Source organism: Pseudomonas sp. FEN (assembly GCF_904067045.1).
Lineage (GTDB): Bacteria > Pseudomonadota > Gammaproteobacteria > Pseudomonadales > Pseudomonadaceae > Aquipseudomonas.
Genome location: NZ_CAJFDC010000015.1, coordinates 57,672 through 115,342 on the forward strand (window position 1 = coordinate 57,672; position 57,671 = coordinate 115,342).

A 57,671-nucleotide genomic window follows, 5' to 3' on the forward strand; every position below is an offset into this window, starting at 1 on the left:
CCATCGGTGAAGATCAACCGGACCTGTGCGTTGTCGACAATCCAGTTAGCCTCGACGGGATGCAGCTTGCAGTTGATCGGCACCGCCACCGCGCCGACCCACCAGATGGCGTAGAGCAACTCCAGGTACTCGCAGCAGTTTTTCATGAACAACGCGACACGGTCGCCAGGGGCAATGCCGTGCCCGTCGATCAGATACCCGGCCCGGTGTCGGACCAGGGCGACAAAGGCGCCATAGTTGGCGACTTGCTGCCGCCCCTCGAACAAGGCTGGATGATTCGGGTAGCGAACACCGGCTTCGTCCAGCCAGTTGGCGATATTCATGCTCAGCTCCTGTATGCCTGAAGGACCGGGGCAGAGTTGGCGAGCGCTTGGCATGACTATTTCATCCAGCAGTAATACAGCCTTTGGCTCATATTTGCCTTCAGCCCAGCGCGGAGCGTCTCAACATGAGAAAGGCGAATATAGTGAGGTTGCCTCATCCAGACTATTTAAAAAATAAATTGCATCCACTAATATATAAATAGACAGTTTTGCCGCCCTTGAGCAAACGTAATGTTGATGGATCTTTATCGAGATGGATTTCATGCTCAATAGCAATTTGCTCAGAAAGCTGGACATGCAGGACCTGATGGTATTCGTCGCGATCTATGAGCAGAACAGCGTCACCGAGGTCTCCGAAACCCTTTGCGTCAGCCAGTCTACCGTGAGCTATTGCCTGAAAAAGCTGCGCACCAGTTTCGAAGATGAGCTGTTCATCCACACCCGTAATGCCATGTGGCCAACCAGCAAGGCCACCAGCATGTACAGCCATGTGGTCAACATAATAAAAAATATCAACCTGTGTCATTCCAAAGTAAAAGCCTTTGCCCCACCCGAAAAAGAGATCACTTTCAATATCTGCGCACCTGAATACTTCGAATTATTGATCCTTCCCAGCCTGTTGAAAAACATTATAAAAAGCAATCTTCCGATCATAATCAATACTCACAAGTTTCACAAAGATGTGCCCATCAAAGAACTGGCAGACGGTCGTATTGACCTGGTTATTTGTGCCGGCCCGAACTTTCATCGCGACGCCAAGCCCTTCAAATCCAAGATACTGCTGGGCGATGACCTGGTGTGCGTGGTCGACAAGCACTTCACGCCAGCAGAGAACACATTCAATCTGGACACTTTTGTCGCACGCCGGCACATTTTCCCGACGCCTTGGACGTCAGACACCAATATGGTGGATGGCTGGCTCGGCAAACAGGGTTATACCCGGCAGATTGTCGCTCGCGCCAATAGCTATGTGGCGGCACTTGCAATGGTCGGCGGGACCGATCTGGTTCTCATCTTGCCTCGGCGCATCCAGAGGCTGATCTGTGACGAAACCAAGTTCGCCTTTTGCAACCCGCCGCCGGGCTTGCCCAGTTTCACAATAGACATGTTGTGGGACAGGAAAACCGAGCAAAACAGTGCCAACACTTGGTTGCGCGAGCAGATTGCCCAGGTTTGTGCCTAGGAGGCCACCACCGAGGCCCCCTACCCCCGGAGAATCCGTTCGATACGTTCGCGCGCCGCTCCCGTAAGCCGCTTCACCCCCAGCAACCGTGCCACCTCCAAGGCCGGGTCCGCCGCGTCGATGATCCCTGCGGCAATGCGCAGCTCTTCAGCACAGATTTCCTCTATCGAGCGCGCATCATTGGCCGACACGGGGATCCGGTAGGTCGACCAGCCCGATATATCGTCCTCGGCATGCCAGACGAAGGCCCCGTCGTCCCCCGACTGTTGCACGTGGTGGTGCTGGTCGGCGAGTTCGAGTACCCGGTCGCGGATCAGGCGACCGGCGCGCTGGAAGCCATGAGCCCGGGCAACCCGCTGGACCAGCAGTGCGTCGAGCATTGGCGCCTCCTGGCACAGGACCTCTGCGATGATGTCGCACAGTACGGGGGTGTATGTCGGCAGATGGAACTGCTCGGCGTCAGTCAGCTATCCCTGGTTGGAATGGCGAGATTTAAAGCAATATTCAACAGTCCCAAGGGTTCAGGACATCAACACCACAACCGACAAAGTCCTTGACGTTACGAGTCGCCAATATTGCAGCACGCGAGCAAGCCATAGCCGCGATCATTGCATCAAACTGACTGATAGGAGCACCTGCAAGGCGGCGTAATGCCGATATCTCGGCAAAGGCATCCGCCGCATCACTGTCGAAGCCAAGCAATCGACCGGCGAAATCGATATTAAAGATGTCCAACGCTACATCCCACAGCCGATCACGACGCTGCCCTTCTGGCATCAGGCGCAAGCCATAAAGGATTTCACCGCGAGTAATCGTGGTGGTAAACAATGAGGCTCGTGGCTGCTTCTGTAACCATCCCACAACCGCATCTGTTGGAGCCGGTCGCATTATTTCGGACAGGACATTGGTATCGAGAATGATCATGCATCGAAATCCGGCGGTTCACGCATCGCCTCACGTGGTGCGATGTCCAAATCCACCCCGCCTAAAGGCTCGATCCGAGCACGAATAGCGTCGATTAACGAACCGGAGCGCCCGGACGAAACTGACAATGCAGCGCGCAAGATATCGCGAGCCTCCTCTTCCATGGAGTGACCATGCAGAGCAGCTTGCACACGCAAGCGCGCCTTGAGCTGTTCATCGACATTACGAATCGTCATGCTTGCCATGGCGTACCTCAATCACTCATCAATGATTGCATTTTAAGCATTGATTGCAGCAGGGGCAACCTCGGGCATGCTTATTAAACTCATGGCACAGGCGTCAGGACGGGGCCTCCTGAGAAATGAGCCTTCAAATTTTCAATGACCAACTGCAGCGTGGCGGTGACCGCCTCCGGTGAACGCCCCGCTATATGCGGCGTCAGGATCAGGTTATTCAGATTGGCGAACGCCGCTGGCACATCAGGCTCTCCTTCCACGACATCCAGTGCCGCCCCGGCAACTTCACGGTTTGTCAGTGCCGAGATAAGCGCGACAGTGTCCACAACGCTGCCCCGGGCAATATTGACCAGATAACCGTTGGGGCCGAGGGCATTCAGTACCGCGGCATCCACCAGGTGAAATGTACTGGCGCCGCCGGGTGTGGCCACGATCAGGAAATCAGCCCAGCTTGCCAAGGCGACCGGCGTATCAAAGTAGGAGAATGGCGATCCCTCGCGTGGGCGACGGCTGTGATAACCCACCGACATCTCGAAACCGCCAATGCCTCGCCGGGCAATCTGCTGTCCGATATTGCCCAGTCCCAGAATTCCCAGTTTCTTTTTCGAAAGCATGGGGCGCGGCTGCCTGGATTGAGACCACTGACCTCGGCGAACAGCGGCATCGGCTTGCGGAATACCCCTGACAATAGCCATCAACAGTGCGATCGCATGGTCAGCGACCGATGCGTCGTTGGTGCCGGGGCCATGAGTCACGATGATGTTGCGCGCGCGAGCGGCAAGCAGATCGATCTTTTCGTAGCCCGCGCCCTGGGCGCAGACGATCCTGAGTTGAGGCAGCGCGGCCATATCAACGACCGAAAGTCCCGTAGAGCCGTTTGTCAGCACCGCCTGAACCTGAGGCCCAATGGCCTTGATCGTGCCGGCCTTTGCTTCAGCGGACACCGCCATGTGCGCCTTGAAACCGGCGGCTTCCAGGTGAGCCAGACTCTCGGGAGCCAATTCGATCAGAACCAGGAGATCTCGAACCATAGCCAGGTACTCTTGATTTAGCCTGCGCGTGTTGGGAGCGTTCCGCCCCCATAGACTACATGATTAGTTGCAAGCGCCCCGCCCTTTGCTCGAGCAGATGAACATTGCGATGCCAGCCATGACCGTCGACAAAATCAGCCTGAGTGGTTTCGTTGATCAAAATCAAAACCTGAAATCACATTGACATCACCCTGGACAACATGGGGGCGCGCAGAAGCTACGCTCAATTCAGCGCCGACAAGCCAGGCAGGTCCCCCCACCTACGGCAATGGAGCGCTGTTACCCACAATAACAATCTGCGGTTTACCTTGAGGTAGTCCTTGATGAATCTCTCTCGCCTGTTCAACCGGACCCACTCCTCTTCGTCGGGTACCCTCAGCGTGCTCAGTACCGCCAGTGAACTACAGGCCAAGCTGCAGGCGGTTCGCCTGGAGCCGGTATTCATCTCCGGCTTCGTGTCCCCGCACCTGGACCTCGACCAGATCGCCCGCACCGTCCGCCAGCGCTTCCCGAACTGCGTCATCAGCCTGTGTACCACCTCCGGCGAACTGTGCAGCACCGACAGCCAGCTCTACTGCCCTACCGGCGAACGCTGGGACCGGATCGTGCTGCAACTGTTCGATCGCAGCGTGATCGCCAGCGCCGAAATCGCCATGGTGTCCCTGGAGTGCGCCGATATCCGCGGCGATGGCAAACGCATCAGCATGCGCGAGCGCATCGGTCGCCTGGTGCAAAACCTCAAGGCGGCGCAGGTACGTACCCACATCGACCAGCGCGACACCCTGGCCTACATCCTCTTCGACGGCCTGTCGGCGTCCGAATCGTTCTTCATGGAAGCGCTTTACGAATCCGGTCGCTTCCCCTGCCTGTTCGTCGGCGGTTCGGCGGGTGGCAAGGGCGACTTCAAAAAGACCCTGATCCACGACGGCAACCGTAGTTACGAGAACCACGCCCAGATCGTCTTTCTCAAGTGCCCGCCCGGCGTCCGTTTCGGCGTGTTCAAAAGCCAGAATTTCCAACCCTCGACGCAGACCTTCAACGTCCTGACCGCGTCGCTGGAGGATCGCACCATTCACCAGGTGATCGACGCCCAAGGCAATATCAAGACCATGGTCCAGGCCCTGGCCGATGCCTTCAAGTGCGCGCCGCAGGCACTGGAGCAACACCTGAGCGACTACTCCTTCGCCATCCGCGTGGGCCAGGAGCTGTTCGTCCGTTCCATCGCCCGTATCGACCCGACGCAAGGCCTGGTGCACCTGTTCTGCGACGTGGCGCCGGGCGAAGAACTGATCATGGTCAAACGCACCTCGATCCGCGACGCCACCCGCGCCGACTACCAGCGCTTCCTGCAGGGCAAGGGCGGCCAGCCGATTGCCGGCATCCTCAACGACTGCATCCTGCGCCGGCTCAACAACAGCACGGAACTGGGGTCCATGACCGGCCTCTTCGGCGACGTGCCGCTGATCGGCTTTTCCACTTTCGGCGAGATTCTCGGGCTCAACCTCAACCAGACCCTGACCGCGATCTTCTTCTTCCGCGTCGCCCACGGCGCCACCTTTGAAGATGACTACGTCGACCGCTTCCCGATCCACTACGGCGAATTCAAGGCCTTTTTCCTACGCCGTCAGATCAAGAAACTGGTGGGCCTCAACCATGTGCTGGTCAAGCAGATCGAAGCCTTCAAGAACAACAACTTCGTCAGCAGCCTGGACGTGAGTGGCCTGGATGAAAACCTGCAACCGGTCTTCCACGGTTTGACCGACCTCGGTGCCGTGCTCGACCAGGCCAACCGTAACAAGGAACAGATCGCCAGCGAACTGCAGCACTATTCCCAGGAACTGCACCTGTCGATGGACGACCTGGCCAGCACCATCGACCAGCAACACGATGTCGCCGCCGAAGCGCGCTCGACCTTCGATGGCCTGTCCACCCAGGCCGACGAGGTGGTCGGCGGTGCCCGCGAGCTGGCGCAATCGAGTTTGCGTATCCAATCGATCGTACAAGTGATCCAGCAGATCGCCGGCCAGACCAACCTGCTCGCCCTCAACGCCGCCATCGAAGCCGCCCGGGCCGGCGAAATGGGCCGCGGCTTTGCCGTGGTGGCCGATGAAGTGCGCAAACTGGCGGAGATCACCCGCAAGAACGCCGGCGAGATCGGCGTGGATATCGATCGGCTGTCGTCCGAGATCCAGAAAGTGGCGGTGCAGATCGAAGATCAGTCCACAGCCGTAGGCACATTGAGGGGCTTGTTCAACGCCCTGGAAGACTCCAGCCAGACAACCGAAGGGACGTCGAAGCGGACCAAGACGATTGCCGACACGCTGACCGGGCTGACGCGGCGCGGTTGAAGGAAAAGGGACGGAAAAGACACAGATTTATTTAACCCTGCAGACAGCTATCCAGTATCGGTAGTGAACACTGGGGAAAATAAATCTGTGTGCCTTTATACGATCAGACTCCCTGTTGGTCGAAGAACGACTCCATGCCCTATCGGTGCCATGAGCGGATACCTCTACCAAAACCAGTACGGAAGAAACTTTGGTGTCGGCTCGTTCGCCAATTCAAGGTGATAGGTGATGGGATTGAAGAAAAACGCATCCAAACAGAGAAAAGCAACAACCCCGAACAACAGCGTGATCAGTTCGCGAGACGAATGCTCAGCGTAATTTTTATTCATGACATGACGGACCACAAGAAGAACGACAAAACTGATGAGAACCCCAGGATAGTTTGGCTGCAGCGGATGAAGCGAATAAGAGTTATAGACAAAAACAAACAAAGTCAATCCCAATCCCACAACCGGGAGCGCCAGACAAAACTGTAAAAACCACCTCTTCGCCCCAGAAAACAAATCACCTTTCTCGATAAAAATATAGGCCGCCAACAAAGAAACGACAGGGGTAATAGATAATATATAGCGCATCTTTTTCGAGTATGGAATAGTAAAAAAAACAATGATAGCAAAAAGACAAACAGCGAGATACAACAGCATATTAGTGTCGGCCTTCCGAGGCAAACAAAAGAACTGCTTGTGTTTTTTTACGATCACGATCAAGGCAAAAAAAGCAGTCACGCCATAGGCAATCAGCCCGCCAGTAAAATAAAAATAATAGCGTGGCGCGTGATCATTAACCACTCGCCCCAAGCCCTGCATTACCAAGACTTCCTGCATAAAAGCTGAGCCGCCCTGCAGATAAGCTGCCCACGCCAATACCACCACACCCGCAATGAAAATCAAACCCGCGAGCAACGAAAATAAAAGTAACGCCCGCCACTGCTTATTCAATAAATAATAACACACGACGACGATTGCAGGCCCCAACAGCCCAATCGGGCCACGAAACACAAAGCCAAGCGCCAACCCGACAAACACAAAAACCAATCGCGACTTGTCTTCTTTCAATTCTGCAGAATACACAGAATAAAAACAGATCACCGTAAAGAGCGCGGGATAAATATCAAGAGCCCAAAAATTAACACTGTCTAGAAACGCCCATGTAAACAGCGAAAAAAAGACACCGTACAACCCCCATCTCTTTTCATGCAACGCCCCGAGCTTGTAAACAAAAACCAACATCAAGGCTGCAGCGATGCAGTAGGGCAAACCCATGGAGAGAATAGAAAGTCGACCAAAAGGCAAAGAAAACAAGTAAACCAGAAAAGTATGCGCAATCGTATAATCAGGATAAGGCTGTAAGTCCTCAGCAATGGGGAACAGTGTTACACCATGCTGCAACATATACTCTGCAAAATCCACAAACCGAGTGGTGTAGTTCGTGATCGAGGCCTTGTATTGCAACCCCATGAATATAACGAGCGTTACCAGGAAAATGCTTAGGCCGGGTTTCTTTACAGCTTGCTTGATCAGGGTATCCATGTAATCGATACTTTCAAAAAACCGTCAATAATACAGCACCCGAGCACGGAAAACCATAGCGCGGCACCGACCCAGTGCTGTCCACACAAACCATTTCACTACAATACTGAGCTGATGAGAGTCATAGCCTCCTTCTATCTATGAAGCAGCGAGCCTGCCATCCATATGATATCTCACTCATATCGACCAGGCGCGCGCTCATCGGTGAAAAAATGTAAAAGGCTATGAAAGTATGTGAACAGATGACAAACATATTTTTCCCGCCGATAGTGGTCAAGCATCAGTAACGGATAATCGGGAAATAGTCTCACCCCAGCCTCCCAGCCCAGCTTCTTGTTCACCTTGTGCTATCCCGCTCTGACCCTCTTGCCTCTGATCAAATAAAACTTGTCTAAAATCAAGGAAAAAATTTTTTAGACCTGTTTCCATACTAAGGCATGACAGTTGTTGCCCTCTTTAGCTATCCATGGGGTTGCGCCTGATATCCCTCAGAAATCTTTCCGAAAATCGAACGAATATTGCCGATGGGATTTCAGAAAAGTCTCGCGCGCAAGATAACGCCGGCCCATTCTTAAATTAATAGCGGGTGATGGGGAAGTTTTGCGAATTATCAAGTATTTGCAATCGTCGCAAAAATATTGTTTGCCCTACCCTCAGGTAAAGAGGACTATCGAGTGCATAAATCCGAAGCAGGAAGCATTGGAGCATAATCGTTACCCGCCAATTTTTAGCGGAGTCGATGGCTCAGCAAATTCATGAGCACCTATGGAGTTTCAATATTCCTAATGTCATATATTCTTCGCCCATTCAAACATCCGATATCAGTGCTGACACTTGTGCTGATTTTACTGTGCGGCGGTTTTTTTGGATTGCAGGCGAAAGACTATGGCGGGATCGAGCAGCAGCGAATAGACGCAGTATTTCCCGGCAACGATAAGCTTTCCGAGCCGACAGGCGAGTTCAAGGTTCGCACCATCAGCCACGGGGACAAGCTGCTCGGTTATGTGTTCCAGAGCCAGGATGTGGTGGACATCCCGGCCTATTCGGGCAAGCCGATCAACATGCAGGTGATCCTCGACCCTGCCGGCGTGATCCAGGACGCCTACGTGCTGGAGCACCATGAGCCGATCCTGTTGGTTGGCATTCCCGTGGAAAGACTCCATGCCTTCGACGCCAAATACAAGGGCATCAAGGCCGATCGCCGGGTGGTCGTCGGTCGCTCCAGTGATCCGGAGGCCGTCACGGTCGATGGGGTCGCCGGGGCCACGGTAACAGTGATGGTGGTCAATGAGATCATCATGCGCGCGGCACACAAGGTGGCCGTGTCGCTCAAGCTGATTGAAGACAAAAGCGGCGCGGCAAAGAAACCCGCCACCGTGCGCGAGGACTTCTATCAGCCCGCCACCTGGGAACAACTCACCGGTAACGGCGCCATCCGCCAGTTGAATCTGACCCGAGGTCAGGTTGATGCCGCCTTCAAGGGCACCGAGGCCGAAGGCGTGGGCAACGCCAGCCCCGATCAAGTCAATGACACATTTATCGAACTCTATACCGCCGACCTGAATCCTCCGGCCATTGGGCGCAACTTGCTGGGCGACAATCAGTACCGTTTCCTCATGCAGGATCTCAAGCCCGGCGAGCAAGCCATTGCCGTGCTGGGTCGCGGTCTGTATTCCTATAAAGGCTCGGGTTATGTGCGCGGCGGGATCTTCGACCGGGTGCAGTTGCGCCAATTCGGCAACGTCATCAGTTTCCGCGACATGGACCATCAGCGGCTCTCCGACGTGTTTGCCAAGGGCATGCCGGAGTTCAATGAAATGTCGATTTTCATTGTGCGCGAACCCGCCAGGTTCGACCCGGGGGCGCCCTGGTCCCTGGAGTTGCTGGTGCGACGCCAGACCGGCCCGGTCAGCGGCATGTTCAGCAGCTTCGAACTGTCCTACCAACTGCCCGAGCAATACCTCCTGCGTCCGCCGCCAAGCGCCGCGGAACTGGCGGCCATTGAAGTCGCCAACAGACCGACGTGGGTCAATATCTGGTACCAGAAGGCCTTTCAGATCGGCATCCTGTGCACGGCACTGGCGGTGTTGATGGTGATTCTGTTCCTGCAGGACACCTTTACCCGATACCCGCGCTTTCTCCACTGGCTGCGCCGCGCCTATTTGATCTTCACCGTGGTGTTTATCGGCTGGTACGCCCTGGGACAGATTTCGGTAGTCAATGTACTGACCTTCGTCCATGCCCTGTTTGATCATTTCCGCTGGGAACTGTTTCTCACCGACCCGATCATTTTTATCCTCTGGACCTTTACCGCCGCGAGCATTCTGCTTTGGGGCCGTGGCGTGTTCTGCGGCTGGTTGTGTCCGTTCGGCGCCTTGCAGGAACTGATCAACGAAGCGGCGCGCAAACTCAAGATCCCGCAATACGAATTGCCCTTTGCCCTGCATGAACGCCTATGGGCGGTGAAGTACATCATTCTGCTGGTGTTGTTCGGCATCTCCCTGGAGTCGATGAGCAGCGCCGAGCAATTTGCCGAAATCGAACCGTTCAAGACCGCGATCACCCTGAAGTTCGATCGCCAATGGTGGTTCGTGGTCTACGCGGTGGCGTTGCTGGTGATCAACATCTTCACCCGCAAGGTCTACTGCCGCTACGTCTGCCCATTGGGCGCGGCGCTGGCGATTCCGACCAAATTGCGCCTGTTCGACTGGCTCAAACGCCGCAAGGAGTGCGGCAATCCCTGCCAACTGTGCGCCAAAGAGTGCGAGATCCAGGCGATCCAGCCGGACGGCCGGATCAACGCCAACGAGTGCCACTACTGCCTCGATTGCCAGATGACCTATCACAACGAAAACAAATGTCCGCCACTGATCCTCAAGAACAAGCGCAAGACACGGGACAAGCCCGCGCCCGTGCCGGACAGCGCCGAGTTGATTCCGGTGGTGCAAGTGTTCAAGCCCTGACCGTCCTTGCTGCTGGCAAAGGCCCAGGAATCGATTGACCAACTTTATTCAAATCTGCCCCGATGGAGCAAAACCCATGAGCGATGACAAGTCGAAGAACGATGCTGACGCAGTGAAGGGTACCGGCCTCAACCGCCGCGGTTTCCTCGGGGTCTCAGCCCTGACCGGTGCCGTGCTGGCCGGTGGCACGGCCCTTGGCAGCGCGGTATTCACCCGGGAGTCCTGGGCTGCGGCGGCCAAGGACGCGCAATCGAAGATCCATGTGGCACCCGGCGAACTGGACCAGTACTACGGGTTCTGGAGCGGCGGCCACCAGGGTGAAGTGCGGATCATGGGCATACCGTCGATGCGCGAACTGTTGCGTATTCCGGTGTTCAACGTCGACTCCGCCACCGGCTGGGGCCTGACCAACGAAAGCAAACGGGTACTGGGCGACAGCGCCCGGTTCAAGAACGGCGATTGTCACCACCCGCACTTGTCCATGACCGACGGCAAGTACGATGGTAAGTACCTGTTCATCAATGACAAGGCCAACAGCCGCGTCGCGCGCATCCGCCTGGACATCATGAAGTGCGACAAGATGCTCACCGTGCCGAACGTGCAGGCCATTCACGGGCTGCGCCTGCAGAAGGTGCCGCACACCAAGTACGTGTACGCCAATGCCGAATTCATCATTCCGCACCCCAACGATGGCAGCACCTTCGACCTGCAGGACAAGAACAGCTACACCATGTTCAACGTCATCGACGCCGAGAAAATGGAGATGGCGTTCCAGGTGATTGTCGACGGCAACCTGGACAACACCGATGCCGACTACACCGGCAAATACGCGGCGTCGACCTGCTACAACTCGGAGAAAGCCACTGACCTGGCCGGCATGATGCGCAACGAGCGCGACTGGGTCGTGGTGTTCAACATTCCGCGCATCGAGGCGGCGATCAAGGCCGGCAAATTCATCACCGTGGGCGAGGCCAAGTCGCCAGTGGTCGACGGCCGCAAGAAAGACGGCAAGGACAGCGAGTTCACCCGCTACATCCCGGTGCCGAAGAACCCTCACGGCATCAACATGTCGCCTGACGGCAAGTACTTCATTGCCGCCGGCAAACTCTCGCCGACCTGCACCATCATCGCCACCGCCAAGCTCGACGATCTGTTCAATGACAAACTCAAAGACCCGCGGGACGTGGTGGTTGGCGAGCCCGAACTGGGTCTTGGCCCGCTGCACACCACCTACGACGGTCGCGGTAACGCCTATACCACGCTGTTCATCGACAGCCAGATAGTCAAGTGGGATATCGAGGAAGCCATTCGCGCTTACACCGGCGAAAAGGTCAACTACATCAAGCAGAAACTCGACGTGCAGTACCAGCCGGGGCATAACCATGCGTCCTTGACCGAGACCCGCGACGCCGACGGCCAGTGGCTGGTGGTGCTCTGCAAGTTTTCCAAGGACCGCTTCCTGCCAACCGGCCCGCTGCACCCGGAAAACGATCAACTGATCGACATTTCCGGCGACGAGATGAAACTGGTGCACGACGGTCCGGCCTTTGCCGAACCCCACGATTGCGTCCTGGCCCGACGCGACCAGATCAGGACCAAGAAAATCTGGGACCGCGACGACGCGTTTTTCGCCGAAACCGTGGCCCTTGCCGCCAAGGACGGGATCAAGCTGGAGAGCGACAACAAGGTCATCCACGATGGCAAGAAAGTCCGGGTGTACATGACCTCGATGGCGCCGGTCTACGGCATCAACGAGTTCACCGTCAAACAGGGCGATGAAGTGACCGTGACCATCACCAACATCGACAAGGTGGAAGACGTCACCCATGGCTTTGTCATGACCAACCACGGTGCAAGCATGGAGATCAGCCCGCAGCAAACCTCTTCGATCACCTTCATTGCCGACCAACCCGGATTGCACTGGTATTACTGCAGCTGGTTCTGCCATGCGCTGCACATGGAAATGGTCGGCCGGATGCTCGTCGAGAAGGCTTGAACGGCCGGGTGAATCAGCGCCGCGAAAAAGGTAAATGCAGTGTTCAGACCCTTGGCAACCGATCCACTCCACGGCATGGCACTTCTGGTGCTGGTGTTGCTATCGGTGCTTGCCCAGGCGGCGCCGCGGCCGATCACCGATCTGCCGTTGCAAGCCGAGGACGATCACCACTGGACACTGCCCGCCGGGGAATACCAGGGGCAGTTCAGTGTCGATCAGCCGATGCGCATCACCTGTGAAAAAGGCGCGGTGATCAATGCCCAAGGGCAAGGCAACGCACTGTTCATCAGCGCCCCCGATGTCCAGGTCGAAGGCTGCACCTTGCTCGACTGGGGGCGCGACATGACCGCCATGAACTCGGCGGTTTTCATCGGGCCCAAAGCCCGTGGGGCACTGATACGCCACAACCGCATGAAAGGGCCAGGTTTTGGCATCTGGGTGGACAGCACTCACGATGTCAGCCTGATCGACAACGACATCGAAGGCGACCCGGGCATTCGCTCCCAGGATCGCGGCAACGGTATTCATCTGTATGCCGTCAGCGGTGCCCGGGTGATCGGCAATCACGTCCGGCTGACCCGCGATGGCATCTACATCGACACCTCCAACGGCAACCTGCTGCAGGGCAATACCCTGGAAGACCTGCGCTACGGGGTGCACTACATGTACGCCAATGACAACCAGTTGCTCGGCAACACCACCCGCCGCACCCGCACCGGCTACGCCTTGATGCAGAGCCGCAAGCTCACGGTGATTGGCAACCGCTCCGAGCAGGACGAGGGTTATGGCATCCTGCTGAACTACATCACCTATTCCGAGCTGCGCGATAACGTCGTCAGCGACGTGAGCAGCGGCTCCCCCGATGGCGGCATGGCCAGCGGCGCCGAGGGCAAGGCGCTGTTCATCTACAACTCGCTGTTCAATGTCATCGAGCACAATCATTTCGAACGCAGCGCGGTGGGCATTCATCTCACCGCCGGTTCCGAAGACAACCGCATCACCGACAACGCCTTTGTCGACAATCAGCAGCAGGTCAAGTACGTCGCCAGCCGTACCCAGGAATGGTCGGCCGAGGGCCACGGCAATTACTGGAGCGACTACCTGGGCTGGGATCGCAATAACGACGGGGTCGGCGATGTGATCTACGAACCCAACGATAACGTCGACCGCCTGCTCTGGCTGTACCCACAGGTGCGTCTACTGATGAACAGCCCGAGCATCCAGCTACTGCGCTGGGTGCAACACAGCTTCCCGGTGACCAAGTCGCCGGGGGTCAAGGACAGTTTCCCATTGATGAACCCTCCGAGCATGCCTCAGACACAGCGGCCGACCTTATGAATCCCGTCGAGATCGAAGGCGTAAGCCTGCGTTACGGCAGCATGACCGTGCTGCACGACCTGACCCTGAGCCTGGGCGAAGGTGAGGTATTGGGCCTGTTTGGCCACAATGGCGCGGGCAAGACCACCGTGATGAAGCTGATCCTTGGCCTGCTCAAGGCCAGTGCCGGGCAGGTGCATGTGCTCGGCTGCCGGCCGGCACACGCTGAAGTGCGCCGCCAGCTCGGCTACCTGCCGGAAAACGTGACCTTCTACCCGCAACTCAGTGGCCGCGAAACCCTGCGCTATTTCGCCCGCCTCAAGGGCAGCGCGCTGACCCAGGTGGACGAACTGCTCGAACAGGTGGGCCTGGCCGACGCCGCGGACCGGCGCGTGAAAACCTACTCCAAAGGCATGCGCCAGCGTCTGGGCCTGGCCCAGGCGGTGCTCGGCGAGCCCCGTCTGCTGCTGCTCGACGAGCCAACCGTCGGCCTCGACCCCATTGCCACCCAGGAGCTGTACCTGTTGATCGACCGCCTGCGACAACGCGGCACCAGCATCATCCTGTGTTCCCATGTGCTGGCCGGGGTCGAAGCCCATATCAACCGCGCGGCAATCCTCGCCAATGGCCGCTTGCAGGCCATCGGCAGCCTGGCCAGCCTGCGCGAAGAGGCTGACTTGTCGGCACGTATCCGCGTCAGCGGTCTGCAAGGACCGGAGCAGTGGTTGCAGCGCTGGAATGCCGCCGGGCATAGCGCCAGGGCGATAGGCGGCAACGGGGTCGAGGTGATGGTGGTCAACGGCGACAAAGTCGATCTGCTGCAGCAGTTGTTCCATGAGGAACAACCGCAGGATATCGAGATACTGCAACCGTCCCTTGAGGACCTTTACGGTTACTACATGAATCGTGCGACGTCTCCTGGCAGCGCGGGGGCTCATCCATGAAGCAGATCTGGAGCATCGCCGGCAAGGAATTCAGCGACGGCCTGCGTAACCGCTGGCTGCTGGCAATCAGTCTGTTGTTCGCCGTGCTGGCGGTGGGTATCGCCTGGCTCGGCGCGGCGGCGTCCGGGCAAGTGGGGTTCACCTCGATTCCGGCGACCATCGCCAGTCTGGCCAGCCTGGCGACTTTCCTGATGCCGCTGATCGCCTTGCTGCTGGCTTATGACGCGATCGTCGGAGAGGACGAGGGCGGCACGCTGATGCTGTTACTGACCTACCCCCTGGGGCGTGGACAGATCCTGCTCGGCAAGTTTGTCGGCCACGGGCTGATCCTGGCCCTGGCCACGCTGATCGGATTTGGCTGCGCCGCCATCGCCATTGCCCTGCTGGTCGACAATGTCGATTTGCGCATGCTGCTCTGGGCATTCGCCCGCTTCATGGTGTCCTCCACGCTGCTGGGCTGGGTGTTCCTGGCGCTGGCTTACGTGCTGAGCAGCAAGGCCGGCGAAAAATCCAGCGCGGCCGGGATGGCGTTGGGCGTGTGGTTCCTCTTCGTGCTGGTGTTCGACCTGGTGCTGCTGGCGGTGCTGGTACTGAGCAAAGGCCGCTTCAACCCGGACCTGTTGCCCTGGTTACTGCTGCTCAACCCGACCGATGTCTATCGCCTGATCAACCTCTCCGGTTTCCAGGGCAGTGGCAGCGCCGCCGGCCTGATGGCCTTGAGCAGCGATTTACCGGTACCCGGCGCGCTGTTGTGGCTTTGTCTGCTGCTCTGGGTCGGAGTCTCGCTACTGGCGGCTTACTGGATGTTCAGCCGTCGCCTGACCTGATTATTCAAACTCGAGAAACTCAAATGAACACTCAGCACCTGACCTGGGCTCGCGCCCTGATGATACTCATCACCTGCCTGGGGTTGGCGGCCTGCAACAAGTCCGCGGCAGAAAAGCAGACCCTGACGCCAGTGGCCTTCCACAAGAGTGACGAGTGCCATGTCTGTGGCATGGTCATCGCCGACTTTCCAGGCCCCAAAGGCGAGGTAGTGGAAAAAGGCAAGGTCAGGAAATTCTGCTCCACCGCGGAAATGCTCGGATGGTGGCTTCAGCCGGAGAATCATCTCGCTGAAACGAAGCTGTACGTACACGACATGGGGAAAAGTGCCTGGGAAAAACCCGATGACCATTATCTGATCGATGCAACCAAAGCCTACTATGTCGTGGGCACGAAGCTCAAAGGCTCCATGGGCGTTGTCCTCGCCTCGTTTTCCGATGAGGCGGTCGCACGCAAACTTGCCAGCGAGCAAGGCGGCAGGGTGTTGCGCTTTGAAGACATCGACCTGGCACTTTTGCAGCAAGCGCCGGCAATGTAGCAGGCCATACATTGCGCTCAGACATTTTCCGCGGCAGGAAGTGTTGAGGACTCATGATATCGGGGCCAATCGGCCTTGATTAATCAATAGCCCTCAACGCAGAAGAGAGCCGGCTCGCTTCTGCGGGTTGCGTACTTTTTAGTTCAGAATCTACAGCAACAAATGAGGTATCGCGTTTCACTCGGGCAACTTTATTTCAGCGTCAGAATCCAGTCGGCCAGGGTTTTCGCCTCTTCATCGGTGACCTGGTTGGCGGGCATTGCAATCGGCCCCCATTTACCCGTGCTGCCCTCCTTGATGCTCTTGACCAGGCCCGCCGAAGCGTCGGCCTGGCCGGCGTATTTGGCCGCCACTTCCTTGTATGCCGGGCCGACCAACTTGGCGTCGATCATGTGACAGCCAACGCAGGGCTTGCTCTTGAACAGCGCTTCACCGTCAATGGCCTGAGCCGATTGCAGGGTCAGCGCGGCCCCCAGGGCCAGTAGTGGAACAAGAATTTTTTTCATTGTTGATTCCTCAGACTACGAAGCCGATTCGAAACGATCCGCTTCCGGTTTATCCAACAGTCATCGCGTTGAATATTATCAAGGTGGAATTTACCCTTCAGGGAAACTCATGCTACTGCTGCCGATCATTGTTGGCAGGTGACCAGTTTATGCCAAAAACCGAACTTGCACATTTATTATATTTTCAATTCCCAGTCATCACTCAACTTATTGGACTGAGGTTAATTGTCGCAGTTGGCGAGCTAATTGCTTTTGCTGACTGGTTCGCATTCAGCCGTTCTAGAGCCGAGGTGTGAGGGACTTCGATACAGCCTGATGGCCGATTACCTTTTTATGAAGTAGCGTATGATGCTTTACCCACGCAAAGCTGAAAAAAGCAAGAAGCTGTCAGTCTTATTCAGGACCGGAGATCCTCATATAAAAAAGCCAGCGCATGGCTCCTGCGCCCAGTCTATAAAGATATTGGCAGACGTGCCGATAATCCAAAAAACTCCAGATGTCAGCACGCTGTTTTGGCGATGATCAAGGAACACGAAACGATGTCTTCTCGTCCGAGCGTACTCAAAGCATCAGACGTGACCCTTTGTGCTCTGGTGTGCCTGGCTGGGGTGGCCGTCACGGCCTTGGTGCTGATTCTGTTCATCGGCTCAGAGCAACGCACCGTTGGTGTTGCGTTCCGGCTGGAGGTCGACGAACGATTCAGTCGCCTGCAGCGACGCTTTACCGCTCAGGACTTGAAACTGAACACTGTGAAGCGTTTCTTCAGCAACTCCGACAATGTCACTGAAAAGGAATTTCTGGGGTTCGTCACGCCGCTGGTTGAAGAGGGCGAAACCTATGGCTGGGTAGCGAGGATCCTCGACAAGGATCTAGAAACGTTTCATGCCAAGGCGCTCCTCAATGGTGCCGGTGATTTTTCATATTATGAAATCAATCCCGTCACCGGCGTAAAAGTCCCCCTCGCCAGCCGCCCGGAACACTGGGTTTTGCTCTACCTGGTGAAGCGCGATGACGTGAAGATCACACCTGGCATGGACGTTCTGGCTCGCCCGAGTCGCCTGGCCTTGCTGAAGAGAGCGCGAGAAACACATCAGATGGTCGTGTCGGAACCGTTGAAAATGACCAATGGCCAATCCGGAGTTTTCTTTGTCGCCCCCGTATTCCAGGAGACCTCCGAGGTCCCATTGAACGACGATGGTTTGCAAGGGTACGTCGTCTCCACCGTACGCTTGGCTTTTTTGATGGAGCAAGGCATTCCAATACCAAGTCTGCAACGCCTTGACGTGACGCTTTCAACCGTCGATGCGCAGCATCAGGGGGAAATTATTTATCAGAGCTCAGCCCGAGCAGCCCCTTCAGCGCTTTATGAGCAGCGGCTGCTGAAATTCGCTGACCAAAACTATTTGATGCAGTTTCGCCCAACCTCGACATTTCTGCTTGCCAACAACTACGCACTGTCCAGCAGCCTGATTATCGTGTTCGGGGCAGGGTTGACGCTGCTGCTGACCTTGATGGTGTACTTGCTGATCACGCAACGCGCGCGCGCCCTCGCGCTGGTTGCGGAGCGCACGCAAGACTTGCGGTTACTGAACATTACCGATCACCTGACGGGGGTCTATAACCGCCGTTACTTCGAAGAGTTGATGGAGCACCTGCTCATCGAGGCTAACGCGCAGAATCGTCCGCTATCACTGATCATGTTCGACGTCGATCACTTCAAATACATCAACGACTGCTGGGGGCATCAGTGTGGTGACACCGTTCTGAAGTCGTTATGCACACGGATACGTTCGGCAACACGCAAAACCGATCTGCTGTGCAGAACGGGCGGAGAAGAGTTTGCATTGATCTGCCCGGACAGCGAACTGGAGGATACGAGGCTGCTGGCAGAAAAGCTTCGAGTGCTAATAAGCACCCTCCCCTTCGATGAGTTAGGACAGGTGACTTGCAGCTTCGGCGTCGCGACCTGGACTCCGTCGGAATCATTCGACGCCTTCATTCGACGTGCGGACGCCGCCATGTACAGCGCCAAATCCAGTGGTCGCGATCAAGTCCAGCTTGCCAATTCGTAACAGACTGGCTGACGCGTTGTCACTACTGCGCCTATTGTTTCACGGGCTTTCGGGCCCGGTCGCTATTCAAGTGATATAGCAATTGTCTCATATGAATTGCAACACAATGGATGTCCGCCTTTTCATTTTCACTGCCCCCCCCTTTCATACCCTGTCCTCTTTTCCGAGCCCCCCTTTTCGCAATAAAAGTAGTTGCAAGCGCTTACAGGTTGTGTTTTAAAGGAAGGGCTACGAGTTGAGGAATTCGTGGTGTGCTCCTGGAAGGTGCGCTGATCGAGTGAGGTGCAATGTCTCCAGGTCTTTCGCAAAAACTAAAAGGATTTTAGTTATGACTCTATCTCTTCAAAACATTAAACCTGAGCAGATCGATGCGCTCACAAAGCAATCACAGGCAGCCTTCGACGCACAAATCAAGCGGCTGCGAGCACTTTCCAATGCGAAGCCGGCGCTAGAAGAGGTCCTCCATCAGAACGTGCCCCCACAATCGTTGTGTGGATGCGGAAGTCGGCAGAACATTTGCGGTTACTTCTCCTTCGAAAGTAGCGGTGGCGGTTCTTATCCTCAGACCGAAACCATCCAGATTAGTGCGCCAACCGCCGAGATTGGCCCCAATGCCCCTCAGCAAGGAACCGCCGTGCGGTTCGTCGGCCAGGTGACAGGTACGGGGACCAATGTCAACATTCCCAATATCTACCTGCAGGGCACGGTGCCCGATGCTGAGAACCTCATTGGCGTCTCGTTGTTGCTGCAATTGTCGATCAGTTCAGGTTCGCTCGCCCTGTACCTTCATGAAGGACAGCGCCTGTTGACCGTACTGGTCCATCCCTCACAATATGGCGGGAGCATCAGTGGCCAGTTCTCCGGCAGTGGGAACGGCGTATTCCAGCGGGCGTGATGTAGTCGACCAGAAGTACTCAGCCCAACGCAGGAGAAGAAAGCCCTAGCCCCAAATGCCAGGGCTTTCTTGTCCCGATCGAGTCCCAGGAAGTGGTGTAACTGCACCAACCGAAAGCGCCCACCTGCCGGAAATGCCAGCAGATCACTCAGCCAAGCAGGCTGACGCCGATTGAGAAGTTGGTGTGCTTGACGGAATGGGCGATGAGGCCCAGCGAAAGCAGACAGGCAGGCATGCTCCAGCGTTCGCGCCATGAGCAGCGGCCCGGTGTCCATCGGGCGCAGTCCAAGGCTCTCGATGAACGCCGAAACACGTGCCTGCGCGTCGCCGCCGGCGCTATCCGGCGTTCAACATGTGAGCCATGCCGGCCTTATCACTTGTAAAAAGCAATTTATCTGCAGAAATTTACTTGCGCCATACAAGCGATGCTAATATCTCGCCATGAAAACAGCCTCTAAAGAAGACGTTCGGTCCCATTGCGCGGTGAACTATGGCGTGGAGATCTTCGGCGACCGGTGGTCGCTCCTGATCATTCGCGACATCGTTTTTGTGGGTAAGAAGACGTATGGCCAGTTCCTGAAATCGGAAGAGGGTATTGCGACCAATGTCCTTGCTTCCCGCCTTGCCTTTCTTGAGGAGCAAGGCATTCTCTCGAAGGCGCCCAGCCCCGACGACAGGCGCAAGGATTTCTACACGCTGACCGAGAAGGGCCTGGATCTCATTCCCATCGTGCTCAACATCGTCCTATGGAGCGCGAAGCACGATTCGAAGTCGTACGTGCGAGGCCTCAAGGAGTTCGTTGCCCGATTAAGTCAAAACCCCATGCAGGTGAGTGAAGAGGTGAAGGCGCTGGTCCGCAGTGGCGGATGCATGTTTCCTGAGAGCAAGGAATAAGCAAGACAGCAAGCGCGACCTGCCACGCTGCACGGACTATATGCACACGCCACCGGCTACAAGGTGCAGCGAATAGCGGGGCCGATGTCCGAGACGGCCCTGGAAGCCGCCACCAGGCATCAGTAGCCGGTGATTTGAAAATAGATCCGCCCCTTTCCGGTGTCAGGCTCTTATGCGCTGTTCGACGACCCGCAGCACATCACAACCATCTTGCAGCAACAGCGCGGCCACACCAGAAATGCGCATCAAATCGATGCCGTCCGAGTGATGGCTGCTTGCATGGAAGCGCCGGCCAGCAGCCCCCCCTCCAGCAGCATCCCCGTTTTCGGTTGACCCACGGGAAAAAGGCAATTTTGGTAATTTCCTTCTTGATAAAGAAATAAAAACAACAAAATCAATAGCTTACAGACATTCTGTAAAGGTAATAATGGAGTAATAGATAGGTTAGAAAATTACCTCTCCACTCAGTAATACCACCCCCTTACAAAACCCAGTAAAATCAAGCACTTGTAAAAAAACTACCTCCAGCCTTACCCGATATTACCTATCAAGGTAATGAGCCAAAGCCACGCACTGTAAGGGCTCCAGGCGATTTCAGCTGCCCATCGACAAGTATGGGCAGCTTCCGACCTCAAACCCCATCGCCTGAAGAACTTCAAGATCAGCAATGATCCCCATTTCGCCGACAAGGTGGTCGACGTGGTTGGGCTCTATCTGAACCCGCCGGATAACGCCCTGGTACTGTCGGTTGACAAGAAAATCCAGATCCAGGCGCTGGATCGCACTCAGCCGATGTTGCCGCTGCGCCCAGGTCAGATCGAACGCCGCGCGCATGACTATAAGCGCCATGGAACCGCGAGCTTGTACGCGGCATTCGACATCATGACGGGCCAGGTCATCGGGCGGATTACCCAGCGTCATCGGGCCAAGGAGTTTTTGGCTTTCCTGCAACAGATCGATCGCGGCACACCGGCCGAACTGGATCTGCATGTGATTCTGGATAACAGCTCAACCCACAAAACTGCCGCCATCAAGCAGTGGCTGGAAAAGCATCCACGCTTCAAATTGCACTTCACCCCGACCAGCGCGTCCTGGCTGAACGCCGTGGAGGGCTGGTTCGCCCAACTGGAAAGACGAGCGCTGTACCGGAGCGCCTTCACCAGCGTGGCCGATTTAAAAACGGCTATCCGCCAATTTATCGAAGCTCATAACGAGCACTCAGCTACCCCCTTTAAATGGAACAAAACGGCTGAGGCCATCATCAGTTCGGTGCATAGAGCAAAGTTGAGCATAACCAAAAATAAATTAATGAATTAACCGCTCAGGCCACTAGGCATTCTCCGCTCAAGAAGTTAGTTGTTTTCGACTGAAGTATACAGTTGATGCCCTAAGCGGAGGCTCTATTTTTTTCCGTATAGAGCGCGTCGAAGTTGACGGGGGCCAGCATCAGCGGCGGGAAACACCCCTTCAGCATGATGGTATCGAGAGACTCACGAATATAAGGAAACATGACCAGGGGACAGGCGGAGTTGAGGGCTTCATCCAGTTTTTGCTCGGGGAAGCCTTTGATTACAAATAGTGCGGCTTGATCGACCTCGACCAAGAAGGCAAGAATACCGTCGTTTTTTGCGGTGACCGATATAGACAGCACCACTTCATAGAAGCCATCGCCGATCGATTCGTGGCTGACATTCAAATCCAGGCTGATCTCAGGTTTCCAGTTCTGCTTGAAAACCTTCGCCGCATTCGGTGCTTCGAAGGATGAGCTTTTAATATAGATTTTTTGTAACGCGAAGAACGGCTGTTCGGCTCCGTAGGTATTTTTATCCAACATGTCACACCTCATAATGCATTTCAATTTATTAAATGGGTTTGCAACGGGAGGAATCTTGGGAATACCCCGACCGGAGTCCGGCCGGGGTATCACTTAGAGTGACGGACGCTGGTTAAGCGTTCACGGGCGCGGGCAAGTCCAGCCAATCAAACAAGGCTTTCAGATCCGGTTGGAAGTCGTGAATGACCGGATACCAGGGCGTGGGCGCCTCGACATCGTGCATCACCCCACAACTCGGGCAATAGTATTCACGATAGACCTGCCAACTGGTGTCCGGGGCCATCAGCGTGGGATAAACCTCCTGCATCTTCTCTTTGCTGTCACGCACATAGATCAGTGCATTGAGCTTCCAGTTTTTCTGGTAATCGCCATACTCATGACCACATGAGCATTTGGTGATAAGCTTTTTATCTTGCGGGGTTTCTGCCAGAAATAGGTGAGGGCCAAAGGGCATGATAATCTTATCATCCCAAGATACCTGCTCCTGCAACACGGCAACGTAATTGGTGTAGCGCTCCTTGTCCTTGGGCAAAGATAACATGCGGTGCAGAGTATCCCAGTCCAAATCCCCTTTGACCAAATCGGACACTTGCTTTTTAGTATAAGTTGACATAATCAGTCTCTTCTTTATTTTTTGAATTGTGAGATGCCATTGAAGAGGACGCTCAGGTATCCCCTTCGTAGACAATCACTGTTCGGTCATGATCACGGGGTGAACATCGGGCAGTTCGCTCAGATCCATATGGTGTTTGGCGCCAAACATAGGTATACCGAGCTCTTCCTCTTTCAATTCCCAGCCAGCCGGCAAGTCCCAAAATTCTTTGAATTCGCCAAGGAATTTCTCTGACAGAAAAAAGCTGGAGGCGAACATCTGCTGGACCTGGACCGATGCCTCCTTATCCAGAATTTTCTGACGCTCCTGCCCCATCCATTGATGGGTCAATTGACCCCGGGCGATCCGCTCCTGGCGGATCGCCTGTCGGCGTGCCGCTGTTTTCTTTTCATCTACCACCCAGTCGCCGGCTTTATTCTGGGAGATCACTACGCCATATACTTTTTGGGCAAATTCCGGCAGCACGAAGTTCTGATTGAGGTCTTCGGCGACCGCCGCCGGATTGCGATCCAAGGGATCACCGAAGCCCGGACCGCCACGCAGGTAATTGAGGTAGAGATCGCCATTTTCGAATATCGTTTCGGTGGTGATGCACTGCTTATCGCGCTTAACCCGCGCACCAGCTTCGAGGTGTTTCTCGAGTTCGCAGGCACCGGGGTCACGATCTTTACCCAGGGGCAGCGACTTGCCCGCCTTGATGCGATCCAAAAGACCAGTGTCATGGGCTTCGAAGCGGTAACCGGTCGCGGCCGGATAACCGCCCATCAACCCCCAGTCGCTGTTCATATAGCCATTGCCCATAAAGAACATGGTCCAATCTGCGGAACCCCAGACCATGCGCAGGGTTTCGAATCCGAGACCGCCGCGGTATTTACCGTAACCGCCGGTATTGGTCTTGATGGTCCGTCCCATATAGAGCAGGGGTTCGGCTAGCTCCCATATCTCGATATCACCCATGTCCCCTTCGGGATTCCAGATCGCCGCCGCGTGATTCAGGCCGTCCTTGACGGCGCAGGCACCCGTGCCGCAGGCCGCGGTTTCGAAGCTGTTGACGGCATGGATCTCGCCTTCCTGGTTGATACCACCCCCCTGCAGCCAGTTGCAGGGGTTGGAGTTGCCCGCATTGACCTCCTCCAGATAGCCGCGGCCGAAATACGTCCGGCTCACGCCGCGCCACAGAGAACTCCAGGAAGAGACCAGGAAGTGCCAGGCATCGGCGTGCGCGGTACGGCGGTCATCCGGATTGGTCCAAGTGCCTTTGGGCATCCGGAATTCAGTGGCGTAACGGGCACCGTCATTGATCCGTTCAGTGGGCACCAGGGATTGGGTCATCATGACCCAGATACCGCTGGTGAAGGCCACGGGGTTGGCATTGTAGGTGTGCCAGCCCCAACGGCTGCAACCCTCGAAATCGAGGCGCCAGGTGGCGTCGGGTTTTACCGTGATCTCGCAGGGGGCGTGCATGATGGTATCGATCTTGGCGAAGGGCGGAACGACCACATCTTCGTGCATATAGGGCACGTCCACAAAAGCGACGGTGCGGATTTTGCCGGGAATGGTCATCGCCTTGATCCGGCTGATGAGCCCGCGCCGGCCATCCTCGATCACTTCCGTGGCAAATTTTTCATAGGCGGCGAGCCCCTCTTCACGGACCGTCTCCTCGACCAGATCGCGGATCATATGGCAGCCGGCGATACGGGTCTTCTCGTCCAGGATCCAATACTTGGGGGTACGCACATTGCGCTGACTCTCGTGGAGCCAATCTCGCAGCGGCGTGTCGTTGATGCCGGTCTTACGACAGGTGATCTGCACCCCGTCACCGAAACGCTGGACCTGACCGTTGGACATGGAGCCAGGGCCCACCGCTCCCACATCAATGACGTGGGTCACGCCGCCCACCCAGCCGATCAACTGATTTTCATGGAAAATCGGCACGATGGTGGCGATATCGCAAGGGTGCACGTTGCCGATCTGGCAATCGTTGTTGGTGAACATATCACCTGGGTTAATCCCAGGGTTAGATTCCCAGTTATTCTGAATCATGTACTTGATGGCGGCTCCCATAGTCCCCACATGAATAATGATTCCCGTGGAAGTGGCGATACAGTCCCCCGCCACGTTATAGAGGGTAAAGCACAGTTCCCCCTCCTGCTCGACGATGGGCGATGCCGCAATCTTCTTGGCCACTTCACGGGAATTGACCAACCCTGCACGTAGCTTGGAAAAAATCCGTTCATAACCGATGGGATCCGACTCTTTAAATTCCAGCCGCTCCAGGCCGTTGTAGTACCCGGTTTTTTCCGTACGTTGTAGAATCAAATTGCGATAATCATTGAGCGTCAGTCCGCTATCCAGCAGTTTTCCCGCATGGACAAAGGCTTCTTGAATAGTCATGATAGGTTCTCAACTTGTTATATTTATAATTGGGTAGTTAGCATTCGATCAGATGAAACAGACGGTTCACATCCAGGAAAGTCTCGAATCCCGGCGGTATAACGTAAGTAGTGGCATCGGATTCGATGACCGCAGGACCTTTTATTTCGTTACCGGGCTTGAGCTTTTCCATGTGATAGATGGCGGCGTCGACCCACTCTTTTTCGTAATAGAAGGGCCGAGTACCCAGGCGTGATTCAGGAGGCGGAGTAGGGCCGGCTTCCGGCTCCTCCGGAATATTGGGTTTCTTGGTTTCCACGGAGCCGCGCATGATGGCGCCAGTGATCCCATAACCCAACTCCGGCGATCGCGCGGCGTCGGCGTAGACCCTCGCGTAGGTATCGTTGAACGACTGCACCAGGTCGTCCCAGTCCTCGGCACCGGACAGGGCCGCTACCGGCGAATCGATTTCCAGATCGTTCAACTGCCCCAGGTATTGCATGGAGTAACCAGGGGTCAAAGTGACCTCCTCGTCCTTGAAGCCGTTGATCCGGAACTCTTCCAGAACCTTGGTACGCAGTTCGTTCCAGGCCGCCTGCAGGGTGTTAGTGGCCGCGGTGATATCCTCGGTGGTGGACTTCTCGTTGATACCGATATCGACACTTTTGTCGTAGCGATACTCGAAATCGGCGGTCGCGCAGCCGAAGGCGGAGAAGCCGGCCGCCCAAGCGGGCACGATGGTCTCCTTGAAGCCCAGCCCCTTGGTATAGCCATAGGCATGCACGGGGCCGCCGCCTCCGTAGGAGAAGCAGACGAAGTCGGAGGGGCTGTAGCCCTTGCCGGTGATCATGGCGCGCAGATGCTGGCGCAGGGAGAGATCCAGCAACTCTATGACCCCGGCGGCAGCGTCCTCGACCGAGAGTCCCAGGGGGTCGGCGATCTGACGCTTGATCTCGCGCCGCGCCCGCTCGACATTCAGTTGCAAGATCCCGCCGAGGAAGTTCTCGGGATTCAGATAGCCGAGGATGATGTGGCAGTCAGTCACCGAGACGGTATCGAGCCCCCCCTCCGGCCAACAGGTGCCGACCTTATAGCCCGCGCTGTCCGGCCCCAGCTTGATGGCATTGGCATGGGGGTCGATACGCACGAAGCTCCCCGCGCCAGCGCCGATGGAGTCCATCGCCACCAGTGGCAGAGAAAGCACCAGACGCGCCATATCCCCGTCTTTATGGATGGCGAAGTTGTTCTTGGTGATCAACGCCATGTCGAAGCTGGTTCCGCCGATGTCGGAGCAGGCGATATTCTCGTAGCCGAGTTTTTCACCCAGAAATTTGGCCCCGATCACGCCGCCGATTGGCCCCGACACCAAGGATCGCGCCAGCTCTTTGGCTTTCCAACTGATGGTGCCGCCATGGCTGGCCATGACCCGCAGATCGAACTGGCCGCCGACGTCCTTCATACTGTTGCTGATGGTCCCCAGGGTGGCGCGGGAGGGTTCGGCCGCGTAAGCCTCTAGGATGGTGGTGTTGGTGCGGTGGCTTTCCTTGCGCATCGGGTAGTAGTCCACGGAGGCGAACACCGGGATCTCGACCCCCATCTCCCGGGCGACCTCCTTGCAGACATCGCGGACGGCCTTTTCGTGATCCCCGTTCAGGTAGGAGCTCAGTAGACTGATAACGATCGTCTTGCAGCCCTGTTCGATCAACTCCCGCGCGGCCTCCCTGGCCTCGTGCAGGCGCACCGGAATCACCACATTGCCCTTGGAGTCAATCCGCTCGGTGACACCGCGGGTGTCCTTGATGCTCACCAGGGGATCGTCATAGCGATGGGTGTTGAGGTGAATGCGATCTTCGAAGGCATAACCCAAATAGCTCTGGACGGCCCGTCCCATACGGTGAAAATCTTCAAATCCCTTGCTGACGATCAACCCGGTACGCAGCCCCTTGCGTCCCACGACGCGGTTGAGCATGGCGGTTCCCGAGAAGACGCAGGTCACCATTTCGGGGAAAACATCCTCCACCGTTCTATCCCAATGGGCCAGGGCGTCCTTGCTGGACTCCAACACCGCCTGGGATTCGTTGACGTTACTCTGCGCTTTGCCGACGACAAACGTGCCGTCGGCCCGCACAAAAAAGGTATCGGTCATAGTGCCACCAGCATCAATACCAAGGACTTCTACTGGATTCGCTAATTGATTAAAAGTTATATCCTCTATTTATTCTTATTGCGGATTGCTGACGCCGCTTGCACGGTCCCGATCAGGAGCGGCACATTAGGTCATCCAAAACCACCGGCCCGGACAACCGCTTGAATACATAGCACCGGCTGTGCCAATAAAAAATAAGCCAACAAAAACAATAGAGAACATTCGTTTTCTTAAAAAAACCAACCCTAGTGGATGGTATTGCGTTCGAAAATCGGTCGCCTATCGACCGTTAATCGAACCCTTCCGGGGAGTCGCGTTGGGACGAGAAAGAAAGTGTGTATCATCGACGCAGGTTTGGCCTAAACCAACAATTGTAAATAGGTAAAGGTGGGTCCAAGATAAGAACAGCTTCTCTAATAATAAATAGAATTAAAGGGGTGACCATCTTGAAACAGAACGCGCCATTACGCGGATCGGTGGCTGTCGAGCAGCCCGGGCGCATCGCCCATGCGCGGGAACGGTTACTGAGCATCGGCACCCCTCCCGACGAAACCGTCCGCTCGGTAATCAAAGCCTCGTGGCAACGCTGTGTCTCCAAAGAGGTCAACCCCCTGGTGGCCAAACAGGCCATCGACCTCGAGAGTGCGCAATTGGAGAAGATCCGGGACGCTCATCACGAGCTGATCTGTGCCTCGGAAACCATCATGCGTGATGCCCACGATCTCTTGGCCCAATCCGGCACTATCATGCACCTAGTGGCCCCCTCCGGAGTGATCCTGCGCAGCCACGGCGATCCCAAGACGCTGGAACTGGCCAATCAATTCCGGCTAGTGCCCGGCGCCAACTGGGACGAGAGTGTCGCTGGGACCAATGCCATAGGTACGGCGCTGCGTATCGGGGCTCCGGTGCAGGTGCACGCCTACGAACATTTCTGTGAAAACATCAGCAACTGGACCTGCTCCGCCACCGTCATATGGGATCCCTTCGAAAACAAGGTGCTCGGCGCAGTCAATATCTCCGGGCTCAAGAACACCCTGCACGATTACTGCCTGGCGCTGGCTGTCTCCGGAGCCCACCGTATCGAGGAGCAACTGGCTCACCTGCAGCTCTCCAAGCGCGAACTGCTGCTGGGCGAAACCCTGGGGCGCTTCACTGCCCCCGGCAATGACGGCCTGTTGCTGATGGATCTGGAAGGGCGGCTGGTGCGCGGCAATGGGCACGCGGAGCGTGTGCTGGCGGCGCACGGCATCAAGCTTAGCCCTATCCCCTACAGCCCCGTCCTCTCCCTGAACAGGGAGAGGCGTCTGGCGCCACGGGCGGAACTGGTCCTGCCGCGGTTAGCGCGCGAATGGATCGAGCCGGTCCGCCACCGTGGAGAAACGATCGGCTACTTCGCGGTGATCCCCTTCCCCAGACCGCGCACCACGCGCGTGGCGATGGATGACAGACGCGCCAAGGATGCCACCCGCCCGGCTGGCTTTTCCCGTCTGATCGGCCAGAGTCCACTGTTTCTCAAAACCGTACAGCAGGCGGAACGCCTGGCCAAGGCGCCCATCCCCATTTTGCTGCAGGGTGAGACCGGCGTCGGTAAGGAGCTGTTCGCCAACGCCATGCACGAGGCCGGCCCCCATTGCGAGGGCGCCTTCATCGCTCTCAATTGTGGCGGTCTGTCCCGTGACCTGCTCGCGGGGGAGCTGTTTGGATACGTGGAGGGGGCCTTTACCGGCGCCCGGCGGGGCGGGATGACCGGCAAGATTGAGGCAGCCAATGGGGGCACCCTGTTTCTGGACGAGATCGGCGAGATGCCCCTGGACCTACAACCCCTATTCCTGCGGGTACTACAGGAGTTGGAAATCTGCCGGGTCGGCGAAACCCGTCCGCGCAAGGTGAACTTCCGCCTGATCGCCGCCACCAATCGCGACCTGACCAAAGAGGTCGCGGCGGGGCGCTTCCGGATGGACCTCTACTACCGCATCTCGTCCATGACCCTGACCCTGCCCGCCCTGCGACAACGACGGGGGGATACGACCCTGCTGGCAGAGCACATCCTGACACGGCTGGTCGAACAGCATGGTGGCGTACCCAAGCGGCTGAGCCTGGATTTACAGACCGCGCTCGAAAGTCACTCTTGGCCAGGCAATATTCGGGAGTTGAGCAACCTGGTGACGGCCGCCTATTTCCTTACCGATGGCGACGAACTGACTCTCGCCGATTTGCCGGTGACCCTTTGCGCTTCAGCCGCTAGGGTTGAGGAAGGCAGTGATAATCCCCTGGAGTCGGCGGAGAAAGCGGTGATCACCCAGGTCATTCACGAGCAGGGCGGCAACCTGACCCGCGCGGCCAAGGCGTTGAATATCGCCAAGAGCACCCTCTACAGCAAACTGAAAAAATATGACCTGCCCCACCCGGGACTGTCATAAATTTTGTGTTCGGGCATAACATCTTGCAGAGGTGCACGTATGCCGACCAAGAAAAAACCGGCCTGTGAGGTCACACGAGACCTTCCAGCAATTCCCAAAGAGCTGATCGATCAGTTCGTTAATGGCCCGATGACCGCCGAAGCCATCCAGGATGCCTCGATGGCGTTCAAGAAGGCGCTGATCGATTGAGCCCTTGGCGCCGAGCTGAGACATCATCTTGGCTATTCTCAGGGCGCTGAGCGCCCGAGGAGTCGAGGACGTGCTGATTGTTGTCACCGATGGCCTGAAGGGTATGCCGGAGGCGCTGGCAGCGGTTTATCCGCAAACCACATTGCAGACATCTGATCCACAACAGCTTGGATGCGGCACCGCCACTCGATTCGCTTGCTCGATCGCGTTGGGCTCATCCTACTCTGCTTCACGTCGATGAACCCATGCCTGAGTGCTTTGGCACAATACAGCAGGAGCGAGGCATGCTCCATAGCTTCCAGAATAGGAACACCAGGATTGACCCGGAACAGCTCACGACCTTGCGAGCCGCACGTGGAAAAAGTGATAACACCCTGCGTTCTGTTTGAAGGTGGATTAGTCATTGAACACCTCCCGAAACAGCTTGGGTACTGAGGCTTGCAAACTGAAAGCGCGATTCCGTAAAAACGACCATACGCGTAACTCCTAATGTTGGGAGTTGCCACACTCGTTCTCAGGCGAAGGGTGGCAGCTGTGCGCAGGCTGAGAAACCGGGACAATAGGAACCCGGCAGACCGCGAGGCCTCCCGCGCACAGCCGCCATAATAGACGTGCGGACACAAAAATAGCGCCAGCAGTCTAATGGATGGTGGCGCCTGTGCGCCTATAGTTTCACGGATTCTCAGGCCCGGTCGCTGAATGGGCAGCAACAGCTCAAGAATAGCGAAGCATCAGGCGCACTCAAGCCAGCATTTGAAGCGAAACATTTCAAAAGCCAGCTACCCTCGCCTGCCCCGGCGAGCCAACCCATTTCCTGATAAACTCCGCCCCATTCAGCCTCACGCCACTCAAGCCCGCGCCCTGCCCCATCCGCGCCGGCTGCGCCCACAGCGACAGACCTTTCATGCCTTTGAACGACGCTACACTTTCGCGCTCCGAGCCATCCCGCCGCTTCTCCGTGGCCCCGATGATGGACTGGACAGACCGCCATTGCAGATTCTTCCTACGCCTGCTGTCCAAGCACACCCTGCTCTACACCGAAATGGTCACCACCGGCGCCCTGCTCCATGGCGATCACGAGCGTTTCCTGCGCCACAGCGAAGCCGAGCACCCACTGGCCCTGCAACTGGGCGGTAGCGTGCCCGCCGACCTCGCCGCCTGCGCCCGTCTGGCCCAGGAAGCCGGGTACGACGAGGTGAACCTCAACGTCGGCTGCCCCAGCGACCGGGTGCAGAACAATATGATCGGCGCCTGTCTCATGGCGCATCCCGAGTTGGTCGCCGATTGCGTGAAAGCCATGCGCGACGCCGTGTCGATTCCGGTCACGGTGAAACACCGCATCGGCATCAACGGGCGCGACAGTTACGCCGAACTCTGCGATTTCGTCGGCAAGGTGCGGGACGCCGGTTGCGGCAGTTTTACCGTGCATGCGCGGATCGCGATTCTCGAAGGTCTGTCGCCGAAGGAGAACCGGGATATTCCGCCGCTGCGCTATGACGTGGCCGCCCAGTTGAAGCAGGACTTCCCAGCCCTGGAAATCATCCTCAATGGCGGGATCAAGACACTGGAGCAGTGCCACGAGCATTTGCAGACCTTCGACGGGGTGATGCTTGGCCGTGAGGCGTATCACAATCCGTATTTGCTGGCTGAAGTGGATCGGCAGTTGTTTGGCAGTGCGGCACCGGTGATTTCACGCGCCGAAACCCTGGAGCAGTTGCGGCCTTATGTGGCGGCGCATATTGCCGAAGGTGGGGCGATGCACCATATCACCCGGCATGTGCTAGGGCTGGGTACCGGGTTTCCAGGGGCGCGGCGGTTTCGGCAGCTGTTGTCGGTGGATATTCACAAGGCCAAGGACCCGTTGGCGCTGCTGGATCAGGCGGGGGAGTTGTTGGAGGGGCGGTAACGCGATCGACGAAGGACCGCGTTATCGTTCATCGCGAGCAAGCTCGGCTCCTACAAGGGGCCAGCGCAAAAAGGGCGACATCTGGGGAGATGTCGCCCTTTTTTGTACGCGCGCGGCGTCAGGCGGTCAGGTACGCTCCAGCGCATTCACCAGGTCGTGAAACGCTTCGCGGTTCGAATCGTTCAACCCCATGAGGATCTTGTGCGCTTCCAGCACCTTGACCCGCACCACCTCTTCCGACTGGTCCTGCGATGGCAGGTCGGTCAGGCATTCCGGGCACGGAATCGGCCGGTCGACGATGTTGAAAACCTGGTCGAAACCCATGGATTCCAGCAACCGGGTGATGTCGTCGTGGGTGGTGACCACGGTCGGCAACAAGCCAACCTTCTGCCGCGACAGAATCGACAGTTTGGCCAGCAAGCCCAGCGTGGTGCTGTCGATGCTGCGGGTTTCCGTCAGGTCGATCACGATGGCCGAGAAATTCAGCGCCGTGAAGATCCTTTCAATTGTTGCATCCAACGCTGAACAGAGGGTCAGGCGAACTTCACCGACGAACTTCAGAACGAAGGTGCCATCCTGCTCGGCGAACTGAATTCTACCGGTACTCATCAAAGGTTCCTGCTCAACACTAACAGGGCGATATCATCCGGCATCTCCCCTAGCGTGGCCAATCCAAAGACCTGGCGCAAGCCATCCAGGCTGCCCCCGGCTGTTTTTACCAGTTCAGGTAAAGCAGCCTCTTTCTCTTTGAGTGTATCTTGCTTCAAAAGGTCCAGGATGCCATCTGACATCAGCGTCAGGCTGAACGTCGGCGGCAACTCCAGGATGTGATCTTCATAGGTGGCCTCGTTGAACAAGCCCACCGGCAAACCACGACCTTCCAGGTAACGCACGCTGTCCGGGGTGTAGAGCACCGGCAACGGCAAATGCCCGCCAATGCTGTAGGTCAGCAACCCGGTTTCTTCATCAATGACACCGCCCACCATGGTCACGTGCTTGCCCAGCTTGAGGTTGATCAGGCCACGGTTGATGTGGCCCAGCACCTGCGAAGGGGTGAACTCCGGCAAGGTACCGTTGCGCTTGGATTCGAACAGCAAGCGCGTGGTCATGAATTTCAGCAGCACGGTGACGAACGCCGAGGACGCACCATGCCCGGAGACATCCGCCAGGTAGAACGCCACGCGGCGCTCATCGACCCGGAAGTAGTCGACGAAATCGCCGGACAGGTACAACGACGGAATGATCTGGTGCGCGAACTGGAGCTCGTCGACGCTCCACGGACTGACGGGCAGCATGTTCATCTGCACCTGGCGACCGGCGTTCTGGTCTTCCTGGAGCAGGTGCAGGCTGGCTTCGAGCTCGCGGTTGGCGGTTTCCAGCTTCTCGCGGTAGCGCTGGTTCTCCAGCAGCAGGCGCGCACGATCCAGCGCCCGGCGCACGGAGTGCTCCAGGACGGCAAGGTCCTCCAGGGGCTTGATCAGGTAATCGGCAGCGCCCAGGCGCAACGCTTCGACAGCGTCGTTCATGACGCCCGCGCCGGACACCACGATCACTGGCGTCTGCGGCGACCGCTCGGTCACCTGACGAATCAGCTCCAGGCCGCCCATCTGGGGCATGCGCAGGTCGCAGATGACCAGATCGGGCTTGGACCGCTCGAATACCTCAAGCCCCTGCAAGCCATTGCCGGCCTGCAGGACGCTGAATCCGCTGTCTTCCAAGTAGGCCGCAAGGCTTGCACGCACTACTTCGTCGTCATCAATTATCAGCAGCGTGGCACTGGTTTTTTGCATGTGGGCAAACGGCGCCAGAATTAGGTTGGCGTAGACAGCAAGGCAACGTGCCCGACTCGTGCTACTGGATTCGCTTTCTAGCCTCTCTGTCTCGAACGGGTCGGACGATCACGTCCGGTGCATCGGGAGCAGAGGTGCCCTTCTAAGGCGCAGACGGTACTCCCATCCGCCAGGCGTTTCAAGCTCATGCCGATGGTCGCTTGACGTCTTTACACCTCAAATCACCGGGAGTTATAAGAACAGTGCAAACCACAACGGAATTGAAGGACTGCCCCCATGAGCCGAACCGATCAGGACTACAGTGAAAAGCGTGACTACATCCGTATGCGAGTCGATGCCGACGTCACACTGATCCACGCGGGGCTGGAGATTGCCGCCACCTGCCTGGACCTGTCGAGCAGCGGCATGCAGATCGCCGCGCCGCGGGCCTTCAAGGCCGGCGACCAACTGCTGGTGCGCATCGAGTCCGATCATCCGTCCCTCAGGGGCCTGGAGGCCGAGACCGAGGTGGTCTGGGTCCGTGATGAAGGCGGTGGCCAGCGGCTGGGGTTGCAGATCCTCAAGATGAATTGATGCCCGACCTTGACTGTGTAGGCGGTCGCGATGCAGTGCGAGGCTCAGGGGCCCCTTCGCGGGCAAGCTCCGCTCCCACAAGGTGCGTGCAAGATTCAGGCATCAAGCATGTAACGAACACAAAATCGCAGAGATGAAAAAGGCGACCTCTTGAGGTCGCCTTTTTCAGTTACCCAGCCAACACTAGAAGTCGTCTACAACCTTGCCGTCCTTGACCTTGAACTCGCGGTTCTGCAGGTAGGCGTTGCGGATGAAGATGTACTTGTCGCCGGTGATCAGCTTCTCGCTGGACAACAGACTGGCGCGGGTGTCGATGACGGAGGCACCCAGCGCCATGTTGCGCGCCGGAATGTCGTTCATGTAGCGATAGGGCTGGGTATAGGTGTCGAGGTACTTGGACGGCGCGTCACGCAAGGTGCTCGGGCCGAAGAACGGGATGACCACGTACGGACCGCTGCCCATGCCCCAGTATCCCAGGGTCTGGCCGAAGTCCTCGTCATTGCGCTGCAGCCCCATTTTGGTGCCGACATCGAAGAAACCCGCGACACCGAAGATGGTGTTGAAGAAGATCCGCGAAGTATCGACCCCAGCCGCATGAGGCTTGAGTTGCAACACGTCGTTGGCCAGGTTCTGCACATCGCCGATGTTGCGGTACATGTTGTGGATGCCGTCGATCAGAAACTGCGGCGTTACCGTCTGGTAGCCCTGGGCCAAGGGTTTCAGGGCGTAGGTATCAAGCACATCGTTGAACTTGAAGATGGGGCGGTTGACGCTCTCCCACGGATCTTCATCTGCCGCCTGTACGGCAAATGGCACCAGCGCGACGCTGGCACACAGAGACAGTTGAGCTAGACGATCGATCCAGCGCATAGAAAAAACTCCTTGGATAAGACGAGGCTGGGGCACCGCGCCCTCGAAAAGCGAGCAGTATAAAGCGGATGCCTTCGATTAGGCAGCCTGACCGGAACAAGTCCTGCAAAGAATTACCGATCGGGCGCAGGGAACCGCCCGTCATCCTACTGTCATGGGAGTGTCTTAGCCTGCGGAGTCATTTCAGGGACGTTGCCATGCCATTACCCGCCGCCGTACCGCTGCCCGCGCCCACCGCCCTGCTCTTCGGCCTGAGCGGTTGCCTGGTGGATTTCGGTGCCCGCGCCCGTGCTCACCTGGACCCGGGCGAACACAACCACGCGACACCGGGCGCGCTGGAGATACTGCAAGGACTACAACAGCGCGGCGTGCCTTGCGCCTGGCTCGATGAACTACCCTACACGGTCAGTCAACCACTCGCCGCAACCCTGCCGACCTGGATCAAAGCCTCGCCCCCTGACGCCAACGGTGCCCAGTGGCCGGCGCCCAACGCCTGCTGGCACGCACTGATGACCCTCAACGTGCAGCAACTGGACGGCTGCGTGCTGGTCAGCGGCGAGCCGCGCTTGCTGCAATCGGGCCTGAATGCCGGGTTGTGGACCATTGGCCTGGCTTCCTGCGGGCCCTTGTGCGGCCTGTCGCCGGTAGAGTGGCAGGCGCTGCCGCAAAAGGAGCGGGAAAAGAAACGCGGCAAAGCCACCGTGGAGCTGTTCGGCCTGGGCGTGCATTCGGTGATCGATCACCTGGGGGAACTGGCGACCTGCCTGGACGACATCGCCCTGCGCCGGCTCAAGGGCGAGAAGCCCTGAAGCAGCGATCTTGATCGAGGTCATGCAGGCCACGCGGGAGTGGATTACTCTGACAGTCAAGCACAGACTTTTATCGCCATAGAGCGGTCTATGCCAAAGACTATCAAAAGAGGAAGTACCACAATGCCTGCCCGCGAACTGCAAGACCAGCTCAATACCCTGCGCGAGCAACTGGAGCAGAGTCCGCCCCTTTCACAGGAAGAGCGTGAACATCTGCAAGTGCTGATGCAACAGATCGAAGCACAGATCAAATTGGAAACTTCGACCGCCAGCCTGGCGGACGGCGTCAATCTCGCCGTGGAGCGTTTCGAACTCGAACACCCCGCTATCGCCGTCACTTTGCGCAACATTGTCCAGACCCTGGGCAATATCGGCATCTGAAAATAGACGTCCCCAAGTCCGGCGCCCACCCTTGTGGCAGGCACCGGACAAGCTTTTCGAGGGCCGGAGCACTCCGATCAGGCTCTACAGGTCGGAACTCTCGACGGTCCGCACTCGCGCCAATGCCTCGCGGCTAAGCTGTTCCAAGCCATTTTTTCGTTCCTGCCCGATTGTCTCGAGCGCACGCGCGTACAGCGCCTCGCTCATTTCCTGGCCCACGGGAAGGTCTGCCCGGGCAATGCCCAAGGTCGCCGCCGTACGCTGCACCGTCCTTGTCCACTCCGCCCGCTCCGAGGCTTGTGGGTGCCGCGCCAGGTCCTCCAGCGCCGCCCTCAGATCTTCCAGCTCCTGCAACCGCTCCTGGGCGACCCGGGCATAGCGTTTCACCTCGGGCAACGCTTCCAGGTAGTCCATCCACAACGGTTGTTCAAGCAACAGCGCAACCCGCTGGTCCAGGGTGTCCTCGGCGGCCAATATGCGGTTTCCCGCCTCCCGGGTCATATCCGTGGTGACATTGCTGGTCCCGCGATACAACATCGACATAGGCTGCCAAGGGAGGGCCAGCCGATCGGCGAGATCGACACGATAAGCGAGGAAAATCTCGACTTCATCGACGCCAGGCCAGCGCTCGTCAGCCAGCCTGGCCGCCAGACTTCCAGCGTCCTCGATGTCGGCCTCACTGGCCTGGCGGGCCCTGGCCTGGCTTATCGCATCGCTCCTGGCCGCCTCTATCCGCCCCGCCCTGGCGATCTGCTGATTGGCGGTCTCGACTTTCGCGATGTCATTCAAGCGTCCCAGTCGCGCGCGCCCCTCGGCCAACTCCAGATATGCCGTTTCCCTGGCCTGTCCCGTCAAGCCGCGCGCTTCGTACAACAGCACCTCGGCGCCCAGCCGACTGAAGACCTCGGTAAAGCCGTCGGCACAGGTCTCCAGGTCGGTTGTCCAGTCAAACAGGGCCCGACGCAGGGTGCTGTCGCGGGCCGCTGCCTCGATCATCCGCCAGACCCGGCGGGTCAACTGCGCGCGGAATTCGAGGCGATAGTCAGCTGACTGACGCAACGCGGCAATGGCGGCGAGGAAGGTTTCGTGCCCGGGCTCATGGGCGATCAGTTCCCACAACAGCCTTCTGCGCTCCTGCTCCTCGACCGAGAAGCTGCTGTCCAACCAACTCTCCACCACGGGAAGCAGGTTCGGCACCCCCTCTACGAGGCCCACGTCCCCCGGCAACGTAAAGCGTATCGAGGGCCGATCACGGAACATACTGATGTTTTGTCTTGTCACCTCATCCAGCGGATTACCGTAAAGCAGGATCGTCCTCATCCTCTGGCTGCTCAAGGCATAAAAGTCCCCGGGGAGAGAGGTCAGGCGGTTTCCCTCGACATCAAGCAGCACCAGATCAAGCAACTCCAGCGTCCCGGGCGGCCAAGCGGAGAGCTGGCTACGTTGCAACTGGAGCGCCCGTAGTCCGGGCATCCCCCGGGCATCGAAGATTCCCAGGGGATTGCTGTTCAGGTTCAAGCGCCTCAGCCTACTCAAGCTCCGCAGTTGCCCGCCCAGGGCCGGGGTCCAGGCGATGCGGTTGCCATTGAGCTGCAAGTTGCTCAATTCGCTCATCCGGCCAAGGCTCGACGGCAACTGCGTAAGCCGGCCGCCGGTGATCTGCAATCGACGCAGCTTGGGAAAACGCGTGAGAAACTCATTGAGATCATTGCGCTCTCGAAGTCCCACCAGATCCAGTTTCAATGAGACCACATGCGCGAAATCCTCCTCCAACCCAGGCAGTTTCAGCAAGCTTGTCCCGCACAGATCCAACTCATATCCCAACACCTGCCCCGCAGAGTCGAGTACGGGCGGCGACTCCCGGCGCCAACATTGTTTTATCCGTTCCACCACGGCTCTTTTGGAGACGGTATTGACATGCCAGCCAGCCACCCCGCCGTGCGCGCTTTCGTACTCGGGATTCAGCCGCCAGTACTGCAGTGCCAACTTCAATGTGCGGTAATCGGTCTGCCGCCTCTCGAGGACCTCCAGAAAGACCCCGTCATCCCGCCCCTCCAGAGTCAGCAAGCGCCGAACCTCCTCCAGGTCCCTGCCGGGATAGAGCTTGTCCACCAGCCGCCTGATATGTCTCGGGACTCCGGCCAGGGTACTCTGTCGCTGTCCCCCGAGGGGGTAACCGATCCGCCCGTCGCTCAGCCTCATCGGCGACCTGAATCCCGGCCTGATCGGAGGCATCTTCAATAACGTCCGAATCCGCTCGCGGGACAACGCCAGGCGTTGTACCACCGCTCGCTTGAGCTGCGGCGGCGGAGTGGCGCGTGAGAAGCCCAGGGACTTGAGCACGTTGTCCGGCAGGGCCCGCAACAAGGTGGCCTGAAGGTTGCCCGGCGGCGGCGCGGCCAACCCGACCTCACCCTCGATCAGATAGCCGGTGGACTGGCGGATCAGCGCCAGTCGGTTTTCAGTCGAGGCCGGCGGCCCCAGGCTGTCGATCAGCCGGAAACCACCCGGTGCCAACTTGGAAGGTTCGTAGAGCTCGACACGCAACCCTTTCGACCAACCCGGCAAAGTTTCCAGGGAATGCAGAAACAAGCGGTCGGCATCCAGGCCGACCGACGATTCGAGGAACATGCCCTCATAGGCCCGGGCGATACGTACCTGCTGCACATACCAGTGGCATTCCTCCGCCAATCGTAGTGGCACCTTGCCAGCCACCAACAAATCGAGTTCATAACCCTCGGCCGCGCTGACCACCTCGTCGGCAACCATCGTCGGCAGGCCGGGAAATGGGCGCCTGAGCAAAGCGACGACGGGATTCGTGGAGCGGGTACGAAACTCGTAATAATTTTCCAACAGCGCACCACGCTGGTTTTGCGCCTCGGCAACCAGTCGCTTGTGCAGCGCCGACCGTTGTTGCGCCTCAGTCAGGCGTGGCTCGCCCGGCGGTCGTCCGAGCAGCGTATCGACCTCCTGCGAATCAAGCCCGCGCAGCACCACGTCCAGCAGATGTCCGTCACGTATCTGGCTGTCGCTGACCGACACCACTGGCAGACCGGTTTTATCCGCGGGACCGTACTCTTTCAAAACCCGCCCATCGGCCTCGAGAAACCGCAGCACCTTCGAAACAGGCCAAAAGCTCTCCAGCAGTTGCTCCTGGATCCCCCAATCAATCACGCCACCGTTGCTTGTACCGGTCTGGATAAAGCGCTGGATATCACTATCAAGCCTGAAGCGCGCCACCGTATCGCCGAGCAGTGCCGGCGTCCTTATCTGATCCACATAGACCGGACGCAAGGCATCGGCCTCGACGCCACTGACCGTCATGATCTGCCTGACCCGTTCCCAACTCACGGACTGGAAATCGACGCCCAGGCGCTCGAACAACAGGTGTTCGTCCCAGCTCAGCGGGTCCTCCAGCTCGTGTACCCAGGCACCTGAACCGTTATGCCTGAAGAGGGGTTCATAGGTGCTGCGGGTTGGGTGTTCGGCATGGTACTCATGGGTGAACCGGCCCGGCCTGAGCTTGTAGTAGGCGCCCTCGAACGGCAGATAAGCGCCGGAGTCGTGCAGGTAGAGTCCGGACTCGTCGACCTTGAGTCCTTCGGGCAACGCCGGGGCATGCCGGTACGGCTTGAGGTCGGCTTTCCACAATCGGACTTCACCGTCGGGCATCTTGACGTGCTTGAGTGTATTGATGAAGGCAGCCGCTTGATTGTCAGCGGCCACCACCTGCATGAAGGCCCCCAGCTCCAGGGTCAGCACCACGCCGAGAAAGGTCGACACCGCCTGTTTCTTGTCGCCATGTTCCCATTCTTCAACCCCCTCGTAGAGCTGAACGAGCAGTTGGGCGCCGGCCACCGCCAACATCGCCTCCCCCAGGCCCGGCACAAAAAACAGTAAGTTGACCCCCCAATTCAGGAACGCCTGCCAACGCGCTTGGCGCGTCTTCCTGTCTTCGGCATCGGTCGACACCGCCAGCACGTCTGCATCGTCGAGCATCCTGACCACATGCTGCCCATGGAGCTCGGAGAAAGGATCATCCAGCATGGCCGTGATCTTGAGCCGCAACGGCGCCCGCTCATCAGGCACACGCGGTCCCGTCCCCGGATGCGGTGGATTGAGCCGCTCCTCAAGGGTGGTGAAAAATATCGGCTGGCTGCGCAAGTGGATATGGCGCCGGAAGCTGCGCCGAAAGTCCGGGTCCCGCAACCTGCGTCGCAAGTCATCTTCGAAAGCTGCCAGGTTCGGGTATTGCTTGAGCGCCTGCTCCGGGTCACCGGACAAATACACCACACAGGGTCGCTCGTCGGTCGTTTGCCAGGTCTCGGAGCGGATCAGTAACACGCCTTTGAGCAACGCACCTCGATAGCCACTGCCCGGAATACTGGCATCGAGCATCGTCACGTCGAAACACTGCACACTCCCCGAGCCCCAGGCGGGAGGCGCGTCTCCGCTGACCAGCCCCTCGAGCATGCGGTAGGCCGCCTCGTCTATATGCCCTTTCATCAGGGCGATATCGGCCTGCACCGCCAGCCCGGACCGCTCATTGGCCACGAACAATCGACGAAATTCAGCATCTGGTTTACCCGATGCGTTCTTGCGTAACAGGAAAGACTCAATATGTTTCTTGTACTGCCCGCCCAGATCCAGACGCCGACATAATCCCGCGAATCCCTGCGGGGTCAGCGGTTTTTTCAGAGCATTCCGATTTTTGCGGATAATTTGCGAACCTCGATCAAACCCGAAATGAGTCGTCTCATGTTTCTCGAAATTCTGCAGGGCCGCCTGCAATAACGTCAGTTCTGTCTCCGTTTGCTCGCGGGGCGTGAGTATCGTTGCCGCCGCCGTTATATGAACGTGCCTGAGTCTGTCCCGCTGGACATCCAGACCCGCTCCGAACTCTCGGTCCAGAGCCTCTTGCAAGCGCGGCGCGGAGAAGGCTTCCGGAGTCTGCAACCCCCGCAGATACGCCGCCAGGTCAGCTTTATCGGCCTGCCGCCGGCGCATGTTATCGACGTAAGAACGGCGCTTGTCGACAGTCGCACTCTTCAACCAGTCCGGCAGCCAGTTTTCCACCGCCGCATAATAATCCGCGACACCAAGAGGCACGCTAACATCCGCCTCATCCAGCATAGAAACAGCCATATTCACAAACCTTGGATAACTTCGACGTTTGACCTTACCTCCAGGCCTTCAGGAAAAAGTTTAAATAATTAAATGCCCCACTAAATATCCCATCAGAACTATTCACTTATAAAACAGATAATCACCGCCTTTTTTTCCCGAGCTATTACGTTCAAACACCCTTGACCTTGCCGGGGTATTTTCCAGGCAAAAAAAAGACCCTGTCTCGCGAGAGGCAGGGCCTTCTTTCAAAGCAACGACGTCAGTCCATTACAACCCTGACTGACCGCTCAACGCCAAGTCCATCAGTTCACGGTTGGCTACCGCGTACATGGCGTAGTCAGTGCCGACGGCGGCACGGATTTCCACCAGCATCGAACGCCAGCGCTCGGCCATGCTCGCGTTGCGCTCCAGCCACAGGGCCACGCGGGCCTCCATGTCTTGCGGCGCATCGGCCAGCTTCAGCACCGAGATGGTGATCGCTCGCTGCTGCCAGTCCACATCGTCGCGGAAGGTTTCACGGGCCTGGGCCTGCCAGTTGTTGGTCACGCGCAGGTCGCTGATCTGCTGGGAGTACCAGGTCAGGTCCAGGGCACTGCCCACCGCGAAGTAGGCCTTGGCCACTTCGGCGGCGTCGTGACCGGTGACATCGGCCGCTTCGATGATCGGCAACAGGGTGTACAGGTGCGTGGTACCGGCGACCATGCGGGCCAGCAACTCCGGTACACCGGCCTGGACATAGGCCTGGTAACGAGCCTGCCAGACGTCCCGGGTCGGGCCTTCCAGCAGTTCGTCGAGCTTGAGGCCCAACGCCGCCAGGTGCGGACCGAAGTGCGCCACGTCACGGGCGGCATCCTGCTCGTTGCGACGGCTGCGCAGGAACCAGCGCGTGGCGCGACGGCCCAGGCGCATCAGCTCATCCATCAGCTCCAGCTGGGTCTCGGCCGAGACCTTGTAGTCCAGGGCTTCGATCTGGCGGAACCAATGCGGGAGGTGGAAGATGTCACGCACGATCACATAGGCGCCGGCCACGTTCGCCGGGCTCATGCCGGTGGACTCCTTCAGGCGCTGCACGAAGGTGATGCCCATGTGGTTGACCAGGTCGTTGGCGATCTGGGTGCTGACGATCTCGCGCTTGAGGCGGTGACGGCGCATGGCCTCGGCGAACTTGCTCACCAGCATCGGTGGGAACGCGGTTTCCATGTCGCGGGTCAGGTACTCGTCATCCGGCACCTTGGATTCGAGCAACGCCGCCTTGAGGTCGATCTTGCTGTAGGAGATCAGCACCGACAGCTCGGCGCGGGTCAGGCCATGGCCTGCCGCAACGCGTTCGGCCAGTTGCTCTTCCGACGGCAGGAACTCGATGGCCCGGTCCAGCTTGCCACGGGCTTCCAGGTCGCCCATCAGGCGCTTGTACTCGGCAATCCGATCGACCGCGCGACGGGCCGCCAGGGACAGTGCCTGGGTCTGCTTGTAGTTGTTGCCCAAGACCAGGCCGCCGACTTCATCGGTCATGCTGCCGAGCAGCTGGTTGCGCTGCTTCTCGGTCATATCGCCGGCCTGCACCACTTCGTTGAGCAGGATCTTGATGTTCACTTCGTGGTCGGAGCAGTCCACGCCACCGGCGTTGTCGATGAAGTCGGTGTTGGAACCGCCGCCATTGAGACCGAACTCGACACGGCCGAGCTGGGTCATGCCCAGGTTACCGCCCTCGCCCACCACCTTGCAGCGCAGTTCGTTGCCGTTCACCCGCAGTGCATCGTTGGCCTTGTCGCCGACATCGGCGTGGCTCTCGCTGCTGGCCTTGACGTAGGTACCGATACCGCCGTTCCACAACAGATCCACCGGAGCCTTGAGCAAGGCATTGAGCAGTTCGGTCGGAGTCAGCTTGTCGGCCTGGATGTCGAAGCGTTCTTTCATCTGCGGGGAAATCGCGATGCTCTTCGCGCTGCGCGAGAAGATGCCGCCGCCTTCGGACATGAGGCTGGCGTCGTAGTCCGACCAGGCCGAACGCGGCAGATCGAACAAGCGCTGGCGCTCGGCGAAGCTGCTGGCGGGTTCCGGGTTCGGATCGATGAAGATGTGCAGGTGGTTGAAGGCCGCGACCAGCTTGAGCTTGTCGGACATCAACAGGCCGTTGCCGAACACGTCGCCAGCCATGTCGCCGATGCCGACCACGGTGATGCTGTCTTCCTGGACGTTGATGCCCCGCTCACGGAAGTGGCGCTGTACACCCACCCACGCGCCCTTGGCGGTGATGCCCATTTTCTTGTGGTCGTAGCCGGCCGAGCCGCCGGAAGCGAAGGCGTCGCCGAGCCAGAAGCCATAGTCGATGGCAATGCCATTGGCGATGTCGGAGAAGGTCGCGGTGCCCTTGTCCGCCGCCACCACCAGGTAGGGGTCATCGTTGTCATGGCGCACGACATTGACCGGCGGCACCAGGGCGCCGTCTTTCAGGTTGTCGGTAATGTCCAACAGGCCCGAGATGAAGATGCGGTAGCAGGCGATGCCTTCGGCCGCGATCTCGTCACGACCGCCACCCAGTGGCAGGCGACGCGGCAGGAAGCCGCCCTTCGCACCCACCGGCACGATCACCGAGTTTTTCACTTGCTGGGCCTTGACCAGGCCCAGGACTTCGGTGCGGTAGTCTTCTTCACGGTCCGACCAGCGCAGGCCGCCGCGGGCAACGTTGCCGAAACGCAGGTGCACGCCCTCGACCCGTGGCGAGTAGACGAAGATCTCGAACTTCGGTACCGGCTTGGGCAACTCGGGAATCGCGTGCGGGTTGAACTTGAAGCTGAAGTACGACTTGTTCTGGCCGTTGGCGTCGGTCTGGTAGAAGTTGGTCCGCAGGGTCGCCTTGATCAGGTCGAGGTAGCGACGCAGGATGCGGTCTTCGTTCAGGACCTGGACGTCGTCCAGGGCGCTGAGGATCGCTTGCTCCAGGCGCTGCTGCTTGTCGTCGAGGTCTTCGACGCTGAGCTTGCGGGCCAGGTAGAAACGGGTCTTGAACAACCGGGTCAACTCGCGGGCGATGTCGGTGTGGTTGTTCAGGGTACTGGCGATGTAACCCAGGTCGAAGCCCAGGCGGATCTGCTTCAGATACCGGGCGTAGGCACGCAGCAGTGCCACGTCGCGCCATGGCAGGCCGGCGGTCAGCACCAGGCGGTTGAACGCGTCGTTCTCGGCATCGCCACGCACGATGTGGACAAAGGCATCCTGCAGGGTGTCGTTGAGCTGCTGGATATCCAGGTCCAGGCCTTCGGCGGCGGTGAAGGCGAAGTCATGGATCCAGAACTCGCGGCCATTGTGGTGCCGCAGGCGATACGGGAACTCACCGAGCACGCGCAGGCCGAGGTTTTCCAGGATCGGCAGGACGTCGGACAGGGCCAGCGGCGTGTCGGCGTGATACAGCTTGCAGTGCAGCTCGCGCTGGCCGGAAACCTGGCCCAGTGGCTGGTAGAAGCTCATCACCAACGGATTGCTGTCGTTCAGGCTGAGCAGGTGCTGCATGTCGACCACGGCCGAGTGCGCGGCGAAGCGCTCGCGGTAGCCGGCCGGGAAGCCTTTCGGGAAGTCCGCCAGCACGTTGGTGCCCTGGGCCTCGCCGAAGCCTTCGACCACCAGGCTCTTGTAGTCGTCCTGCCAACTGCGGCAAGCCTGGATCACTTCGTTTTCCAGTTGCAGCGGGTCGATATCGAGGCGGTTCTTCGGGTCGACCCGCAGGATCAGTTGCACACGGGCCAGTACGGATTCGGAGAAGAAGGTCCAGAACTCGCAGTCGGTGGCCTTCAGGCGATCCATCAGCACCTGCTGGATCTTCTGCCGCACTTCGGTGGAGTAGACGTCACGCGGCACATAGGCCAGGCAGTAGCAGAAGCGACCATACGGGTCCTTGCGCAGGAACACGCGGATCTTGTTGCGTTCCTGGATCTGCACGATCGACATCACGGTGTTGAACAGCTCGTCCACCGGAGTCTGGAACAGGTCGTCGCGGGGCAGCACTTCAAGAACCTGGGCCAGCTCCTTGCCCAGGTGGGCCTTGGCCTGGAAGCCCGAGCGACGCTCGACTTCGGCGACCTTGCGGCGGATATAAGGGATCACTCGCACGCTTTCGCCGTACACCGTGGAGGTGTAGAGACCCATGAAGCGGCATTCCTTGATGACCTTGCCGGCGGCGTCGATCTCACGGATCGAGACATAGTCCGGGTAGGCATTGCGGTGCACACGGCTCGGGTGTGCGGCCTTGGCGAACGACAGCGGCGTCGGTTCGCGCAGGTAGTTGACGGCGTAGTCTTCGATGCGGGTGTCATCGGGGGTCAGGCCGGCGCGCAGCAACTTGGTCAGGCCGAGGAAGGAATTGGCGTCGTATTCGATATGACCGCCGTCCTGCTCGTCACGGACCACGAACTCTTCGTAGCCGAGGAAGGTGAAATGGTTGTCCACCAGCCACTGCAGGAAGGTCTTGATCTCGGCCTTTTCTTCCGGGTCGATGGCAAACTGGCTGGCGTCGATGCTGACCAGCAGCTCCTGGACCTTGGTCTTCATCGGTTCGAAGTCGGCGACGGCGACACGCACTTCGGTGAGGACCTGTTCCAGCTCCTTGGACAGCACGCTCAGTTCGGCGGCGTTGGCGCTGCGATCGATTTCCAGGTACATCAGGGATTCTTTGTCGATCCCCTCGCCCTGGGTGCCCTTGGGCAGGATTTCGAGCAATTCGCCCTTGCTGCCGCGACGCACGCTCAGCACGGTGGTTTGCAGGGTGTGGATGCTGTAGCCGCGGCGGTTCAGTTCGGTGCGGACCGAGTCGACCAGGAACGGCAGGTCGGGGTGCAGGACCTCGACGGCGGTGTGAGTCGACTGCCAGCCATGGCGCTCGTAATCCGGGTTGTAGGCGCGAACCTGCGGCTGGGTGTGGTCGAAACGCTCCAGCAGACGCCAGGCCGAGAGGGTGCAGCCGGCGAGATCGGAGAGCCGGCGCTGGGTCAGCTCGTCCAGGGAAATGATGCCAAAGAACTGCTCAGCGAACAGCGCCACTTGTGGCAGTGCCTGTTCGTTGATGTGCTGCGCCAGTGCCGCCTGCAGTTGGTGCTGGAAGTCGGCTTTGCTGGCTGCGGTGAAGAACGCCATCTGTGGTACTCCGCTTGGGCTTGTTATATAGAGAGAAGCGTCGCGTTTTCTTCCCCGGAAAAGGGGACCTGCATCACTCTGCAGGGTACAGCTGGGCAGTGCAGAGTGACAGGTTGATGAAGCTGGCCGCGACCCAGGGGTCACATTCACGTTCAAGATAGTCGCACACCACCACCACGGCCGGATGCACAGGCCGTGTTTTCGCGGGTGACACTCCGTTGCGCAGCTTAACGAGTGCGTGAACGCCGCTGCTTGCAGCGCTGCGACATATTCGGACATAGCTAGGTAGCGCAACAGAAGATCCGGAGGAAAACGTTCGCCCTGAGCGCCCGCGCCTCACCACCCCGCCCGGCCAAGTACACGACCATCTTCCGTGGGGCGGAGCCAAGCCCTGCTCAAGGGGTATTCAGCAACGCACAATCATAGTCCTGAATTTCACCGGCCGAGCCGAAGTTGAAATCGCCGAAGCTCAAGCGATTGGCCAGCAACAGCAGGTCGCCCCCGGGCGCCACCACCAGCGCCAGGCCGTAGTGGGACATGCTGTCGCCTTGCTGGCGAACATACTGGTTCAACACCTTGAACGGATCTTCCCGCACCAGGTCCTTGCCGCCCAGGCGTTTGGCCAGGTACTCGTGCCCGTTCAATTTCACGCCCAGTGGCTGCCAGGCCCCGGTGACCTGTGCGGCCTGTTCGACCAGCAATTTGTGGATATCGGGGCGCAGGCAGGCGAGATGGATATGCAATTGCCCTTGGGAACGGCCATACCGGGAGTTGATGGCCAACGACAGGAATTCGTCGCTGATCGGCTTGCCCGCCTCGGCGGAAAGGCGCCCCCGTTGCTGCCAGGCATTAGAGAAAAAAGCATAGGAATTGCCTTCAAGCAGCAGTGGACTCTCGACCCCCGTTACCCTGTCCGTCGGGATGGTCAGGTCATGCAGGGGTCCCTGGCGATCCTTGAGCAGGGCATAATGCTGTTTCAGGTCGACCACCAGGCAAGGCCCCGGATCCTGCTTGTCCTGCTGGGAGGGTACACATTGCTGACTGACGATCCGCCAGAGCGCGCTGCCGTTGCCGTGCCCCCAGACCAACCACGACGTCCCCGCCAGCACCGCGACAATCAGTACCAGCGCCAAGACTCTCAACCACTTAGCCATTCAAGTTTCCCGTCGGAAGAAATAAAAACTGTCACAACATAAACCAACACCTCCGCTATTTTTATGTCCGATTGGCGCAGAATGTGTTTCAACGTAACTCAGCGCAGCCCTCGGCGAGGGGCTACCCCGACTCAAGCCACCGCGCGAGCATGCACAATAGCCGCCAGGCTGGCAGAATCGCGCCTGGCCAGCCTTATTCCAACAGGACCTCACGTTATGCAACTGATCACCGCCCACCTCATCGCCAACCCCTGCGACGACGAAGAAGACGACATGGCCATGCTCTGCTGCCATAGCGACAAGGGCGAGATGTTCCTGATGACTCGCTACCCCGACGAGGACGAGCTGGAAATCACCCTCGACGGCGAACCGTCCACCCTGGATGGGGTAAAAGTCACCCTGGGCGCCACCCGCCTGCTGATCGAAATCGCCGCCAGCGACACCGATGCGCTCAATGGCAGCGATCACCTGGAGATCCTGCACGGCACTGCCGCCGGCGATCTGGCGGAAGTCGAGCAAACCCTGCGGAACATCCTCAAGGGCACCGGCACCTATATCAGCGAAATCAACTGACAGCGCCAGCCAGAGACCGCGCTCGGCCGACGGCCCACCCCGGGCCCACGGCCAAACAACTTTTCTCGCAGGTTCTTATTTACAACAACGTGGGATTTTTCCCGAAAAATCACAAAAACCCCCAACCCCGTTAGTCGCTGCCCCCCTCGATGCATTAAAGTATCGCCCCCGGCCACGGCATTCTCCGATTGCCGTCGGCCCCCCTCTCAGGAACCGTCATCGATGGAACATCGTGAAGCGCTGCTGGCGCTGCGAACCTTTCTCTCCGCGCAGATCCTCGGTCAGGAAAAACTCGTCGAGCGCCTGTTGATCGCGCTGCTGGCCGACGGTCACATGTTGGTCGAAGGCGCCCCCGGGCTGGCCAAGACCAAGGCCATCAAGGAGTTGGCCGAAGGCATCGAAGCACAGTTCCATCGCATCCAGTTCACCCCCGACCTGCTGCCGGCCGATATCACCGGCACCGAGATCTATCGCCCGGAAACCGGCAGCTTCGTATTCCAGCAAGGGCCGATCTTCCACAACCTGGTCCTCGCGGATGAAATCAACCGCGCTCCGGCCAAGGTCCAGTCGGCCCTGCTCGAGGCCATGGCCGAGCGCCAGGTCAGCGTCGGACGCAGCACCTATGACCTGTCACCATTGTTCCTGGTGATGGCGACCCAGAACCCCATCGAGCAGGAAGGCACCTACCCGTTGCCCGAAGCCCAGCTCGACCGCTTCCTGATGCACGTCAAAATCGGTTTTCCCGATGCCGCGGTCGAACGGCGCATTCTGCAACAGGCCCGGGGCGAAGCCCTGAACGGCGAAACCAAGCCCGAGCGCCGGGTCAGCCAGCAGGCGATTTTCGCCGCGCGCAAGGAAATCCTCGGCCTGTACATGGCCGATGCGGTGGAGGAGTACCTGGTGCAACTGGTGATGGCGACCCGCACGCCGGCCAAGTTCGACCCGGAGATGGCCGAGTGGATTGCCTACGGCGCCAGCCCGCGCGGCTCCATCGCCCTGGACCGTTGTGCACGGGCGCATGCCTGGCTGGCCGGTCGCGACTTCGTCAGTCCCGAGGATATCCAGGCGGTGTTGTTCGACGTACTGCGCCACCGCATTATCCTGTCGTTCGAGGCCGAAGCCGCCGGGATCGACCAGGATCGGGTGGTGCAACGCATCCTCGATGTCGTCGCCGTCGCCTGACCCGGAAATGATCGCGCCCCTGCCCGCCGAACCCGGCATCCGCACTACCCTCGCCGAACTGATCGAGATGCGCCATCGCGTGCGCGAAGTGCAACTGTTCTCGACGCCGAGCCAGCGCAGCCCGCTGATCGGCCTGCATCACTCGAAACTGCGCGGGCGCGGGGTCGACTTCGACCAGGTGCGGGTCTACCAGGCCGGCGACGATGTACGCACCATCGACTGGCGCGTCACCGCCCGCACCCAGGAACCCCACACCAAGCTCTTCCACGAAGAGCGCGAACGGCCGATCTTCATCCTGGTGGAACAAAGCCGCCAACTGTTCTTCGGCTCGGGGTTGACCTTCAAGTCAGTGCTCGCCGCCCAGGCCGCAAGCCTGATCGGCTGGGCCGCCCTGGGCCATAACGACCGGATCGGCGGGCTGGTCTATGGCGACAGCGAGCACTACGAAATCAAACCGCGACGCAGCAAGCAAAGCCTGTTGCAACTGCTCAACCGCCTGGTGCGAGTCAACCACTCGCTGCACACCGAAGCCGCCGCCGAGCCCAATGCCCTGGGCCTGGCGCTGATCCGCGCGCGCAAGGTGCTGCGTCCCGGCAGCCTGGTGATCGTGATCTGCGACGAACGGGCCCTGAGCGATGCCGCCGAACAACAGCTCAGCCTGCTCTCGCGCCATTGCGACCTGCTGATGCTGCCGGTCTCCGATCCCCTCGACCATGCCCTCCCCGCCGCCGGCCTGTTGCGCTTCGCCGAACGTGGCGCGCAACTGGAACTCGACACCCTGAACCCGGAATTGCGCCAGGTCTACCGTGCCCAGGGCGAAGCGCGGATTGCCCGCTGGGAGTTGCTGGCGCAGAAACTGCGGGTGCTGCTGATGCCCCTGAGCACCCAGAGCGAGATGGTCGAGCAGTTGCGCGAATACCTCAACCCGCGGCGCCCGGGGAAACAGCCATGAGCAGCCTGGAGCAGCTGCAACCGCTGATCACCCCGCCGATCCAGGGTTTCTGGCCACCGGCCCCGGGCTGGTGGCTACTGCTGCTACTGATCCCGCTGCTGGGCGTCGGCGTGTGGTACCTGCGCCGGTTCCTGCCGGCCAAACGCCCGCTCGCCCGCGCCGAACAGCCGCTGGACCCGGTGCGCCTGGCCGCCCTGGCGGAACTCGCGCAGTTGCCCAAACCCTATGACGGCGCACCCGCCGGAGCCTGGCTGCAACAGCTCAACGGTCTGCTCAAGCGCCTGTGCCGCAACCATTACCCCTACAGCCAGAGCCACACCCTCAATGGCCGCCAATGGCTGGCCTTTCTCGACAACCGCTGCCCGGCCGCCGGCCTGACCCGCTGGATGGTGCTGGTGGAAGGCGCCTACAAACCCGAATGCAAGCTCGACGACAAGGCCATTGCCGGTTTGAGCCAGGCGATCGACACCTGGATTCGCAAACATGTTTGAGTTCGCCTGGCCCTGGCTCTTTGCCCTGCTACCGCTGCCGTGGCTGATGCGCCTGCTGTTGCCGGTAGCCGACAGCGGCGAAGCGGCGCTGAAGATCAGCTTTCTCGGTGACCTGGAAAGCCTGGCCCGCCGCCGGGCCCGGGTCAGCCTGCCGAGCTGGCGCCAGCAATTGCCGTTCACCCTGCTCTGGTTGCTGCTGCTATGCGCCGCCGCGCGCCCGCAATGGCTGGGCGACCCTCTGCCGGTGGCCGCCAGCGGCCGCGACCTGCTGGTGGCGGTGGACCTGTCCGGCTCCATGGAGTATCCCGATATGCGCTGGCAGGACGAGGACGTCAGCCGCCTCAGCCTGGTCCAGCACCTGCTCGGCGATTTTCTCGAACATCGCGAAGGCGATCGCGTGGGCCTGATCCTGTTCGGCAGCAAGGCCTATGTGCAGGCGCCGCTGACCTTCGATCGACGCACCGTGCGCATCTGGCTGGATGAGGCGAAAATCGGCATCGCCGGCAAGAACACCGCCATCGGCGACGCCATTGGCCTGGCCATCAAGCGCCTGCGCCAGCGGCCGGCGCAAAGCCGGGTGCTGATCCTGGTCACCGACGGCGCCAACAACGGTGGCGAAATCGATCCGATCACCGCCGCGCGCCTGGCCGCCGAGGAAAGCGTGAAGATCTACACCATCGGCATCGGCGCCGATCCGCAACAGAGCGGCAGCCTGAGCATGCTCGGCTTGAACCCGAGCATGGACCTGGATGAGCCGGCCCTCAAGGAAATCGCCGGGCTTACCGGCGGTCGCTATTTCCGAGCCCGCGACGGCCAGGAGCTGCAAACCATCAAGGCGACCCTCGACCAACTGGAACCCGTCGCCCAACAGCCGACCCAGGCCCGTCCCGCCCGGGCGCTGTATCACTGGCCACTGAGCCTGGCGCTGCTGCTGAGCGTACTACTGGTGATCCGCGCACGCTGGCCAGACAATCTGTTGCAACGCTGGCTGGCGCGGCGCCAGTTCCTGCCGCAACGCCCGGAATGGCGCCAGCGTCTGGAACGCTTGCGCTTACGGAGGCGTCGATGATCGAAGCACTCTGGCCGCACTGGTTCCGCCCGGGCTGGCTGCTGCTCCTGCCGCTGCTGGGCTGGCTGCTATGGCAACTCTGGCATCGGCAGAAACGCACCGGACGCTGGCAGATGATTTTGCCGCCAGCCTTCCATCGGGTGCTGCTCAGTGGCGGCCGCGGCAGCGACAGCAAGCTGCCATGGATCGCCCTCGGCCTGGCCTGGTTCCTGGCCGTGCTGGCCCTGCTCGGCCCGAGCTGGCAACGGCTCGAACAGTCCACCCAGAAGCCCTCGGACCCGCTGGTGGTGCTGCTCGAACTGAGCCCGGACATGCTTGCCACCGACCTCCCGCCGAACCGCCTGGAGCAAGCCCGGCGCAAACTGTTCGACCTGCTGCGCGCGCGCAGCGACGCGCAGACCGCGATCATCGTCTACGCCGGCAGCGCCCACACCCTGGTGCCGCTGTCCGATGACCTGGGCACCAGTCGCAACCTGCTGGACGCGATCAAGCCGTCGATCATGCCCGAAGCCGGCCATCGCGCCGACCTCGCGGTCAAGAAAGCCCTGAGCTTGCTCGAGCGCGGCGCTCTCGGCCAGGGCCGCCTGCTGCTGATCGGCTCGTCGCTCAGCGAAGAGGAGCGCCAAGGTATCCGCCAGGCCCTCGACGGCAAACGCCACAGCCTGCTGATCCTCGGGATCGGCACCCGCGATGGCGCGCCGGTGGCCCAGGAAAACGGTGGTTTCCTCAAGGACGCCCAGGGCATGATCCTGGTGCCACATCTCGACAGCCAGAGCCTGAAGGACTTCGCCGACGAAACCGGCGGACGCTACCGCCAGGCAGGCCTCGACGACAGCGACCTGCGCGGCCTCGGCCTGCTGGACGGCCCGCGGCAACTGCGCCAGGACGGCCAGACCGTGCAGCTCGACAGCTGGGCTGACCAGGGTTACTGGTTGCTGCTGCCGCTCCTGCTGCTGGCCGCCTGTGCCGGGCGCCGTGGCTGGCTGTTCTGCCTGCCGTTGTTCTTCCTGTTCCCGCAGCCGAGCCAGGCCTTTGAACTGATCGATCTGTGGCTGCGACCGGACCAACAGGGCCAGCAGTTGCTGGAGCAAAAGCACCCGCGCGAAGCCGCAGGGCATTTCGATGACCCGCAATGGCAAGGCCTGGCCCTCTACGAGGCCGGCGACTACAGCGCCGCGGCGAAGAAATTTGCCGAAAGCGACGATGCCAACGCCCATTACAATCGTGGCAACGCCCTGGCCCGTGGCGGCGAACTGGAAGCGGCGCTGGACGCCTACGAACAGGCCCTGGAGCGCCAGCCGGACTTGCGACCGGCCCTGCAGAACCGGACACTGGTGGAACAGTTGCTCAGGGAGAAACAGGCCAAGCCGCCGGTCGAGCCGGGCAAGACCGGCGACAGCGCCCAGGCCGACAACGCCCAAACCGGCGGCGAACAGAGCGCCGCCCAAGCGGCCCAGGCCGGAACGAACTCATCCAGCACCAATACCGCCGAGTCCAGCGCCCCGGAACAGGCGCCACCCGCGAACAATCAGTCGCCCGCGGCCCAGGCCACGCAAGCCGGCAATCAGGCCGGTGGCAATGATGTACCGGGCAGCGAACTGGGCGACGAACAGACGACCCACCCGCCCCTGCGGGCCGCCGCCGATATCATCGACGGTGAACGCCACCAGGCGCTGGAACAATGGCTGCGACAGATCCCCGATGATCCGGGAGAATTGTTGCGCCGCAAATTCTGGTACGAACAACAGCTCCATCAGGACAAGACCCGATGACCCTGCGCTCCTCCCTGCTCCTTGTGCTGCTGCTCTGCGCGAACCTGTCGGCCCATGCCGCTGGCCTGCTGGCCAGCGTCGACCGTACGCGCCTGAACTCCGGCGAGTCGGTGGAGCTGACCCTCGAGTCGAAGGATGTCACCCAGTTCGGCAAACCCGACCTGGCGCCGCTGGAAGCCCAGTTCGAAGTGCGCGGCACCCGTCAAGTCAATCAGTTGACCAGCCTCGGCGGCGAGAACCAGGCCACCACGCGCTGGATCGTCACCCTGACCCCCAGGGTAAACGGCAGCGTGGTCATCCCGGAGCTGCACCTGGGCGAGCTCAGCAGCGAGCCCATCACCCTGCTGGTGGTGCAAGGCGACGACCAGGCAGCGGCCGACAGCCTGGCGCCGGTGTTCATCGATGCCAGCCTCGACCAGGACAACGTCTACGTCCAGGCCCAGGCCGTGCTGACCCTGCGTATCTATCACTCGGTGTCGCTGTATGACGACAGCAGCCTCACGCCGTTGCAGATCCCCGATGCCCGTGTCGAGCAGTTGGGCGAATCGCGCACTTACGAAAAGCAGATCAATGGCGTGCGTCATGGCGTCATCGAGTGGCGCTATGCGATCTACCCACAGCACAGCGGCGAACTGACGATCCCCGCGCAGGTGTTCAGCGCCACCCTGGTGGATGTCCAGCCGAATCAGGGGCAGCAGGCCCCGGGCGCCAAACCCGGCAAGTTGATGCGCATCAGCTCGACGCCAATGCTCCTGCGGGTCAAGCCGCAGCCCGCCATCTGGCCGGCCGAGACGCCCTGGCTGCCGGCGCGCAGCCTGAGCCTCAGCGAAAGCTGGAGCCCGGAACCGGATCACAGCCAGGTCGGCGACTCCCTGACCCGTAGCCTGACCCTCAAGGCCGAAGGGCTCTCCAGCGGGCAACTGCCGCCGCTGCCAGCGACCACCCTCAATGGCTTGCGGCGTTACCCGGACCAACCGCAACTGAGCAACCAGAACAGCGATCGCGGCCTGATCGGCACTCGCGCGGAACGCGAGGCCCTGGTCCCGACCCACAGCGGTAGCTTCGACCTGCCCGCGGTGGAGGTGGTCTGGTGGAATACCCACGAAGACCATATGGAACGCAGCAGTTTGCCGGCGCGCACCCTGCAAGTAGCGAACAACCCGAGCCTGGCGGTGGACACCCCGGTGGGTAGCGCCGCCAACAACGCACCGCCCCAGCCGCCGCTGCTGTGGGCCTGGAAGCTCGCCACGCTGATCCTCGCCTGCACCACCCTGCTGGGTTTCGGCTTGTGGTGGCGGGCCCGCTCCCAGCCGGCGGTGCACCGCGCCGCCCAGACCGGGCCGAGCCCACGGACGCTGCTCGACGACCTCAAGCGCAGTTGCCTGGCCAACGATCCCCAGGCCACCCGCCAGGCCCTCGACGCCTGGGCCCGCCAGCAACCGGAAACCCTGGCCGATATGGCGGCGCGTTTCGTCACCCTGTCCGATGCGCTGGATGGCCTCAATGGCGCGCTCTACAGTGAAATCGGCCAGCATTGGCAGGGTGAGGAACTGTGGAAGGCGATCCGCGCGATACCGGCCGCCGAGCGGCTCCAGGACCCGGCGGGCGACAACAGCCTGCCACCGCTCTACCCCAAATAATCGATAAGTTGGAGTTTGCCTTGCGCCTGTTTCACACCTCCGACTGGCATCTGGGCCAGAACCTGCATGGCCAGGAGCGGGATTTCGAGCACGCCTGTTTTCTGACCTGGCTGCTGACCCAGCTCGCGCAACAACAGCCCGATGTCCTGCTGATCGCCGGCGATATCTTCGACACCGTCAACCCGCCGGTCAAAGCCCAGGAACGGCTCTACGACTTCATCGTCAGTGCCCACGAGCAGCAGCCACTGCTGACCATCGTGATGATCGCCGGCAACCACGATTCCGGCTCGCGTATCGAACTGCCAGCGGCGCTGATGCGGCGCCTGCGCACCCATGCCCTGGGCCGGGTACTGTGGCTCGACGACGGCCAGCTCGATAGCGAGCGCCTGCTGTTGCCCTTGCCCGCCGCCAACGGTGAAATTGCCGCCTGGTGCCTGGCCCTGCCCTTCCTGCGCCCGGCCGAAGTCACCGGCACGCAGTTGGGCGACAACTACCTGGGTGGCATCGGCGAGGTGCATCGGCGCCTGATCGCCGCGGCCAACGCCAAGCGCCAGCCGGGCCAGGCCCTGGTCGCCATCAGCCACGCGCACATGGCCGGCGGCTCGGTCTCCGAGGATTCGGAACGCAGCCTGATCATCGGCAGCGCCGAAGCGCTGCCGGCGAGCCTGTTCGACGCCAGTGTCAGCTATGTCGCCCTCGGCCACCTGCACAAGCCGCAGAAGGTCAACGGCGAGGAGCGCCTGCGCTACAGCGGCTCGCCGATTCCGCTGTCATTCTCCGAAATTGCCTATCAGCACCAGATTCTCGATATCGTCCTGGACGGCGAAACCCTGGTCAGCGTCGATAGCCGCCTGATCCCCCGCGCCGTGAACCTGCAGCGCCTGGGCCCGGCGCCCCTTGCCGAGATCCTCGAACAACTGGCGGCACTGCCCGATGTCGACCTGCTGGCCGACCTGCAACGCCAACCCTGGCTGGAAGTGCGGGTGCGCCTGGATGAGCCGCAACCGGACCTGCGCCAGCAAGTGGAAACGGCCCTGCAAGGCAAGGCCGTGCGCCTGGTGCGTATCGCCGCCGAATACGCCGGGGCGAAGGACGCTGATGGTGAGACGGGCAACGCCGGCCTGGTCAACCTCGACCAGCTCAGCCCGCAGGAGCTGTTCAGGCGTGCCTGGCAGGACAGCTATGGCAACCCGGTGGACGAAGCGACCCTCAATGACTTCGCCCTGCTGTTGCAGGAAGTCCAACTGGAAGGTGAACAGCCATGAAGATCCTGGCTATCCGCCTGAAAAACCTGGCCTCGCTGGCCGGCCCCTTCGAGCTGGATTTCACCGCCGAACCCTTGGCCAGCGCCGGTCTGTTCGCGATTACCGGCCCCACCGGCGCCGGTAAAAGCACCCTGCTCGATGCCTTGTGCCTGGCGCTGTTCGGTGCCGTGCCACGCCTGCACAACGCCTCGCGCGATGCCAAGGTGCCGGATGCCGACGGCGAGATCGGCACCGGCGACCCGCGTACCCTGCTGCGCCGTGGCACCGGCGCCGGCTTTGCCGAAGTGGATTTCGTCGGCATCGACGGTCGCCGCTACCGCGCCCGCTGGGAAGCCAACCGCGCCCGGGACAAGGCCGGCGGCAAGTTGCAGGCCAGCCGCCAGAGTCTCTATGACCTGGACAGCGAGCAACTGCTGGCCAGCCAGAAAGGCGAATACAAGACCTTGCTCGAAAGCCGCCTGGGCCTGAACTTCGAACAGTTCACCCGCGCCGTGCTGCTGGCCCAGAGCGAGTTCAGCGCCTTTCTCAAGGCCGACGACAACGAACGCAGCGAACTGCTGGAAAAGCTCACCGACACCGCCCTCTACACCCGCCTCGGCCGCCGCGCCTTCGACAAGACCAAACAGGCCCGCGAAACCCACAAGCAGTTGCAGGACCAGGCCGGTGGCGTCGCGCCCATGGCGCCTGAAGCCCGGGTCGAGCTGGATCGACAGTTCAACGAAGCCCAACAGCGGCTCCAGGCCCAACAAACCCAGCTCAAGCAGTTGGAGTTGCAGCGCACCTGGCTCAAGGAGCTGCTGCACTGGCAAGACCAGCATCAGAGCGCCGTCGCACAACTGCAAGGCGCCGAACAGGACTGGCGGGCCCGTAGCGCCGAGCGCCAGCAACTCG

Annotated in this window: 42 protein-coding genes and 5 pseudogenes (2 of these 47 cut by a window edge); 29 read left to right on the forward strand and 18 right to left on the reverse strand. The window is 59.5% G+C overall.

The genetic code is table 11. The annotated features are described in order from the left end of the window. On the reverse strand, positions 1-323 hold the 5' end (the start) of the coding sequence (locus tag PFEN_RS18560; protein ID WP_191488268.1) for a class I adenylate-forming enzyme family protein. The gene continues 616 nt to the left of window position 1, outside the view; 323 of the gene's 939 nt are visible here — the first part of the coding sequence; it begins with the start codon at positions 321-323; the stop codon falls past the left edge of the window. Positions 324-585: 262 nt separating this feature from the next. Between PFEN_RS18560 and PFEN_RS18565 the strand changes: the two genes are divergently transcribed. Next, a complete protein-coding gene (locus PFEN_RS18565; RefSeq protein ID WP_191488333.1) occupies positions 586-1,506 on the forward strand; it encodes a LysR family transcriptional regulator in 921 nt (306 codons plus the stop codon). Positions 1,507-1,526: 20 nt separating this feature from the next. Here the strand turns inward: PFEN_RS18565 and PFEN_RS18570 are convergent, their stop codons facing one another. From PFEN_RS18570 to PFEN_RS18585, 4 genes are all read right to left on the reverse strand, one after another. Beyond that, positions 1,527-1,973: a DUF3320 domain-containing protein gene (locus PFEN_RS18570; RefSeq protein ID WP_191488334.1), complete on the reverse strand. Its 447-nt coding sequence runs from the start codon at positions 1,971-1,973 to the stop codon at positions 1,527-1,529. Positions 1,974-2,010: 37 nt separating this feature from the next. After that, entirely contained in the window at positions 2,011-2,430 is a 420-nt protein-coding gene (locus PFEN_RS18575; RefSeq protein ID WP_191488269.1) for a type II toxin-antitoxin system VapC family toxin, read from the reverse strand. Beyond that, positions 2,427-2,675, reverse strand: a complete 249-nt coding sequence (locus PFEN_RS18580; RefSeq protein WP_191488270.1) for a FitA-like ribbon-helix-helix domain-containing protein — start codon at positions 2,673-2,675, stop codon at positions 2,427-2,429. Before PFEN_RS18580 ends, PFEN_RS18575 begins: the two co-directional genes overlap by 4 nt. Positions 2,676-2,755: 80 nt before the next feature. Then, positions 2,756-3,697: a 2-hydroxyacid dehydrogenase gene (locus PFEN_RS18585; protein WP_191488271.1), complete on the reverse strand. Its 942-nt coding sequence runs from the start codon at positions 3,695-3,697 to the stop codon at positions 2,756-2,758. A 323-nt stretch (positions 3,698-4,020) separates the two neighbouring features. On the opposite strand from PFEN_RS18585, the pseudogene PFEN_RS31515 reads away from it, so the two are divergent. Together PFEN_RS31515 and PFEN_RS31520 are read left to right on the forward strand one after the other, a co-directional pair. Beyond that, positions 4,021-5,175 (forward strand): annotated as a pseudogene (locus PFEN_RS31515) (FIST signal transduction protein); the annotation flags it as partial. 372 nt (positions 5,176-5,547) lie between these two features. Then, positions 5,548-6,045, forward strand: coding sequence for a methyl-accepting chemotaxis protein (locus PFEN_RS31520; RefSeq protein WP_412071454.1), 498 nt, complete (start codon positions 5,548-5,550; stop codon positions 6,043-6,045). Positions 6,046-6,209: 164 nt separating this feature from the next. Here PFEN_RS31520 and PFEN_RS18595 read toward each other — a convergent pair whose 3' ends face one another. Further along, entirely contained in the window at positions 6,210-7,574 is a 1,365-nt protein-coding gene (locus PFEN_RS18595; RefSeq protein ID WP_191488273.1) for an ArnT family glycosyltransferase, read from the reverse strand. A 785-nt stretch (positions 7,575-8,359) separates the two neighbouring features. Here PFEN_RS18595 and nosR point away from each other — a divergent pair. The 6 genes from nosR (at position 8,360) to PFEN_RS18625 (ending at position 16,157) form a co-directional block, all read left to right on the forward strand. Beyond that, positions 8,360-10,537: a transcriptional regulator NosR gene (gene nosR / locus PFEN_RS18600; RefSeq protein ID WP_191488274.1), complete on the forward strand. Its 2,178-nt coding sequence runs from the start codon at positions 8,360-8,362 to the stop codon at positions 10,535-10,537. 76 nt (positions 10,538-10,613) lie between these two features. Further along, positions 10,614-12,533: a TAT-dependent nitrous-oxide reductase gene (gene nosZ, locus PFEN_RS18605; protein WP_191488275.1), complete on the forward strand. Its 1,920-nt coding sequence runs from the start codon at positions 10,614-10,616 to the stop codon at positions 12,531-12,533. 75 nt (positions 12,534-12,608) lie between these two features. Further along, positions 12,609-13,871 (forward strand): nitrous oxide reductase family maturation protein NosD, encoded by a 1,263-nt coding sequence (locus PFEN_RS18610; protein WP_191488335.1) that lies wholly within the window; start codon positions 12,609-12,611, stop codon positions 13,869-13,871. After that, on the forward strand, positions 13,868-14,794 hold the full coding sequence (locus tag PFEN_RS18615; RefSeq protein WP_191488276.1) for an ABC transporter ATP-binding protein: 927 nt from the start codon (positions 13,868-13,870) through the stop codon (positions 14,792-14,794). Before PFEN_RS18610 ends, PFEN_RS18615 begins: the two co-directional genes overlap by 4 nt. Then, positions 14,791-15,621 (forward strand): ABC transporter permease, encoded by an 831-nt coding sequence (locus PFEN_RS18620; protein WP_191488277.1) that lies wholly within the window; start codon positions 14,791-14,793, stop codon positions 15,619-15,621. The genes PFEN_RS18615 and PFEN_RS18620 overlap by 4 nt, the downstream gene beginning before the upstream one ends. Positions 15,622-15,644: 23 nt before the next feature. After that, a complete protein-coding gene (locus tag PFEN_RS18625; protein WP_191488278.1) occupies positions 15,645-16,157 on the forward strand; it encodes a nitrous oxide reductase accessory protein NosL in 513 nt (170 codons plus the stop codon). 191 nt (positions 16,158-16,348) lie between these two features. Here PFEN_RS18625 and PFEN_RS18630 read toward each other — a convergent pair whose 3' ends face one another. Continuing rightward, positions 16,349-16,663, reverse strand: coding sequence for a c-type cytochrome (locus tag PFEN_RS18630; protein WP_191488279.1), 315 nt, complete (start codon positions 16,661-16,663; stop codon positions 16,349-16,351). A gap of 539 nt (positions 16,664-17,202) precedes the next feature. On the opposite strand from PFEN_RS18630, the gene PFEN_RS18635 reads away from it, so the two are divergent. The 4 genes and pseudogenes from PFEN_RS18635 to PFEN_RS18650 form a co-directional block, all read left to right on the forward strand. Further along, positions 17,203-18,735: a diguanylate cyclase gene (locus PFEN_RS18635; RefSeq protein ID WP_191488280.1), complete on the forward strand. Its 1,533-nt coding sequence runs from the start codon at positions 17,203-17,205 to the stop codon at positions 18,733-18,735. A 328-nt stretch (positions 18,736-19,063) separates the two neighbouring features. Beyond that, entirely contained in the window at positions 19,064-19,630 is a 567-nt protein-coding gene (locus PFEN_RS18640) for a hypothetical protein (protein WP_191488281.1), read from the forward strand. Between the two features lie 441 nt (positions 19,631-20,071). After that, complete coding sequence (locus PFEN_RS18645; RefSeq protein ID WP_191488282.1) at positions 20,072-20,524, forward strand: winged helix-turn-helix transcriptional regulator; 453 nt, start codon at positions 20,072-20,074, stop codon at positions 20,522-20,524. A 606-nt stretch (positions 20,525-21,130) separates the two neighbouring features. Further along, a pseudogene (locus PFEN_RS18650) lies at positions 21,131-21,841 on the forward strand (IS630 family transposase); the annotation flags it as partial. A 70-nt stretch (positions 21,842-21,911) separates the two neighbouring features. Here PFEN_RS18650 and secB read toward each other — a convergent pair. The 4 genes from secB to PFEN_RS18670 all read right to left on the reverse strand — a co-directional run bounded on the left by secB (position 21,912) and on the right by PFEN_RS18670 (position 27,559). Next, a complete protein-coding gene (gene secB, locus PFEN_RS18655) occupies positions 21,912-22,358 on the reverse strand; it encodes a protein-export chaperone SecB (RefSeq protein WP_191488283.1) in 447 nt (148 codons plus the stop codon). Positions 22,359-22,470: 112 nt separating this feature from the next. Beyond that, positions 22,471-22,971, reverse strand: coding sequence for an acetone carboxylase subunit gamma (locus tag PFEN_RS18660; RefSeq protein WP_191488284.1), 501 nt, complete (start codon positions 22,969-22,971; stop codon positions 22,471-22,473). A gap of 75 nt (positions 22,972-23,046) precedes the next feature. Then, positions 23,047-25,365: a hydantoinase B/oxoprolinase family protein gene (locus tag PFEN_RS18665; protein ID WP_191488285.1), complete on the reverse strand. Its 2,319-nt coding sequence runs from the start codon at positions 25,363-25,365 to the stop codon at positions 23,047-23,049. Positions 25,366-25,402: 37 nt separating this feature from the next. Continuing rightward, entirely contained in the window at positions 25,403-27,559 is a 2,157-nt protein-coding gene (locus PFEN_RS18670; protein ID WP_318192848.1) for a hydantoinase/oxoprolinase family protein, read from the reverse strand. 377 nt (positions 27,560-27,936) lie between these two features. On the opposite strand from PFEN_RS18670, the gene PFEN_RS18675 reads away from it, so the two are divergent. The 3 genes and pseudogenes from PFEN_RS18675 to PFEN_RS30700 form a co-directional block, all read left to right on the forward strand. Then, positions 27,937-29,910, forward strand: coding sequence for a sigma-54-dependent Fis family transcriptional regulator (locus tag PFEN_RS18675; protein ID WP_191488287.1), 1,974 nt, complete (start codon positions 27,937-27,939; stop codon positions 29,908-29,910). Between the two features lie 39 nt (positions 29,911-29,949). After that, a pseudogene (locus PFEN_RS18680) lies at positions 29,950-30,096 on the forward strand (IS256 family transposase); the annotation flags it as partial. 49 nt (positions 30,097-30,145) lie between these two features. Continuing rightward, positions 30,146-30,250, forward strand: a pseudogene (locus PFEN_RS30700) (transposase); the annotation flags it as partial. Positions 30,251-30,350: 100 nt separating this feature from the next. Here PFEN_RS30700 and PFEN_RS30705 read toward each other — a convergent pair. Continuing rightward, a pseudogene (locus PFEN_RS30705) lies at positions 30,351-30,503 on the reverse strand (DUF3077 domain-containing protein); the annotation flags it as partial. 500 nt (positions 30,504-31,003) lie between these two features. Between PFEN_RS30705 and dusA the strand changes: the two are divergent. After that, the gene (gene dusA / locus PFEN_RS18690; RefSeq protein ID WP_191488289.1) at positions 31,004-32,005 is read left to right on the forward strand and encodes a tRNA dihydrouridine(20/20a) synthase DusA; all 1,002 of its coding nucleotides are present in this window, start codon (positions 31,004-31,006) and stop codon (positions 32,003-32,005) included. 126 nt (positions 32,006-32,131) lie between these two features. Here dusA and rssC read toward each other — a convergent pair whose 3' ends face one another. Both rssC and rssB read right to left on the reverse strand, forming a co-directional pair. Continuing rightward, positions 32,132-32,614 carry an anti-sigma factor antagonist RssC gene (rssC, locus tag PFEN_RS18695; RefSeq protein WP_191488290.1) on the reverse strand — a complete coding sequence of 161 codons (483 nt, stop codon included), beginning with the start codon at positions 32,612-32,614 and terminating at the stop codon, positions 32,132-32,134. Beyond that, positions 32,614-33,795, reverse strand: a complete 1,182-nt coding sequence (rssB, locus tag PFEN_RS18700; RefSeq protein ID WP_191488291.1) for a two-component system response regulator RssB — start codon at positions 33,793-33,795, stop codon at positions 32,614-32,616. The genes rssC and rssB overlap by 1 nt, the downstream gene beginning before the upstream one ends. Before the next feature lie 276 nt (positions 33,796-34,071). On the opposite strand from rssB, the gene PFEN_RS18705 reads away from it, so the two are divergent. Further along, a complete protein-coding gene (locus PFEN_RS18705) occupies positions 34,072-34,368 on the forward strand; it encodes a PilZ domain-containing protein (protein ID WP_191488292.1) in 297 nt (98 codons plus the stop codon). A 183-nt stretch (positions 34,369-34,551) separates the two neighbouring features. Here the strand turns inward: PFEN_RS18705 and PFEN_RS18710 are convergent, their stop codons facing one another. Continuing rightward, positions 34,552-35,238 (reverse strand): VacJ family lipoprotein, encoded by a 687-nt coding sequence (locus tag PFEN_RS18710; RefSeq protein WP_191488293.1) that lies wholly within the window; start codon positions 35,236-35,238, stop codon positions 34,552-34,554. A 197-nt stretch (positions 35,239-35,435) separates the two neighbouring features. On the opposite strand from PFEN_RS18710, the gene PFEN_RS18715 reads away from it, so the two are divergent. Then, on the forward strand, positions 35,436-36,047 hold the full coding sequence (locus tag PFEN_RS18715; RefSeq protein WP_191488294.1) for an HAD family phosphatase: 612 nt from the start codon (positions 35,436-35,438) through the stop codon (positions 36,045-36,047). Positions 36,048-36,170: 123 nt separating this feature from the next. Beyond that, a complete protein-coding gene (locus PFEN_RS18720; protein WP_191488295.1) occupies positions 36,171-36,428 on the forward strand; it encodes a DUF4404 family protein in 258 nt (85 codons plus the stop codon). Between the two features lie 84 nt (positions 36,429-36,512). Here the strand turns inward: PFEN_RS18720 and PFEN_RS18725 are convergent, their stop codons facing one another. The 3 genes from PFEN_RS18725 to PFEN_RS18735 all read right to left on the reverse strand — a co-directional run bounded on the left by PFEN_RS18725 (position 36,513) and on the right by PFEN_RS18735 (position 47,836). Next, the gene (locus PFEN_RS18725) at positions 36,513-41,573 is read right to left on the reverse strand and encodes a dermonecrotic toxin domain-containing protein (protein WP_191488296.1); all 5,061 of its coding nucleotides are present in this window, start codon (positions 41,571-41,573) and stop codon (positions 36,513-36,515) included. A gap of 249 nt (positions 41,574-41,822) precedes the next feature. Then, on the reverse strand, positions 41,823-46,682 hold the full coding sequence (locus tag PFEN_RS18730; RefSeq protein ID WP_191488297.1) for an NAD-glutamate dehydrogenase: 4,860 nt from the start codon (positions 46,680-46,682) through the stop codon (positions 41,823-41,825). A gap of 395 nt (positions 46,683-47,077) precedes the next feature. Further along, on the reverse strand, positions 47,078-47,836 hold the full coding sequence (locus PFEN_RS18735) for a CDP-diacylglycerol diphosphatase (RefSeq protein WP_191488298.1): 759 nt from the start codon (positions 47,834-47,836) through the stop codon (positions 47,078-47,080). A 216-nt stretch (positions 47,837-48,052) separates the two neighbouring features. On the opposite strand from PFEN_RS18735, the gene PFEN_RS18740 reads away from it, so the two are divergent. From PFEN_RS18740 to PFEN_RS18780, 9 genes are all read left to right on the forward strand, one after another. After that, complete coding sequence (locus PFEN_RS18740) at positions 48,053-48,409, forward strand: hypothetical protein (RefSeq protein ID WP_191488299.1); 357 nt, start codon at positions 48,053-48,055, stop codon at positions 48,407-48,409. Positions 48,410-48,631: 222 nt separating this feature from the next. Further along, positions 48,632-49,591, forward strand: coding sequence for an AAA family ATPase (locus PFEN_RS18745; RefSeq protein WP_100942931.1), 960 nt, complete (start codon positions 48,632-48,634; stop codon positions 49,589-49,591). Positions 49,592-49,598: 7 nt separating this feature from the next. Beyond that, the gene (locus PFEN_RS18750; RefSeq protein WP_191488336.1) at positions 49,599-50,543 is read left to right on the forward strand and encodes a DUF58 domain-containing protein; all 945 of its coding nucleotides are present in this window, start codon (positions 49,599-49,601) and stop codon (positions 50,541-50,543) included. Then, entirely contained in the window at positions 50,540-51,034 is a 495-nt protein-coding gene (locus PFEN_RS18755; RefSeq protein WP_191488300.1) for a DUF4381 domain-containing protein, read from the forward strand. Before PFEN_RS18750 ends, PFEN_RS18755 begins: the two co-directional genes overlap by 4 nt. Beyond that, on the forward strand, positions 51,027-52,103 hold the full coding sequence (locus tag PFEN_RS18760) for a vWA domain-containing protein (protein ID WP_191488301.1): 1,077 nt from the start codon (positions 51,027-51,029) through the stop codon (positions 52,101-52,103). Before PFEN_RS18755 ends, PFEN_RS18760 begins: the two co-directional genes overlap by 8 nt. After that, entirely contained in the window at positions 52,103-53,875 is a 1,773-nt protein-coding gene (locus PFEN_RS18765; RefSeq protein ID WP_191488337.1) for a VWA domain-containing protein, read from the forward strand. Before PFEN_RS18760 ends, PFEN_RS18765 begins: the two co-directional genes overlap by 1 nt. Continuing rightward, on the forward strand, positions 53,872-55,515 hold the full coding sequence (locus PFEN_RS18770; protein WP_191488302.1) for a BatD family protein: 1,644 nt from the start codon (positions 53,872-53,874) through the stop codon (positions 55,513-55,515). The genes PFEN_RS18765 and PFEN_RS18770 overlap by 4 nt, the downstream gene beginning before the upstream one ends. 20 nt (positions 55,516-55,535) lie before the next feature. Then, positions 55,536-56,780, forward strand: coding sequence for an exonuclease SbcCD subunit D C-terminal domain-containing protein (locus PFEN_RS18775; RefSeq protein ID WP_191488303.1), 1,245 nt, complete (start codon positions 55,536-55,538; stop codon positions 56,778-56,780). Next, positions 56,777-57,671, forward strand: partial view of an AAA family ATPase gene (locus PFEN_RS18780; protein WP_191488304.1) — the beginning only. 2,747 nt of this gene lie beyond the right edge of the window; the window shows 895 of its 3,642 coding nt (coding positions 1-895); its start codon is at positions 56,777-56,779; its stop codon lies beyond the right edge, outside the window. The genes PFEN_RS18775 and PFEN_RS18780 overlap by 4 nt, the downstream gene beginning before the upstream one ends.

Excerpts from the sequence above, each read along its gene's own strand:
- PFEN_RS18565 (WP_191488333.1), top strand. The coding sequence starts at position 586 with ATGCTCAATAGCAATTTGCTCAGAAAGCTGGACATGCAGGACCTGATG.
- PFEN_RS18575 (WP_191488269.1), bottom strand. The coding sequence starts at position 2,430 with ATGATCATTCTCGATACCAATGTCCTGTCCGAAATAATGCGACCGGCT.
- PFEN_RS18580 (WP_191488270.1), bottom strand. The coding sequence starts at position 2,675 with ATGGCAAGCATGACGATTCGTAATGTCGATGAACAGCTCAAGGCGCGC.
- PFEN_RS18585 (WP_191488271.1), bottom strand. The coding sequence starts at position 3,697 with ATGGTTCGAGATCTCCTGGTTCTGATCGAATTGGCTCCCGAGAGTCTG.
- PFEN_RS31520 (WP_412071454.1), top strand. The coding sequence starts at position 5,548 with ATGGACGACCTGGCCAGCACCATCGACCAGCAACACGATGTCGCCGCC.
- PFEN_RS18595 (WP_191488273.1), bottom strand. The coding sequence starts at position 7,574 with ATGGATACCCTGATCAAGCAAGCTGTAAAGAAACCCGGCCTAAGCATT.
- nosR (WP_191488274.1), top strand. The coding sequence starts at position 8,360 with ATGTCATATATTCTTCGCCCATTCAAACATCCGATATCAGTGCTGACA.
- nosZ (WP_191488275.1), top strand. The coding sequence starts at position 10,614 with ATGAGCGATGACAAGTCGAAGAACGATGCTGACGCAGTGAAGGGTACC.
- PFEN_RS18610 (WP_191488335.1), top strand. The coding sequence starts at position 12,609 with ATGGCACTTCTGGTGCTGGTGTTGCTATCGGTGCTTGCCCAGGCGGCG.
- PFEN_RS18615 (WP_191488276.1), top strand. The coding sequence starts at position 13,868 with ATGAATCCCGTCGAGATCGAAGGCGTAAGCCTGCGTTACGGCAGCATG.
- PFEN_RS18620 (WP_191488277.1), top strand. The coding sequence starts at position 14,791 with ATGAAGCAGATCTGGAGCATCGCCGGCAAGGAATTCAGCGACGGCCTG.
- PFEN_RS18625 (WP_191488278.1), top strand. The coding sequence starts at position 15,645 with ATGAACACTCAGCACCTGACCTGGGCTCGCGCCCTGATGATACTCATC.
- PFEN_RS18630 (WP_191488279.1), bottom strand. The coding sequence starts at position 16,663 with ATGAAAAAAATTCTTGTTCCACTACTGGCCCTGGGGGCCGCGCTGACC.
- PFEN_RS18635 (WP_191488280.1), top strand. The coding sequence starts at position 17,203 with ATGTCTTCTCGTCCGAGCGTACTCAAAGCATCAGACGTGACCCTTTGT.
- PFEN_RS18640 (WP_191488281.1), top strand. The coding sequence starts at position 19,064 with ATGACTCTATCTCTTCAAAACATTAAACCTGAGCAGATCGATGCGCTC.
- PFEN_RS18645 (WP_191488282.1), top strand. The coding sequence starts at position 20,072 with ATGAAAACAGCCTCTAAAGAAGACGTTCGGTCCCATTGCGCGGTGAAC.
- secB (WP_191488283.1), bottom strand. The coding sequence starts at position 22,358 with ATGTTGGATAAAAATACCTACGGAGCCGAACAGCCGTTCTTCGCGTTA.
- PFEN_RS18660 (WP_191488284.1), bottom strand. The coding sequence starts at position 22,971 with ATGTCAACTTATACTAAAAAGCAAGTGTCCGATTTGGTCAAAGGGGAT.
- PFEN_RS18665 (WP_191488285.1), bottom strand. The coding sequence starts at position 25,365 with ATGACTATTCAAGAAGCCTTTGTCCATGCGGGAAAACTGCTGGATAGC.
- dusA (WP_191488289.1), top strand. The coding sequence starts at position 31,004 with ATGCCTTTGAACGACGCTACACTTTCGCGCTCCGAGCCATCCCGCCGC.
- rssC (WP_191488290.1), bottom strand. The coding sequence starts at position 32,614 with ATGAGTACCGGTAGAATTCAGTTCGCCGAGCAGGATGGCACCTTCGTT.
- rssB (WP_191488291.1), bottom strand. The coding sequence starts at position 33,795 with ATGCAAAAAACCAGTGCCACGCTGCTGATAATTGATGACGACGAAGTA.
- PFEN_RS18705 (WP_191488292.1), top strand. The coding sequence starts at position 34,072 with ATGAGCCGAACCGATCAGGACTACAGTGAAAAGCGTGACTACATCCGT.
- PFEN_RS18710 (WP_191488293.1), bottom strand. The coding sequence starts at position 35,238 with ATGCGCTGGATCGATCGTCTAGCTCAACTGTCTCTGTGTGCCAGCGTC.
- PFEN_RS18715 (WP_191488294.1), top strand. The coding sequence starts at position 35,436 with ATGCCATTACCCGCCGCCGTACCGCTGCCCGCGCCCACCGCCCTGCTC.
- PFEN_RS18720 (WP_191488295.1), top strand. The coding sequence starts at position 36,171 with ATGCCTGCCCGCGAACTGCAAGACCAGCTCAATACCCTGCGCGAGCAA.
- PFEN_RS18725 (WP_191488296.1), bottom strand. The coding sequence starts at position 41,573 with ATGGCTGTTTCTATGCTGGATGAGGCGGATGTTAGCGTGCCTCTTGGT.
- PFEN_RS18730 (WP_191488297.1), bottom strand. The coding sequence starts at position 46,682 with ATGGCGTTCTTCACCGCAGCCAGCAAAGCCGACTTCCAGCACCAACTG.
- PFEN_RS18735 (WP_191488298.1), bottom strand. The coding sequence starts at position 47,836 with ATGGCTAAGTGGTTGAGAGTCTTGGCGCTGGTACTGATTGTCGCGGTG.
- PFEN_RS18740 (WP_191488299.1), top strand. The coding sequence starts at position 48,053 with ATGCAACTGATCACCGCCCACCTCATCGCCAACCCCTGCGACGACGAA.
- PFEN_RS18745 (WP_100942931.1), top strand. The coding sequence starts at position 48,632 with ATGGAACATCGTGAAGCGCTGCTGGCGCTGCGAACCTTTCTCTCCGCG.
- PFEN_RS18750 (WP_191488336.1), top strand. The coding sequence starts at position 49,599 with ATGATCGCGCCCCTGCCCGCCGAACCCGGCATCCGCACTACCCTCGCC.
- PFEN_RS18755 (WP_191488300.1), top strand. The coding sequence starts at position 50,540 with ATGAGCAGCCTGGAGCAGCTGCAACCGCTGATCACCCCGCCGATCCAG.
- PFEN_RS18760 (WP_191488301.1), top strand. The coding sequence starts at position 51,027 with ATGTTTGAGTTCGCCTGGCCCTGGCTCTTTGCCCTGCTACCGCTGCCG.
- PFEN_RS18770 (WP_191488302.1), top strand. The coding sequence starts at position 53,872 with ATGACCCTGCGCTCCTCCCTGCTCCTTGTGCTGCTGCTCTGCGCGAAC.